Source organism: Massilia sp. UYP32 (assembly GCF_050434365.1).
GTDB lineage: Bacteria > Pseudomonadota > Gammaproteobacteria > Burkholderiales > Burkholderiaceae_D > Telluria > Telluria timonae.
This window is the reverse complement of sequence record NZ_JBNDIK010000040.1, coordinates 1-42,211: the sequence shown is the minus strand read 5'-3', so window position 1 is coordinate 42,211 and position 42,211 is coordinate 1. Positions and strand designations below refer to the sequence as shown.

Here is a 42,211-nt window from a genome sequence, read left to right as displayed (position 1 = left end):
GACAGCAAAACACCAATTCTGGCGCTCAAAGAATGGCAGAAAAAGCGCCCCGAATTATTTGTCAAACGGGTTTATGAACAGGCGGGACTTGACAAGTAAGTTACTGATGGAATGCCTGCCCCAATACCTCTCTATCAGTAAATTTGATTAGGGCTATTGGTCAATAATTTGACTCTGACCCTCATTAATTCGAAGGCTGAAAATGATGCGGGGATAAGGTTTTAATGAAAACTGGCAGAAAAATTGGCGAGGTGAAGCGATATTCCCGAAAAGCGGGCGACTCAAGAGATTCTGGAGAACAAATTAATGAGGGTCAGAGTCGAATTAAATGACAACATTCGAAAGTTGTCACTTAATTCGACTCTGACCCTCATTATTGGGTAATAACTTGGATGAAACAAGTTGAGGGTTAAGTCGGAGAATTGGGTGGTGTGACAATCTTTCCCAATAATTCGACTCTGACCCTCGGTGGGATTAGCGGTCGCGGCGGACGGCGGAGGCGGGGCGGGGGCCGCTGTGGCGCTTCGCGGCGGCGGCGGGGGCGCCGGTGCCGGAAGTGCGCGGTTTGCCGCCACCACTGCCGCCGCCACCACCACGGCCGCCGCCTGGACGGCCGCCGCGGTTCGCGTGGCCCGGGGCGCCGCTGCGCAGCTGGATCGGTTGCGGCTTGGCGTTCAGGTCGGGCTCGAAGCCAGGGATCACTGCGCGCGGCAGGGTCTGCTTGATCAGCTTCTCGATGTCCTTCAGCATCTGGTGCTCGTCCACGCAGACCAGCGACACCGCCTCGCCCGTCGCGCCCGCACGGCCGGTACGGCCGATACGGTGCACATAGTCTTCCGGCACGTTCGGCAGGTCATAGTTCACCACGTGCGGCAGCTGGTCGATGTCGATGCCGCGCGCCGCGATGTCGGTGGCCACCAGCACTTGCAGGCTGCCATCCTTGAATTCCGACAGCGCCTTGGTGCGCGCCGACTGGCTCTTGTTGCCGTGGATCGCCATCGCGCCGATGCCGTCCTTGCCCAACTGTTCCACCAGCTTGTTGGCGCCATGCTTGGTGCGCGTAAACACCAGCACCTGGTGCCAGTTGTTCGACTTGATCAGGTGCGCCAGCATCGGGTGCTTCTTGTCGCGGTCCACCGGGTGGATTTTCTGCGCGATCACTTCCACGGTCGAGTTGCGGCGTGCGACCTCGATCGATTGCGGATTGTTCAGCAGGCGGTCGGCCAGCGCCTTGATGTCGTCCGAGAAGGTGGCCGAGAACAGCAGGTTCTGGCGCTTCGGCGGCAGCAGGGCCAGCACCTTGCGAATGTCGTGGATGAAGCCCATGTCCAGCATGCGGTCGGCTTCGTCCAGAATCAGGATTTCGATCTTCGACAGGTCGACCGTGCCCTGGCCCGCGTGGTCCAGCAGGCGGCCCGGGGTGGCGACCAGGATGTCGACGCCGTGCTTGAGCAGCTTGATCTGCGGATTGATGCCGACGCCGCCGAAAATCACGGCCGAATTCAGGTTCGTGTACTTGCCGTACAGGCGCACGCTTTCCTCGACCTGGGCCGCGAGTTCGCGGGTCGGGGTCAGCACCAGGGCGCGGATGGCGCGCGGCGCGGTCTTGTTGCGCTGGGCGGCGCCCACCGCGTCGTTCGACAGGCGGTGCAGGATCGGCAGGGTGAAGCCGGCGGTCTTGCCGGTGCCGGTCTGTGCGCCGGCCAGCAGGTCGCCGCCGTTCAGGACGGCGGGAATGGCCTGGCTCTGGATCGGCGTCGGGGCGGTATAACCTTGTTCGGTCACCGCGCGCACGATCGCGTCAGAGAGACCAAGTGAAGAGAATGACATAGATTTTTTCAGTAAAAAACGGCCCGTCGCCACAGTGGCGGCAAGTCCTGGAAATCGGGTTGATGCGGGCGCGCAATCAAGCGCTCGCCCGGACGCTGCCGCGCAAGCGGTCAGCAAGGATTATAGTGAAATTAGTTTCACCATAGAAAGTTTTTACGCCATTACTATGTAATGTTTTGTAAGACGCCTGGAAAAGCAAACGGGCCACTGGCAAGCGCAGCCTGCCAGTGGCCCGACTAGTACGGCCGTTATTTTACGCGAAAGGCGAAAGCAGCGGGACCAGCGCGCCGAAAACCTTCGGGCCGGCGGCGATCACGTCGCCCTTGTTCAGGTATTCGGACTCGCCATTGAATTCGCCGACGATGCCGCCGGCCTCGGTCACCAGCAGGGCGCCGGCCGCGATATCCCAGACCTTGAGGCCTTTTTCGAAATAACCGTCGATGCGGCCGGCCGCGACGTTCGCCAGTTCCAGCGCCGCCGAACCGCCGCTGCGCACGCCGTGGCTGCGCGAGGCGACCACTTCGTACATGCGCAGGTATTCGGCCAGCGCGCGTGGGTCGGGACCGTGGCCGGCCGACAGCAGGGCGCGGCCGATGCGCTCGGTGCCGCGCACGCGGATGCGCTTGTCGTTGAGGTAGGCGCCGGCGCCCTTGGTCGCGGTGAACAGGTCGTTGCGGACCGGGTCGTAGACCAGGCCATTGGTGATCACGCCGCGCTGCTTGAGCGCGATCGAGATGCAGTAGTTGGGATAGCCGTGCAGGAAGTTGGTGGTGCCATCGATCGGGTCGATGATCCACACGAATTCACTCTCGTCGTTCAGGTTGCCGGATGCGCCGCTTTCTTCCGCCAGGATGGCGTGGGTCGGATAGGCCTTGAGCAGGGTCTCGACGATCGCTTGTTCCGCCGCCTGGTCGACGTCGGTGACGAAATCGTTGTGTTGCTTCTCGGAGACGACGATGCGATCGATATCGAAGGACGCGCGGTTGATGACGGTGGCGGCGCGGCGGGCGGCCTTGATGGCCGTGTTGAGCATTGGGTGCATGGAGGCTTTTCCGTGAAAAACGCGAACGCCCACTCACGCACCTTGGGGCGTCGTGAACGATCAGCTATTGAAGAGTGATTAAAGAGCAGGGCAGTGCCGAAACGGCTACAATCGCGGGCTTGTTCCCGTTATCACAAAAAACCGTCCGCACTGCGCGATGGTCGCTATTGTAAATGAACCCGACCCAAACCGACACTTCTCTTTTCAATCGCCTTCGCTTCGTCCTGGTCGAGACCAGCCGCGCCGGCAACGTCGGCTCGGTGGCGCGCGCCATGAAGACGATGGGGTTCAGCGACCTGGTGCTGGTCGCCCCCAGGTGCGAGAACCCGCTGACCGACCCGGAAGCGGTGGCCTTCGCCAGCGGCGCCATCGACGTCCTGGGCCAGGCCCGCATCGTCGCCGACGTCCAGCAGGCGCTGGACGGCTGCAACTTCGCCGCCGCCGTCTCGGCCCGCCTGCGTGAATTCTCGCCGCCGGTCTGGACCCCGCGCGCCTTCGCCGCGCACGCGGGCAGCCAGCCGGACCTGCGCCCGGCCATCGTGTTCGGCAACGAGCGGGTCGGCCTGCCGAACGGGATCGTCGAAGGCTGCAACGTCCTGATCAACATCCCGGCCAATCCCGATTACTCGTCGCTCAACCTGTCGCAGGCCGCCCAGGTGCTGGCCTATGAAGCGCGGCTGGCGGCGGTGGGCGACGGCGTCGAGGCGCGCGGCGTGGGCTTTCATGGCGAGAGCGCCAGCGTCACGCAGGTGGACGGCATGTACGCGCACCTGGAACAGGCCCTGGTGGCGATCGACTTCCTCCACGCCGACAACCCGAAGAAACTGATGCCGCGCCTGAAGCGCCTGTTCGCGCGCACCGGCCTCGAGACCGAAGAAGTCAACATCCTGCGCGGCATCGCCAGCGCGATCCTGAAGGCCAGGCCGCCTCGCTGAACCGTATCGTCCCGGTCCCTGCTTGGTGCATGTCGTACACTAGGGCCATGGCGAATCTTCCCCGCACCTCTCGCAGGACCTTCCTGGCCGTGGGTGGCCTGGCCGCGCTGGCGCTGGGCGCCGGCGGCGCCTGGTACCGCGCCACGCACACACCGGCAGCGCACCGCTTCGCCCTCGACGGCGAGGCGCGCGCCGCGCTGCACGCGATCGCGCCGGCCATCCTCGACGGCGCGCTGGCCCACGATCCTGGCCGCCGCGCGCAGCAGCTGAAGAGCGCCATCGACGCCGTCGAAGCCGCCATCCACGGCCTGCCGCAAGCCACGCAAGAAGAAGTGCAGGATTTGTTCGGCCTGCTGGCCCTGCGCCCGGCGCGGCGCCTGCTCACCGGCGTGCCGACCGGCTGGGAGAGCGCCGACATTGCCCATGTCAGCGCCTTCCTGCAAGACTGGCGCGTGCACCGCCTTGGCATGATGCGCAGCGCCTACGGCGCGCTGCACGACCTGGTGCTGGGCGCCTGGTACGCCCAGCCGGCCAGCTGGGACGCCATCGGCTATCCCGGTCCGCCAGGGGTGCCGGCATGACGGCCCGGATTCCCGATCCGATCGAGGCCGGCGTCAAGCGCGGCTGGCGCACGCTCGACGCCTCGACGCTCGAGCACGACCGCACGCTGGAAGCCGACGTGGTCATCGTCGGCAGCGGCGCCGGCGGCGCCATCAGCGCCGAGATCCTGGCCAGATCGGGCCTGTCGGTGATCGTGGTGGAAGAGGGCCCCCTCAAATCCTCGCGCGATTTCCGGATGCGCGAGGCCGACGCCTATCCCGACCTGTACCAGGAATCGGCCGCGCGCAAGACGGCCGACAAGGCCATCAACATCCTGCAGGGCCGCGCCGTCGGCGGCTCGACCACGGTCAACTGGACCTCGAGCTTTCGCACGCCCGAACCGACCCTGGCCTGGTGGCGCCGCCACTACGCCCTGGACCACGCCACGCCGGACGAGCTGGCGCCATGGTTCGCCATGGCCGAGCGCCGCACCGGCGTGGTCGACTGGCTGGTCGGTCCGAACGAGAACAACGACATCCTGCGCCGCGGCGCGGCAAAGCTCGGGATTGCGAGCGCCGCCATCCGTCGCAACGTGCAGGGCTGCTGGAACCTGGGCTACTGCGGCATGGGTTGTCCGACCAATGCCAAGCAGTCGATGCTGGTCACCAGCATCCCGGCGGCGCTCGACCACGGCGCCACCCTGGTCACGCGCGCCCGCGCCGAGCGCCTGCGGCTGCGCGGCGAGCGGGCCGAGGAACTGGTTTGCGCCGCCCTCGGCGCGGACGGCGTGCTGCCGAACGGGCGCCAGCTGCGCCTGCGCGCGCGCCACTTCGTGGTCGCGGGCGGCGCCATCAACACCCCGGCGCTGCTGCTGCGCTCGCAGGCGCCCGATCCCAGCGGCCAGCTGGGCAAGCGCACCTTCCTGCACCCGACCTTGATCTCGGCCGCTTTCCACGAGAAGCGGGTCGAGGGCTGGGCCGGGGCGCCGCAGAGCGTGTACTCCGACCACTTCCTGTCGCAGGGCCCGATCGACGGCCCGATCGGCTACAAGCTCGAGACGCCGCCGTTGCACCCGCTGCTGGTGGCCACCATGATGAGCGGTTTCGGCGAGCAGCACGCGGCGGCGATGCGCGACTTCGCCCACCTGGGAGGCATGCTGGCGCTGCTGCGCGACGGCTTCCATGACGAGTCGCCGGGCGGCGTGGTGCGCCTGCGCGCAGACGGCAGCGGCGAGCTCGATTACGGCCTGAACGACTACCTGTGGGATGGCGCGCGCCGCGCGCTGCTGTCGATGGCCGAGATCCAGTTCGCGGCCGGCGCCCGCGCCGTGCAGCCGGCGCACGAGAAGGCCCAGCGCTACCGTTCCTGGGCCGAGGCGCGGCGCGAGATCGCGGCCCTGCCGCAGCGCGCCCACGTCACGCGCGTGGTCTCGGCCCATGCGATGGGCGGCTGCGCCATGAGCGGCGACGAGCGCCGCGGCGCGGTCGATCCCGCCGGCCGTTACCGTGGATTGACGAACGTGTCGGTGCACGACGGCTCGCTGTTCCCGACCTCGCTCGGCGCCAATCCGCAACTGACCATCTACGCCATCACGGCGCGCCTGGCGAGCGGCCTGGCGGCCAGCCTGACGGGCCGCCCGGCGGCGGCGCTGGCATGAGCTCGCGCACCCTGCTGCGGCTGATCCTGCTGGCGCAGGCGCTGGCGGCGCTCGCCATCTGCGCGGCCGGCATGCGTTGGCTCGGGCTTGGCGGCTGGCAGGCCGCCGCGCTGGGGCTGGGCAGCGTGGCGCTGGTGCGCCTGCTGATCAATGCCAACAACTTCCTGCTGGCGGCGCGCGCCGCCAGCCCGACGCCGCCCGCGTTCAGGGTCGCGCCGGGCGCCGCCTTGCGCATGTTTTGGGAAGAGTTCAGCACCAGCATGCTGATGACCTCCTGGCACATGCCGCGCGCGCGGGCGTACACCCGCATCCATCCCGGCGGGGCGGCGCCGCCGGTGCTGCTGGTGCACGGCTACGGCTGCAACAGCGGCTACTGGGACCATCTGACGCCGCTGCTGGTTGCGGCGCGCATCAGCCACGCCACGCTCGACCTGGAGCCGCTGACCGGCGACATCGACGGCTATGCCGCGCGCATCGAGGAAGCGGCGCAGCAGCTGTGCGCGCAAGCCGGCGCGAGGCAACTGGTCGTGGTCGCGCACAGCATGGGCGGGCTGGCGGCGCGCGCCTGGATGCGCACCCATGGCGCGCAGCAGGTGGCGCGCCTGGTCACGCTCGGCACGCCGCACCACGGCACCTGCCTGGCCGCCTTTGGGCTGGGCATCAATGCGGGCCAGATGCGGCGCATGGGCGTGGCCGGGCCCGAATGCGCGTGGCTCGCCGCGCTTGCGGCTGGCGAAGCGCCCGAGGTGCGCGCGCGGATCGTCTCGATCTACAGCCACCACGACAACATCATCGCGCCGCAGACCTCGAGCGAACTGCCGGGCGCGCGCAACCTGGCGCTGGGTGGCGTGGGCCACGTGGCGCTCGGCCGCAACCCGCGCGTGCTGGCCATGGTCATGCGCGAAATCGAGGCCTTGCGTAGCGACCGTGTGGCGCCTGCCGCGACGCACCATCGGCATGGCATCCCTTAGCTGGCTCACGACTGGCTCACGGCGCCGCCGCCGCGTGGTAAAGTGGTCACAACATCGCATTCCCGGAGCGCCATCGTGGCCCGTATCCTCATCATCGAAGACAACCCAGCGAATATCGAGCTGATGTCGTTCCTGCTCGGCGCCTATGGACACACGCCGCTTTCCGCCGCCGACGGCCCGCGTGGCGTGGCCGCCGCGCGCAGCGAGCGCCCCGACCTGATCGCCTGCGATGTCAACCTGCCCGGCATGGATGGCTTCGCGGTGCTGGCCGCGCTCAAGACCGAGCCTTCGCTTGCCGGCGTGCCGATCCTGGCCGTGACCGCGCTGGCGATGGCGGGCGACCGCGAAAAGGTGCTGGCCGCCGGCTTCGACGGCTACGTCAGCAAGCCGATCGAACCGGAGAGCTTCGTCGCCGAGCTCGAAGCCTTCCTGGCTGCCGCGCCGGCCGCCGCGAGCGCGCCCGCATTGCAGCCCGCATCGCAGCCCACATCGCAGCCCACATCGCAGCCCGCGGCGGCGGCCCAGTCCGCGCCCGCGCCCAAGCCCGGCGCCGCGCCGGCGGAGCGCACGCTGCTGCTGGTCGACGACGACCGCTTCATGCTGGGCGTGCTGAACGACATGCTGGCCGGCCAGCCCTACCGCGTGCTGAGCGCCTGTTCGGGCGAAGAAGCGCTCGAGGTGCTCGACCACGAAGCGGTCGAGGTGATCCTGTGCGACCAGGCCATGCCCGGCATGCGCGGCACCGAAGTGCTGGCGCGCGCCGCCGCGCGTTATCCCAAGACCGTGCGCCTGATGCTGTCCGGCCAGCCCGACCTCACCGAGATCGAGGCGGCGATCGCGAGCGGCGTGGCCGACGACCACTACGTCAAGCCGCTGGGCGCGCGCACCCTGCGCGAACGGATCGACGAGGCCTTCCGCCTGCAGAGCCAGCGCGGCGCCGCCTGAACGGGGCGGGGCGATCGGGCCGATCGAAAGATTCATCGAACGACCGTTCGATGTTATCCTTGCGGGAATGCACTATTAACTCCGGCCTACATGCAACAAAAAGCCCCGCGCCGCACCCGTGAACGCATCCTCGAGCTCTCGCTCAAGCTGTTCAACGAGTTCGGCGAGCCCAATATCACGACGACCGTCATTGCCGAGGAGATGAATATCTCGCCCGGCAATCTGTATTACCATTTCCGCAACAAGGACGACATCGTCAATTCGATCTTCGTCCAGTTCGAAGCGGAGATCGAGCGCGTGCTCGCGGTGCCGGCCGGGCGTCGCTCGAACATGGAAGACGTGTGGCTGTACCTGCACCATATGTTCAAGCTGATCTGGCGCTACCGCTTCTTCTACCGCGACCTGAACGACCTGCTGTCGCGCAACCGCAAGCTCGAACTGCACTTCAAGGCCATCCACGCCCACAAGATCAAGGTCGCGCGCCAGCTGTGCGAAGACCTGCGCAGCGAAGGCTCGCTCGAGGCGTCCGACCAGCAGATCGGCGCGATGGCGACCAATATGGTGGTGGTGGCGACCTACTGGCTGTCGTTCGAGTACGTGCGCAATCCGCGCAAGTACAGCGAGCAGCAGGCCATCGCCGACGCGCTCGCGCGCGGCTGCTACCAGGTGCTGTCGATGGTCGGCCCCTACCTGCGCGGCGAGACCCGGGTGCTGTTCGAGAAGCTGTCCGACGATTATCTTCAAAAACTGTCGGCCGACGCCAAGCCGGGCGCCGACTTCTTCTGAGACTGACACGATGAAAACCCTGGCCGTGTATTGCGGCGCCGCGCATGGCGCCAACCCATTCTACGCCGACGCCGCGCGCGCCCTCGCGCGCGCCATGGTCGAGCACAATATCGCCCTGGTCTACGGTGGCGGCAAGGTCGGCCTGATGGGCATGATCGCCGACGAAGTGCTGCGCCTCGGCGGAGAAGCCACCGGCGTGATCCCGCGCGCGCTGGTCGAGCGCGAGGTCGGCCACGCCGGCCTGACCCGCCTGTTCGTGGTCAAGGACATGCACGAGCGCAAGGCGATGATGTCGGACCTGTCGGAAGGCTTCATCGCCATGCCGGGCGGGATGGGCACCCTGGAAGAGCTGTTCGAGATGGTGACCTGGGCCCAGCTGGGCATCCATGCCAAGCCGATCGGCCTGCTGAACGTGAACGGCTTCTACGACGGCCTGCGCGCCTTCGTGCGCCACCAGGTGCAGGAAGGCTTCGTGCGGCCCGAGCACGAAGGCCTGATGGTGGCCGAGAGCGATCCCGATGAGTTGATCCGGCGCCTGCGCGCGGCGGCGCCGGCGCCGGCCGTTCAGGCCGCGGTCGAGGCCGACGCCGAGGCCAGGGGATTGCGCGGGTAAGCGCCGTAGCCGGCCAGCTCGCTCAGGAAGCCGCGCTCGAGATAGCCGGGAATCTTGTCGTACTCGGCCAGCACGCGGGCGCGGAACTCGGCGTGTTCATGCCAGCGCTCTGCCTCGATGCCGAAATGATTGACCGGGCAGCCCGACAGCGCCAGGCCCGGCCAGTGGCGCTCGAGCGTCATCAGGTAGCGCCGCATGGCGCAAGCCTTGCCGATCGCCAGCACGCTGCGCACGCTCGCCAGGTCCAGCTGCGCAGCCAGCGCGGCGCGGCCGAGCACCACGTTCTCTCCCGTATTGGTGGCCGCCGTTTCCAGCACCAGGGCCGACCGTGGCATCCCCAGTTCGACCAGGCGCGCGACACCAGCAGCACGCGGAACATGCCGCGCTCCCACCGGTCGTGGGCGGCGAGGCAGAATTCTTCCACGCCGTGGCGAGTGCCGAACAGCAGGCCGACGTCGCAGGCGCGCAGCGGCAGCTCGGGCATGACGTAGGCGGCGATGGCGGACAGGTCGGGGTGCATGCCCCGATTCTACCCCGACTTCAGCCCGTCCTTTGCGCGCAATTCAGGCCACCTCGATCCGGTCGCGTCCCGCGGCCTTGGCCCGGTACAGCGCCTTGTCGGCGCGGCTGATCGCGTCGGTGAACGGCTCGCCGGCGCGCCGTTCGGCCAGGCCCGCCGAAAAACTGATGCGGCGCGCCGGATCGAGCCCATCGACCCGCAGCGCGTGCACGTGGTCGGCCATGCGCTCGAGCACCTGGCGCGCGTCGTGCGGCGCGGCGTCCGGCAACAGCAGCAGGAATTCCTCGCCGCCCCAGCGCGCCAGCGTGTCGTTCGCGCGCAAGGCGCCGCGCGCGGCGCCGGCGAACTCGCGCAGCACGGCGTCGCCCAGCGCGTGGCCGTGGCGGTCGTTGACCTGCTTGAAGAAATCGATGTCGAGCAGGGCCACGCAGCTGCGCGCGCCGGGCGGCTGGCGCCGTTCCTCGGCGCTCAGGAGTTCGTTCATGTGGCGGCGGTTGGCCAGGGCCGTCAGTTCGTCGATCGTGGCCAGGGTGCGGATGGTCTCCAGGGCTTTTTCGAGTTCCTGCTTCTTGCGCTTCATGCGCCGGCGCAGCTTGGTCATTTCGCTCGACAGCAGGGCGGTGGACAGCAGGGCCGCCGCCATGTAGCCGAAGTTCATGGCCTCGACCTCGGGCGGGTGGCGCAGCGGGTCGGCGGCCTGCAGCCACCACATGACGGCGCCCATGCCGGCCAGCGCGACGGCCGACAGGAACATGGTCTGGCGCGGGCGCAGGGCGATGGCGCAGAAGGCGACGATCACCACCGTCATGCACAGCAGGGCGGCGCGCATCGGCCCGGCGATCGCATACGAGGCCATGCCGCAGCCGATCGCGAACAGCGACTGCAGCATCGCCAGCACCCCGGGCGCCAGGCGCAGCGCCGCGCTGAAGCGGATCAGCGCATAGAAGACCAGCGTGCCGCCGGCGGCGGCGATGGCCAGCGCCAGGGCCGGCGCCTGCGGCGTGTGGCCGGCCGCCACCTGGCAGGCCAGCAGCAGGATCCCGGCCAGGTACAGCAGGCTGGTGGCGATCCAGTAATTGAGCATGCGCCGCAGCGTGGGCTCGGCGCCGAGCAGGACGCTGGTGGTGTCGCGCACCGGCTTCATGCCGCGCCCCCGTGGCTGTCGGCCAGCAGGCGCGCCAGCGCCTGGGCGGGCAGCGGGCGGCTGAACAGATAGCCCTGCATCTCGTCGCAGTCGTTGGCGCGCAGGAAGTCGCGCTGCTGCTCGGTCTCGACGCCCTCGGCGATCACGCGCAGGTTCAGTTTATGGCCGAGCGAGATCACGGCCAGCGCGATCGCCTGGTCGTCGGCGCGGTCGGCCAGGTCGGCCACGAACGACTTGTCGATCTTGAGGCGGCTGATCGGGAACGATTTCAGCGCCGACAGGCTCGAGTAGCCGGTGCCGAAATCGTCGATCGAGAGCGACACGCCCATGGCCTTCAGCTCGCGCATCTTGTCCACCGAGCGGCCCAGGTCGCGCATGATCAGGCTTTCGGTCACCTCGACCTCGAGGCCTTCGGGCGGCAGGCCGCTCGCGCGCAACGCGTCGGCGACGCGCTCGACCAGGCGCTTGTCCTCGAACTGACGCGCCGAGACGTTGACCGACATGCTGACCGGCGGCAGGCCGGCGGCTCGCCAGGCGACGCTCTGGGCGCAGGCGGTGCGCAGCACCCATTCGCCGATCGGGACGATCAGGCCGCTCTCTTCGGCCAGGCCGATGAAGCGCTCGGGCGAGACCTGGCCCTGTTCCGGATGGCGCCAGCGGATCAGCGCCTCGACGCCGAACAGGCGCCCCGTGCGCAGGTCGACCTTGGGCTGGTACAGCAGCTCGAACTGGCAGGGGCCGGCGTGATCGGCGGCGCAGGTGTCGAGCGCGTCGCGCAAGCCTTCCAGCAGCACCAGCTTCTCGTCGATGCTGGCGTTCATCTCGCTGGCGTAGAACTGGACGTTGTCGTTGCCCAGCTCCTTGGCGCGGTACATGGCGACGTCGGCGTGCATCATGAGGGCGTTGGCGTCGACGCCGTCGCGCGGATAGAAGGTCACGCCGATGCTGCAGCTGACCTGCACTTCCTGGCCCTCGACCAGCACCGGCTCGGTGACCGCCTGGCGCACCCGCTCCAGCAGCGGCGCGATGGACGCCGGCTCGCCCGCCAGGGCCGGCAGCAGGATCACGAACTCGTCGCCGCCGAAGCGCGCCAGCGTGTCGCCCGCGCCCAGGCAGCGCGCCATGCGCGCGCCGACCACCTTCAGCAGGGCGTCGCCGGCGTTGTGGCCGAGGGCGTCGTTGACCAGCTTGAAGCCGTCGAGGTCGATGAAGGCCAGGCCCACCGCGCCGCCGTCGCTGGCGGCGGCGCCGATCGCCTGTTCCAGGCGCTCGCGCAGCAGGCTGCGGTTGGGCAGGCCGGTCAGGTCGTCATGGTGGGCCAGGTGGCGGATGCGTCCTTCGGCCAGCTTGCGTTCGGTGATGTCGCGCACGATCACCACCACGCCGCCCTCGACCGCGACCGCCTGGCGGTACAGCCAGCGCTCGCCTTGCGGGAGCGCGCGCGCCAGCCATTCGGTTTCGTGCGTGACGCCGCTCAGCGCCACCGCGGCCAGGTCGGCGAAGATGCCGGCGCTGAAGGCCCCGGGCAGCATCACCGACATGCGCTGGCCGGCGAGCTGCTCCTTGCCGAGGCCGGTGAGCTGCTCGGCGCGGCTGTTGGTGGTGACGATGGTGAAGTCGGCCACGCGTCCGCGCGGATCCATGATGCTGCGCAGGACGAAGAAGGCGTCCGGGCTGGCCTCGGACGCGGCGGCATAGGTTTCATGGGCCTGGCGCTCGCGCCGGCGCGCCTTGGCCAGCTGCCAGGACCAGGCGCTGACCAGGATCACCACGGCCACCAGCAGGGCGCTGCCGGCGCCGGCGCCCAGCAGCCAGGCGCGCCGCTGCTGGCGAAAGCGCGCCATCTGTTCGCTTTCCGACAGGCCGGCCACCGCCAGCAGCGGGAAGCCGCCCAGCGGCCGGCTGCTGGTGTAGCGCGTCTCGCCATCGATGCGGCAGGCGCGCAGGCCGACCATGTCGGTGGGGCCGGGCGTGTAGGACTGGCCCCAGGAGACCTGTTCGCCGACGCGCAGCGCGCGCACCACGCCGTCGTTGCCGACCAGGCCGAGCAGGCCGCGTTCGCCCTGGCGCGAGCGTTCGTACGAGCTGGTGAAATAGGCCGGGTCGACCGCGACCACGGCCACGCCGGCGAAGCGGCCGGCGGCGTCGTCGATGCGGCGCGTGAAATGCAGATGCGGCTCGGCGGCGCCGGGATGGGTGATGGCCTGGCTCACATAGGCCTGGTCGTGCCGGCTGTGGCGGTGGAACTCGAAGTAGCTGGCGCCGGCCAGGTCGCGCGGGCCGACGTCCGGGTTGCTGGCCACCACGCGCCCGTGGCTGTCGGTGATCTCGACCTGGAACACCAGGCCGGGCGGCAGCAGGCCCTTGGCCGCCAGCGCCGGCAGCGCGCCGGCCGGGCCGTTCTGCTCGACCGCGTATTTCAGCACGCGCAGGGTCTGGTCGATATTGCTCAGGCTGCGCGCCATCTGCGCCTCGTAGGTGTCGAGCAGCTCGTGGGTGGCGTCGCGCGCGGCGGCGGCGGCGGCGCGGCGTTCGGCCTCGATCACGTGCAGGGTGCCGAACCACATGGCGCCGAGCAGGCACAGGGCGAACAGCGGCAGCGAGATGTGGGTCTCGAGCGCGAGGGCGAGCCAGCGCGCGGGCGCGCCGCGCCGCGCCTGCGCGCGGGGAGCGGCAGATGCGGCCGGCGCGGCCGGCGTGGTGGAGGCGAGCGTGTTCATCGCGACCTCACGGCAGCACCAGCACGGCGCGCACCGAGGCGTCGAGCGCATCGCGCCCGATATAGCCGATCATCGCCGGATTCTCGGCCACCAGGCGGCGCACGCCGGCGTCGCCGCTGGCTTCGCGCGGGGGCTGGCCGCGGCCGGTGAACACCATCTTCGACCAGTGCGCCTTGAGCAGGGCCGGCGTCTTGCCGGTGAGTTCGCGGTAGAAGCTGTCGCGCTGCGACGCGCCGAGCTGCTGGTCGACGGCGACCGCCTGGGTGCCGTCCGGGAAGCGGCTGGCATGGCCGAGGAAGATCGCGGCCACCTGGTCGGCATTGATGGCCGCCACCTGGCTGCGGCTGGAGACCACCACCACCAGTTCGGCCGACGCGTTGGCGCAGGCCAGGCCGAGGACGAGGACGAGGCCGAGGGTGGCGGGCAGGCGCCGCCAGGATGGCAGGGAGCGGGAAAGCGCGCGCATCAGAACACGAAGTCCATGGCCACGCTGCCGACGTGCAGCGCGCGGTCGGGACGCAGGTCGGGCTGGTTGTTGATCAGAGTGCCGCGCGAGCCTTCGCGCGGACGCACCCGGTCGAGCTGCAGCTTGAGCGCGATATTGGTCGCTGCATCCCAGCGCAGTCCCGCGCTCCAGGTGGACTGCACCGGGATCGCCGCCAGGAAGCCGTTCAGGCCGGCGTTGATCCGGCCAGCCGCCGCGGCCAGCGGCGGCGCCAAGCCTTCCAGCGGCAGTCCGGGATCGCGGGTCGGGACGTCGGCGCGCACCTGGGCGTAGCCGGCATACGGCGTCAGCGCGCCGCGGCGCAGGCCCGCGCCGACATACATCGAGGTGCCGCCGCCCAGCAGCGAATCGGTGCGGGTGCGCCCGCACTCGGCCGTCACGAACCACGCGCCCGGATCGACACTGACGCCGATGCTGACCATGGAGACGCGCTTGTTCCTGATCTCGTAGCGGTCGGCCAGCGCTTCGCCGGCCGGCCCGAAGCCCCGCAGCACCGCGAACAGGTCTTCTCCGATGGCGGTGTTCAGGCGCCCGCTGGCGGCCGACAGGCGCGCGCTGAGGGCGCCGCGTTCGATGCTGTGCGACAGGCCGACGATGTCCTCGGCCTTGATGCGCAGCCCGTTGCGCAGGTCCTGGTTGGTGCGGCCGGCGAATACCTGGGTGGCGTGCAGCACCGGGCCCGTGCTCCAGCGCCAGGTGGCGTCGAGGCCGTCGCTGCTGGAAATCGGCAGGGAACCGTAGACTTCGACCGGGGTGCGCACCCAGGGGATCGTGTAGCCGACCTTGCGCGATTCGGCGCCGAGGAAGACGGGCAGGGCGATGCGGCCGGCGCGCACTGCCAGGTCGGGCGTGAGCTGGTATTTCACATTCGCCCATTCGAGCTGGGGCGTATAGCTGCCGTCCAGCCGCTGCTCGCTGATCACCTGCAGCACGCCCGACCAGGCGCCAAGATTGACGTCGAGCTGGGCGCCGAGGCGGCTGTCGACGTCGGGACTCCAGGCCCGCGTATGGCCGGCGCCGTGGGCGCGCAGCACCGAGGCGGTGAAGTCGGCGCTGCGCGAGCTCGAATACACCGCGCCCAGCGTGCCGAAGCCGGACAGCCTCCATACGGGCGCGGCCGGCTCGCCCGGCGCGTCGGCGCCGCTGGCGTGGGAGGACAGGATGGCGAGCGCGCACGTTGCGAACGCGGCGGACAGGCGCTTGGTATGTTGCTGAACCATGTGATTGTGAGTGGCCGGAGGCGGAGGAAGGCCTCGGGATGCGGCAATTCCGAGTGTGAGGACTGTATCGGAGCCAGTTCGCGAAGTCGAGTGACCGGCGGTTTGAAATGTGTTTGGACGAAACGTTCGTTGTTGCAGGGCAACGATGACGGCTGGCCGCGGTCGCCATGGGCATCGGAGACACGCGCTGTGTCAAAACAGGCTAGGATGACAGGATGGCATGCCGCCACGTTTTCCTGGAAAGGTTGGAATGAAGCGTTTATCGATCATCATCCTTGCAACCCTGGCCGCCGCCACACCGGCGCTGGCCGCGGACGAAGCGTTCTGCACCTCGATGTGCGCCTCCGAGCAGCGCGAATGCCGCGCCAGCGCCCAGGCGCTGCCGCTGGAGCAGCGGCTGACCGGGTCGACCGCGGAATACCGCAACCCGTTGGCGCGCACCGCCCAGGGCGCGGTGCCGGGCCAGGCGACCCGCGCGCTCGATGCCGCCGGCGACAACGGGCGCCGGATGGCGCGCCTTGGCGCCTGCGACACGGCGCTCCAGCGCTGCACGCGCAGTTGCGCCGCGCAGCCGGATGGCGCGCAGAGCTCGCCGCTGCGGCAACCGCCGGTGTCGCCGGCGCAGTCGAGCTAGTCGCCGCTCCACAGGCGCTCGCCGGACAGGTCGAGCCAGGTCAGGTACAGGCGCACGTCGAACTCGAGCTGGTGGTAATCCGGCTCCATCCAGCAGCACAATTTGTAGAACGCCTTGTCGTGTTCTTTTTCTTTCAGGTGCGCCAGTTCGTGCACGGCGATCATGCGCAGGAAGGGCAGCGGCGCGTCGCGGAACAGGCTGGCGATGCGGATCTCGTGCTTGGCCTTCAGGCGCGAACCCTGGACCCGCGAAATGGCGGTGTGCAGGCCCAGCGCGTGCTGGATTACCTGGATCTTGCTGTCGAAAGCGACTTTCGAGACCGGCGCGGCCTGGCGCAGGTAATCGTCCTTGAGATCTTGCACATAGTCGTACAGGGCGCGGTCGGTGCGGATGCCGTGCGGCTCGGGATAGCGCCTGCGCAAGGTGTCGCCAAGGCGGTTCTGTTCGATCAGCCCGCTGACCTGGGCTTGCAGGGTGTCCGGGTAGGCGGTCAGGTATTTCAGGGTAGGCATAAGCCCGGCAATGTACCACAGGGGCAGGCCCGCCGCGCAGGCCGCGCCGGGACCGCCCCGTAGTCGGCTGCCAGCCGCGCTAGCTTTCTTCTCCCTGGCGATTGCCCTTTTGCGACGAGGCAGCCGCCGCGGCCGCGGCGGCTGCCGCGCGCTGGGCCGATTGCCGGCTTTCGCCGCCCTTGCGGCCGATGTCGGCCATATGGGCCCGGTTGCGGCTCACGGCCTCGCCGCCCTTCTGGCCGGCGCGGCGCGCTTCTTCGGAATCGAATTCGTGCGCCGTGCCTTTCTGGTGGGCCGCCTGGCCCCCTTTGCTGGCGATCTCGCGCTGCTGGTTCTGGTCCATCGCCGCGAAGCCGCGCTTGGCGGGCGGCCCGCTCTTCTGGGCACTGCCCTGACTGCTGCTGCTCTTTCCTCCGTTCTCCTTGCTGGTCGCCATGTCGATCTCCTTGTGCCCGTGGGGCTGTCAGTTGTAGAGGCCGTACGCTATGCATGAACGCACTTGGAGCCATCTCAGGCTGCGCTCGTGCGTTTAGAGAAACGTGGTGAGCGTTAGTTCCGCCCCGTCGCCATACGGCGTGCCGGCCCGCTCAGGCGGCGCGTTTCGCGGGCGCCGGGGCCAGCGCGGCCGCGTGGCCGAGGCCGGTCTGGGCCTCGGCCATCACGCCCATCAGGCCCTGCTGCCACGCGCGCACGTGTTCGCCCAGCGGCTGCCAGCCGCGCATCGCGGTGGGGGCCAGTTGCAGGGGATCGGTGCAGGCGGCGAGCTGGCGGCCGGTGTCGAGCGCGGTCTCGACGAAGTGGCGCGCCATCTGCAGGTTCAGGTCGGTCAGGCGCGCCAGCATTTCATGGCTGCGCTGCGACAGCGTGGCCAGCAGGCTTGCCTGCGCGCCCAGCTGCGCGGCCAGTTGCGTATTCAGCGGCGTGCCCGCCTGCGTGCCGAACTGGTCCTGCAGCGCCGGGTTGGCGAAGAAACTTTCGAAAGGTGACAGCATGGCGGCTCCATGGAGGAAGGGCGGGGCGCCCTGACCTGTACGACCGTGGAGCCGGCGACAAGTTCTAGGCGTCCGCCACTTTCAGCACCAGCTTGCCGAGGTTGCGGCCTTCGAACAGCATCAGGAGCGCTTGCGGGAACTGCTCGAAGCCATCGACCACGTGTTCATGGCTCTGGATCGCGCTCGTCTTGAGCCATTCGCCGAGCTGGGCCACGGCCTCGGGATAGCGCGCCGCGTAGTCGAACACGATCATGCCTTCCATGCGCGCGCGGTTGACCAGCAGCGCCAGGTAGTTGGCCGGACCCTTGACCGGCTCCGTCACGTTGTACTGCGAGATCGCGCCACAGATCACGATGCGCGCCTTCATGTTGATGCGGGTGAGGACGGTGTCGAGGATGTCGCCGCCGACGTTGTCGAAATAGACGTCGACGCCCTGCGGGCAATGCTGCTTGAGCGCGGCGCCGACCTGGCCGGCCTTGTAGTCGATGCAGGCGTCGAAGCCGAGGCGGTCGACGACGAAGGCGCATTTGTCGGCCCCACCGGCGATGCCGACCACGCGGCAGCCCATCTGCCTGGCGACCTGGCCCACGGTCATGCCGACCGCGCCGGCCGCGCCCGACACCACCACCGTCTCGCCGGCCTTGGCCTGGCCGACTTCGCGCAGGCCGAAGTACGCCGTCATGCCGGGCATGCCCAGCAGGTTCAGCCAGGCCGTCAGGGGTCCCACGTGCGGATCGATCCTGGCCAGGTTGGCGGTCTTGTCGTCGGCCGGGCCGGACCAGTAGCGCTGCACGCCGGTGCCGCCCATCACGTAATCGCCCACCTTGAAGCGGGCCGAGCGCGATGCCACCACCACGCCGACGCCGCCGGCGCGCATGACTTCGCCGATCGCCACCGGACGGATATACGATTTGCCTTCGTTCATCCAGCCGCGCATGGCGGGGTCGAGCGACAGGTACAGGACCTTGACCACGACCTCGCCCTCGCCCGGGTCAAGCACGGCCTGTTCGTGGAACTGCCAGTCTTCGCGCCTCGGCAGCCCGACCGGGCGCGCGGCGAGCAGGAACTGCTGGTTCGGAGGGAAAGCATTGGTCATCGCGGTCTCCATGTTCGGTAAGACGGTCAGTCTATACCGGCTGGGAACCCGGCGGTCGCCGCGCATGCGACAATAGCGGGTTTTCATCCTCCAGCACACACAAGCGCACGCAACAATGGCTCTCAAAGCGACCATCTACAAGGCCGACCTGTCGATCGCCGACATGGACCGGAACTACTATCAGGAACACAGCCTGACCATCGCCCGGCATCCGTCCGAAACCGATGAACGCGTGATGATCCGCCTGCTGGCCTTCGCCCTGCACGCCGATCTGGCGCTCGCCTATGGCAAGGATTTGTTCGACGTCGAGGAGCCGGCGCTGTGGCTGAAGGACCTGACCGGCGCCATCCAGACGTGGATCGAGGTCGGCCAGCCGGACGAGAAGCGCCTGCTGAAGGCGGCCGGCCGCGCCGAGAAGGTGGTGGTGTACAGCTATAGCGCGACCAGCAGCATCTGGTTCAAGGGCCTGGCCAACAAGATCGAGCGCGCCAGGAATGTCAGCGTGATCAACATCCCCTCTTCGACGAGCGCGCAACTGGAAAAGATGGCGCAGCGCTCGATGCAGCTGCAGTGCACGATCCAGGACGGCCAGGTGTGGCTGACCGACGGCACGGACACGGTGCAGGTCGAGCGCGAAGTGCTGCGCGGCGCCCTGTAAGCGCCGCTGCCGGATCAGTTCGGGGCGTCGCCCAGTCGGCGCGACTTGCCCGAGCCGGCGACCGAGCTGCGCAGCTGCGGGTCGCCATAGTACTTGACGTCCCCCGAGCCGGCGATCGACATGCTCAGTTCGCGCCGGGCCCAGACCGTCACGTCGCCCGAACCGGCGACGCTGATGCTGGCGCTGTCGGCGGCAACCTTGCCCAGGTCGACATTGCCGGAACCCCCGATCGACACCGACACGTCGCGCGCCTTGCCGCCATTGGCGCGGAAGTCGCCGCTGCCGCCGACGCTGACCGACACTTTTTCGGCGTCGATGCTCGCGACCCGGATCTTGCCCGAGCCGCCCAGGTTCACGCGCAGGGTCTGGGCGCGCAGCGCCTCGGCATCGATGGTGCCCGAGCCGCCCAGAGACAGGCGCTCGATCTGGCGCGCGTTGACGACGATCTTCATCGTGCGCGCGCGCAGGTTCATATTGCGCTTGGTCGGGCGGATGCGCAGCACGCCGTCGTCGACCTCGCTCTCGATCAGGCGCTGCAGGTTGTCGTCGGTCTCGATCGTGATGCCTTCGGTATTGCCCATGCGCAGTTCGAGCTGGGCCGGCAGTTCGAGCGCGATGCCGGTGAAGCGCTCGACCTGGCGCGCCTGGCGCGTCACGCTGCCGCTGCCTTCGACTTTTTCGCCGCCGAAGGGCCAGGCCATGACGGGCGTCGGCGCGGCGACGCAGGCGAGGGTGGCGGCCAGCAGCAGGGTGCGCGCGGCAAAGGATGGTGTGAAGGCTGGCATGGGTGGGCTCCGTGATTCGTTGGTATGGCAGCCATCCTAGCCAGCCGGGCGCATCCGGAAGAGCCGTTTGCGACGAATTGCAGCTTGCCGGGGATGAAATGCATGAACACGCGACGGGGCGTGCCGACGCGCCGGCCCGGAATGCACTAAAATCGTGCGTTTTTTTGCCAGGACGTACGGAGATGAACCTGATTTTATTGGCGGCGGCATTCTGCATCGGCGTCGCGATGTCGGCGCAGGCCGCGGTGAACAGCCAGTTGGCCCACTCGATCGGGACCAATTCGATCATGGCGGCGTTGATCTCATTCAGCTGCGGCACGGTGGCGCTGCTGGTGATGGCGCTGGCCAAGGGGGGCGTGGCAGGCCTGGGGACGACCTTGACCGCCTTGCCGTCCCAGCCGGCCTGGAAATTCCTGGGCGGCTTCATGGGCGCGGCCTTCGTGCTCGGCACCGTGTTCCTGGCGCCGCGCATCGGCCTCTTGACCCTGGTGGTGCTGGTGATCGCCGGTCAGCTGCTCAGTTCGATGGCGATCGACCATTTTGGCCTGATCAATATGGCCAGGCGCGAGGTGTCGCCGGTGCGCTTGACCGGGGCGCTGGTCGTGGCCCTGGGGGTGACGATCACGGTGTTTGGCGATCGCATTGTTGCGAGTTTGTCACGCTGACGATATTTTTACTCTGGTGCAACATTCCAGTTCTATAATGACTGGAAATCGTTTTTTCTCCAACACCAGATGGAATACCACCAGTCCTCGCAGATCCCGACCCTTTCGTACATCGAAAACGAAGACCACCCGGTGTTCGAGACCCTGGTGCAGCAGATCCTGCACCTGCTGAACTCGAAGCTGGTGTTTTCGGACATCATCATCCACCAAAACAGCCCGTTGATGCTGCGCCAGCCGAAAGGCCTGGTGGCGGTGACCGATTCGCCGATCACGAAGGAAGAGCTGGAAGAATTCTTCGACGTGATCGAGCCGAACTGGCCGCAGCGCATCGCCTCGCGCGCCTTCGACCGCTCGATCGACCTGCATACGGCGCGCATACGCGCCAACTGCTTTCGCTTCCAGGGCGGCAAGCGCATCGGCTGCGTGATCCGGCGCTTTCCGAAGGAGCCGATCGCATTGTCCGACCTGGGCCTGTGGGACGACGAGCGCGAGTTTGCGCGGCTGACCAGTGGGCTGGTGCTGATCATCGGCGACACCTGCCAGGGCAAGTCGACCACGATTGCATCGATCCTGGACGAGATCAATCGCCAGCGTTCCGGCCACATCATCACCATCGAAGATCCGGTCGAGACCCTGATCCCTCAGCGCAAGTGCATCATCACGCAGCGCGAGGTGGGGGAGGATGGCGACGTCGAGAGCTATTACCTGGGGGCGCTCGATGCGCTGCGCGAGCGGCCGGACGTCATCGTGATCGGAGAAATTCGCGATGCGCAGACGGCGCAGGAGGCGCTGGCGCTGGCCGAGTCGGGGCCGCTGGTGCTGGCAACCCTGCATGCGCGCTCGACCGAGCTCGGGCTGCAAAAGATGTTGCGCCTGCTGGGTAATTCGGAGGCGCAGGCGCAGGCATTGGCGCATGCCTTGCGCGGCATCCTGTGCCAGGCGCTGCTGCCGTCGGTCGAAGGGAATCGCTACTATCTTGCGACCGAGTGTCTGACGCCGAGTCCGGCGGTCGTGCGCATGCTCGAGGCGGGGGACCTGGGCGGCATTCGGGCGCAGATGAACAAGGGGATCGATGCCGGGTGCCACACGATGAATGCGTCGCTCGAGGGGCTGTTGGCGGCGCACAAGGTGCGGGTCGAGGATGCGCGCAATGCGACCACCGACCGCGTGGCGTTCGCCGACATGGTCTGATCGACGAGCGGAAATGTCATTGACGACCAGAAAAGCCCGGTGACGTACTCCCGCTTCGTGTCCAGTATCCTGGCCGGTCTGGCGCTGGCGGGGACCGTGCAAGCTTCGCCTTTGGTCAGCTTTTTTCCTCGTGAGAACCTGGGGCAGTTCCTGGCCGAGAAATTCGACCTGGCCACCATTCGGAGCTCATTCGGACCGCGCCGCACTCCCGGGTTACGTACGTTCGCCGACTTTGGCATGAGGCCGAGCAAGGCGACGGACGACACGCTTGTGTTCGATACTGCGGGGGATTGGTATTACGAACTGAAAATCCTGTCTCGACGGGATGTCAACAAGGACGGGATCGAGGATCTGGAAGTGTGTTTTATCGATCGCGCCATGAATGGCGGAACCTATCAGGCATCGTCAGCACTGTTGATCACGCGTTATTCGGCAGATGGCTATGCGGTGGCCTTGAGCTATCGTGTCGGCGACGATGCCTGCCTTGATCAAGCCAGATAAGGCCTTGAGTGGCGTGCGCCATCGGATGGCTGGCGCCCACCGCATATTGTCCGGCGAGAGCGGGATTTCTGGACCGATGCTTACTGCGGCGGCTGTCCGTTGGAAGCCATCAACCCAGCATCCACCGGCAGATTCACCCCGGTGATCAGGCGCGCATCCTCGCTCGCCAGGAACGCCATCGCCGCCGCCACGCCTTCCGGATCTTCCGGCGCGCCGAGCGGCATGCGTTCCCTGAACTTGGCGACCAGCTCGGGATCGGCCAGCATGTCCTCGGTCATCCTGCTCACCGTGAAGCTCGGATTGACCGCGTTCACCCGCACGCCATCCTTCGCCGCATCCATCGCCATCGCGCGCACCATATTGCTGACGGCGCCCTTCGACGTGTTGTAGGCAAACAGATTCCAGTCGCCGCCAAGGCCGGACACCGACGAGGTCATGACGATCGACCCGTGCACCTTTACCAGCTCGGGCATCGCCGCCTTGGCCATGTGATAGTAGCCGCCGACATTGACCGCCATGACGCGCTCGAAGTCTTCCTCGCTGGTCTGCGTGATGTCGCCTTCGGTCGCCATGCCGGCGTTGTTGATGAGGATATGCAGCCCGCCGAAGCGGTCGACGGCCGCCTTGACGGCGGCGCTCGCGGTGTCCTTGTCGGCGGTATCGCCGACCTGCACGAGCACGCGGTCCTGGGGCAGGCTGGAGGCGGCCTTCTTCAGCGTGTCGCCATCGATGTCGAGCATCACGACGCGGGCGCCTTCGTCGAGGAAGCGGCGGGCAGCCGCCAGGCCGATGCCGGAGGCCGCACCGGTGACCAGCACGGTTTTTTCGTTGAAACGGTTCATCCTTGTCCTTTCGGGCCGGCTCACGGGGGCGCGATTGCGCGCAGGCCGCCGAAGTGAGCCTGATCAGTTGACGGAAAATTGGTCACGACGATAGCACGCCCATACGTGCACAGCCGTTCGGTTCTGGCAGGCAACGGTGGAGGACGTCGCTACGCGCTTCAGTCGCCGGTGATCGCCCGATACCGGTTGACTTCGACCGCAGTCACGGGCGGCGCCGCATTGCCCCAGCTGGCCCGGATCCAACTGAGCACCGCCGCCACCTGGGCATCGTCCAGCTCGTGGCCGAACGGCGGCATGCCGTAGGGGCGCGGATTGCCCTCCGTCCCGGGCGGGAACCCGCCATTGACCGTCATGCGGATCGCGTTCACGGCCGGGCTCAAGGTCACGGCGCGGTTTCCCGCCAGCGGCGGATAAGCCGGCAGCTTGCCCCGTCCATCGTCGCCATGGCATTGCGCGCAACTGGCCTCGTAGATGCGGCGGCCCTCGAGCAGCACCTGCTCGTCCGCCGGGGGCGCGCGATCCGGCCGCTGCGCAGGCGTCGCCGGCAGTGATTGCAGATAGCTCGCCATCGCCCCCAGATCGTCCGGCGTCAGGTGCTGCAAGCTGCGCGCCACCACTTCGGCCATCGGCCCGGTGGCCGAGCCGCGCGGCGAGATGCCGGCGCCGAGCAGCGCCACGATGTGTTCCCTGTCCCAATCGCCCAGTCCAGCCTCGCTGCCGGACGTGAGCGACGGCGCATACCAGCCCAGCGTCGGAATCAGGCCGCCATCGAGCCCTTCCTTGTTGGCGCCAAACCGGTTGCGCGTGCTGTGGCAGGCGCTGCAATGTCCCAGGCCCTCGACCAGGTAGGCGCCACGATTCCACTCGACGCCGCGCGCCGGTCGCTCCTCATGCACGCCGGGCCGGAAGTACAGCAGGCGCCAGCCGGCCAGCAGCACCTGGCTGTCGTAGGGGAAGCCGAGTTCGTGCGGCCGGTTCGGCTGGCGCTGTGGCGCCAGGCTGCGGAAGTAGGCGAACAGGGCGTCCGAATCGGCGCGCGTGACCTTCGTGTAGTTCGTGTAGGGGAAGGCCGGGTAGAGCAGGCGGCCATCCCTGCCGATGCCGTTGTGCAGCGCGTTCCAGAAGTCGTCCGCGCTCCAGTCGCCGATGCCGGTTTCAGTGTCCGGCGTGAGGTTCGGTCCATAAAAACGGCCGAACGGCGTATCGAGCGCGCGGCCGCCGGCGTAGGCCACGCCGCCGCGCGCCGTGTGGCAGGCGATGCAGTCCCCGGCCCGCGCCAGGTAGGCGCCGCGTTCGATATTGGCTGGGTTCAAAGCATAGGCGGCCGGAGAACTCGATGGAATATGCTCGGCGCGCGGCCAGGCCAGCGCCACCGCGGCCACGACGAGAACGACGATAAGGAGGAGGGCAATCCGCAAGGTCTTCATCGCGCCTCCGGATCACTGCCGCAGGCCAGCGGCAAGGGACGCGCGATGGCGTCGGCCGGGCGCGGGTCAGGCGGCATCGGCTGCGCCGCCAGCCAGCCCGAAATGGCAGAGACATCCTCCAGCGACAGGCGGGCCGTGATGTCGGCCATGCAGTCCGGTGCGTGCGCGCGCCGCACCTTGTTGCGCCAGGCGCCGAACTGCGCGTTGACGTAGTCGCGCGGCAGGCCGAGCAGGCCCGGGATGTTCGGTTGCACGCCGGTCAGGCGCGCGCCGTGGCAGGCGACGCAGGCCGGGATCTTGCGCGCGGCGTCACCGTCGACCACGAGCCGGCGCCCGCGTTCGAGCGCAGCGGCCGACAAACCGGATGGTTGTGGGGGCAGCACGGTCGGCGGCAGGGCCGCGAAGTGCTGGGCGATCTCGCGCAGATAGGCGTCGGGCAGGTGGTCGACCAGGTAGGTCATCAAGGGATACTGGCGCCGGCCGTCGCGAAAGTTCAGCAGCTGGTGATACAGGTAGCCGGCCGGCTTGCCCTGCAGGCGCGGATAGAAGCTGTCGTTGACCGGGTTGCCGCGCCCATCGACCCGCGCATGACAGGTCGCGCAGGCCAGCAGGCGCTGGTCGAGGGTGTCGGGGACGGTGTGCGGCGCCGCCCTGGCCGTGCAGGCCAGCGCGCCGAGCAGGGATGCGAAGAAGAGGCGAAGGCTTCGTGATCTCATGGACTCCCACCGGCATCGAAGATGGTGAGAATGATATCGCGAATTGCCGAGCCTGACTCCCTCTTTTGGTGCGCGGGCTTCGATGCGCCTCAGGCCGGCGGATTCGCCTTCCATTGGCGGTAGATCTTCAGCGCCGCATGCGCATCGTCGGCCGCATACTGCAACTGCTTGTCCGACAGCCGGGGCAGGGCCCAGTTGGTGGTGGTGATGCGCTTGGACTTTTGCAGGCGCTGGCCGAAGAAGCGCTCGACGGCGCTCCGCGCGCCGAGCGGATTCCTTTCTCCGCGCCGGCGCAGCGCCGTCGACAGGTCGAGCACATTGCGCAGCCCGATGCCGAACTTGGACTTCAGGCGCTTGACGTCGTCGCCCAGGCCGAAACCCACCTTCAGCACGCGCTCGTCCTCGAGCACGGGCTTGAGCACGGTGACCGCCAGCGCCATGCCGGCCGGGGTCGCGGTCTGGAACAGCCAGGCCGTGTCCAGGGTCGCGAGCTGCACCAGGTGCGGCCCGGTCGAGACTTCTCCCTTGGCGAAGGTCGGCTTGGATTCGGTGTCGAAGCCGATCGCGTCGCTGGCCAGCAGGTCGGCCAGCGCCTCGCGCGCGTCCTGCTCGCTGCGCACCAGGCGCACCCGGGCCAGATCGATGCCGACGTAGGGCGGCAGATCGGGCGGCAGGTCGTCCTCGGGGATCCCGGGCTCCGCGCTCAATTCTTCGAGAATTTGGACGCCAGCGCCTGCAGTTTTTCCTGGCGCTTGCGGTTGTTTTCTTCTTCCTGTGCGGCTTCGCGTTCGGCCTTCTTGCGCTCGGCTTCCTTCTTGAAGCGCTGCTGCAGCTGTTCCTTGGCGTGCAGGCGGTGCGCTTCGGGCACTTCGGCGCCCGCGGTGCCGTCCAGGTCGTGGCGCACTTTCGCCTTTTCCATCGCGCGCAGGTAGCGCATCGAACCGGTATGGATGCCCAGGGCGGCGCGCATCACCTTCTTGTCCAGGCCGGGCATGCGGGCCAGCAGCTGCTTGTCGATGCCGATCGACAGCGGCAGGCAGTCGCGGAAGGCTGGATACTCCTGCTGGAGTTGCTTGAGCAGCGCGCGCGCCGACAGGCCCTGCGCCGGCGCGGCGGCCGGCGCTGCGGTAGCTGGCGCTTGCGGCTGCTGCGCCTCCGGAGTGGTGGCCGGATTGGCGTTCGTGTCGACGGACTCTGCAGGGGTATTGGTATTCATTGACTTCATGGTAAGAACAGGATTGCGAAGGATAGCACGGCGCTCGGGCGCGCATTGTACTAGTTCTCATTATAAATGTTGGGAAACTTATAGCAGGGGGAAGCGCCGGCGCATGAAATCGTGTATCATCCGCCTCTTGCCTTGAGTCCGGCTTGCGCCGGCGCAGACACGCCCAGCAGCTTGCACGGACGGCATGTCAGGGTGGCGCTATGTGAATTGTGTATATCCCTTATCGGATCTATCAATTATCACCAAAACTTGCATTGGGGCATAATAACCCCTTCCCCTATTCTTCTAGAAAAATAGATGCAAGCCCGTGTTAGCGGGCTTTTTTTCGTTCCGACATGCACAGCACGATTTTGAACATCGACCATCGCCTATCTGTCCGCAGCCCAGAATCGAGTTGGCGCGCGCAAAACCCGGTAAGTCGTGCTTGAAACCTGGCATGTCCGCCCCTAGGTAGGGCCACTTCCGTTCCCCCTTTCCCAGGATCCGTACGCGGGTCCCGCTGGATTATTGACTTCGCAGGCGCGCACCTCGCCTCGACTGGAGAGTTTTAAGTATGAAAAACACCGCCAAGACATTGACACTGACAGCGAAAAAAGCGCCGGCCAAGGCTTCGGCGCCGCTGGCAGTGCCGAAAACCGCGACCTCCTACTTCCTCGAAACGGAAGCGGCGGCCAAGGTGACGGTGGTCAAGACCCGTTCGCGCCTGGCCACGCTCAAGGCGCAGGCCGACGCCATCCTGGCCGCCGGCGGCCCGGTGGCGGCCGAGCCGGTCGCTGCGCCAGTCGTGGAAGAGACGCCTGCAGCTGCGCCTGCCGCGGCCCCGATCGCCGCCGCGGTCGAAGAGGTGGTGGCCGAAGCCGCCGCACCGGTGCTGGCCGAATCCGCTCCTGCCGCTGCCGAAGCCGACGTGGACGCCGGCATCGACCTGGCCGCCGAATACATGCAGGCGCAGGCCAAGCCGGCCGTGGCGCCGGTCATCGTGCGCAAGCGCGGCAAGCTGGCCGCCTTGAAGGCAGCCGAGCCGGAAGTCCCGGTCGCCGCTGCTGCGCCAACCGCGGCCCCGGTGGCCCAGGCCGCCGCCGAGGAAGCGCCGAAAGTCGTGCGCACCCGCGCCGTGCGCCGTGTCGAGACCAGCCCGGCAGCCCCGGTGAGCGCCGTCGGCGCCGTCAGCAAGACCACCGACGCCGCCGCGCTGGCCGCGATCGACACCTCGGGCTACCTGCTGCCGCAGGTAAAGGTCCCGGGCCGCCGCGGCCGCAAGCCGAGCGAATTCGTGCCGGAGAACGATGAAGTCGCGGCGCTGAACGCCGTCGAGCGCGCCGAACTGAAGGCGGCCTCGAAGGCGCGCGAGCGCAAGGCCAAGGGCCTCGGCATGCTGAACGAAGCCGGTTTCTCGGAAGCCGAACTCGAAAAGCGCCGCCAGCAGCTGAAGAACCTGATCAATATGGGCAAGGAGCGCGGCTACCTGACCCATGCCGAGATCAACGACCACCTGCCGGAAAACATCATCGATCCGGAAGCGATCGAAGGCATCATCGCGACCTTCAACGACATGGGCATCGCCGTCTACGAGCGCGCCCCTGAAGCCGAAATGATGCTGCTGTCGGACCAGGCCGTGACCCCGACCAGCGAAGACGAAGTCGAGGCCGCCGCCGCGACCGCGCTGTCGACCGTCGACTCCGACTTCGGCCGCACCACCGACCCGGTCCGCATGTACATGCGTGAAATGGGCGCGGTGTCGCTGCTGACGCGCGAAGGCGAGATCGAGATCGCCAAGCGCATCGAGCAGGGCTTGAAGGACATGGTGCAGGCCATCTCGGCGTGCCCGACCACGATCTCGGAAATCATCGCGCTGTCGCACAAGATCGCCAGCGACGAGCTGAAGATCGACGACGTGGTCGATGGCTTCGTCGACCTCGAAGACACCCCGGCGCCGGCCGCATCGGTGGCGCACGCCGCCGCTGCCGCGGAAGAAGACGAAGAGGAAGAAGAAGAGGTCGAGGACGAAGAAGAAGAGGGCGAAGGCGGCAGCGCCGGCGGCGCCGCGGCCGGCTACTCGGCCGAGCAACTGGCCCAGCTGCGCAAGGGCGCGCTGGAGAAGTTCGCGCTGATCGAGCAGCAGTTCGACCTGATGGGCCACGCCTTCAAGAACGAGGGTTATGGTTCGCCGGCCTACGAAGAAGCGCAGGCCGTGATCTCGTACGAGCTGCTGGGCATCCGCTTCACCGCCAAGGTGGTCGAGAAGCTGTGCGACACGCTGCGCGGCCAGATGGACGAAGTGCGTTCGATCGAGCGCGCCGTGCTGGACATCTGCGTGAACCGCTGCGGCATGCCGCGCGCCCACTTCATCAAGGTCTTCCCGGGCAACGAGACCGACCTGCAATGGGGCGACCGCGAAGTCGACTGCGCCTATCCGTACAGCGCGGTGCTGAGCCGGAATCTGCCGGCCATTAAAGAGCTGCAGCAGCGCATGATCGACCTGCAGGCGCGCGTGGCGCTGCCGCTGGCCGACCTGCGCAAGATCAACAAGCAGATGGCGGCCGGCGAGAAGCGCGCACGCCAGGCCAAGCGCGAAATGACGGTGGCCAACCTGCGCCTGGTGATCTCGATCGCGAAGAAATACATCAACCGCGGCCTGCAATTCCTGGACCTGATCCAGGAAGGCAATATCGGCCTGCTGAAGGCGGTCGACAAGTTCGAATACCGCCGCGGTTATAAATTCTCGACCTATGCGACCTGGTGGATCCGCCAGGCGATCACGCGCTCGATCGCCGACATGGCGCGCACGATCCGCGTGCCGGTGCACATGATCGAGACGATCAACAAGATGAACCGCATCTCGCGCCAGATCATGCAGGAAACCGGCAGCGAGCCGGACCTGCCGACGCTGGCCGCCAAGATGGAAATGCCGGAGAATAAGGTTCGCGAGATCATGAAGATCGCGAAGGAACCGATTTCGATGGAAACCCCGATGGGCGAGGACGGCGATTCGCAGCTGGGCGACTTCATCGAGGACAACGCGACCCTGGCCCCGCTGGACGCCGCGCTGCACGCCTCGATGCGCAACGTGATCAAGGAAGTGCTGGACTCGCTGACCCCGCGCGAAGCGAAGGTGCTGCGCATGCGCTACGGCGTCGAGATGTCGAACGACCACACGCTGGAAGAAGTGGGCAAGCAGTTCGACGTGACCCGCGAGCGTATCCGCCAGATCGAAGCCAAGGCGATGAGCAAGCTGCGCCAGCCGTCGCGTTCGGACAAGCTCAAGACCTTCCTGCACAACCAGTAATTCACCGGTGGTGTGGATGTAAAAAAGCCGCCCGGTTTGCGCCGGGCGGCTTTTGTTTTTCGAGCGTTACGCGCTCAACCGGTGTTGCGCAACCCCGCCGCCACCCCGTTGATCGACAAATGAATCCCGCGATGCACGCGCGGATCGGCATTGTCGGCCAGCTTGCGGCGGCGATGGATCAGCTCCACCTGCAAGTGGTTCAGCGGATCGAGATAGGCGAAGCGGTTCTGGATCGAGCGCGCCAGCAGCGGGTTGCCGGCCAGCCGTTCGCTGGCGCCGGTGATCGCTTCCAGGATGCGGATCGTCTCGCCATGCTCGGCCGCGATGCGGCGGAAGATGCGCTCGCGCAGGCCGGCGTCGCTCACCAGGCCGGCGTAGCGCGAGGCGATCGCCAGGTCGGTCTTGGCCAGCACCATGTCCATGTTCGACAGCAGGGTGGCGAAGAACGGCCAGTCGCGGTACATCGCGCGCAGCTCTTCCAGTTTCGCGTCGCGGTCGGCGCCGACGTTGGCGTCGTCGAGCCAGCTCGTCACGCTCGACGCGAACCCGAACCAGCCCGGCAGCAGCAGGCGGCACTGGCCCCACGAGAAGCCCCAGGGAATCGCGCGCAGGTCTTCGATGCGGCGGGTCGACTTGCGCGAAGCGGGACGCGAGCCGAGGTTGAGTTCGGCGATCTCGGCGATCGGCGTGCCTTCGAAGAAGTAGTCGGTGAAGCCCGGCGTTTCGTACACGAGGTTGCGGTAGGCCTTGTAGGCGCGGTTCGACAGCTCGGCCATGACCGACTCGAAACGCTGCAGGCGCCCGGCGTCGACGCCGCTGGCGCCGTCTTTCACACCGTGCGGCGTCAGGCTCGCTTCCAGCGTCGCCGCCACCAGCAGCTCCAGGTTGCGGCGGCCGATCTCGGGGTTCGAGAATTTCGAGGCGATGATTTCGCCCTGTTCGGTCAGGCGGATCTGGCCGTTGACGGTGCCGGGCGGCTGGGCGCGGATCGCGTCGTAGCTCGGGCCGCCGCCGCGGCCGACGGTGCCGCCGCGGCCGTGGAACAGGCGCAGCTTCACCTGGCGCTGCGCGAACACCTCGACCAGTTTCAACTCGGCCTGGTACAGCTCCCAGTTCGAGGTCAGGAAGCCGCCGTCCTTGTTCGAGTCGGAGTAGCCGAGCATGACTTCCTGCAGGCGGCCCTGTTTCTCGATGATGCCGGCCACCAGCGGAATCGCCATCCATTCGTCCATGATGCCGGCGGCGCGCTGCAGGTCGGGGATGGTTTCGAACAGCGGGATCACCATCACGTCACTGAGCCCCGCGCTCACCCGCATCAGCCCCGTCTCCTTCTGCAGCAGCAGCACTTCGAGCAGGTCGGACACGGTCTCGGTGTGCGAGATGATGTAGTTGCGGATCGCGCGCGGGCCGTAGCGCAGGCGGATCTCGCGCGCGCAACGCAAAATCGCCAGCTCGGAATTGGTCTCGTCGCCATAGCTTTCGTACGGCGAGAACAGGGGCCGCGGCTGCGCCAGCTCGCGCAGGATGAGCGCGCGCTTGTCCTCTTCTTCCATCCCCGCATAGTCGGCTTCGACGCCGGCGCGCGCGAACAGCTCGGCCAGCACGCGCTCGTGGATGTCCGAACTCTGGCGCATGTCGAGCGAGGCCAGATGGAAGCCGAAGATGCGCGCGGCGCGCAGCAGGCCGGCCAGGCGCGGCTGGATCAGCATGGCGCCGTGGTTCTGGCGCAGCGAGTCGGCCAGCACCTCGAGGTCGGCCGCGAACAGTTCCGGGTCGAGATAGGGCGCGGCATGGCCGACTTCCTTGCGCAGGATGTGGCCCACGCCCAGCTCGCGCGCGGTGGCGGCCAGGCGCGCATAGATGCCGATCAGGGCGCGGCGGTAGGGTTCGTCGCTGCGGTGCGGCGAGGCGTCGGGCGAGGCGTCGGCCAGCTGTTCCAGCGCCGGCGACACCTTGACCAGCAGGGTGGAGGCCGACAGCTCGGCGCCCAGCGCGTGCACCTCGTCGAGGTAGAAGTCGAGGATGGTGGTCGACTGGCGCGTCAGCGCGTGGCGCATGGTGTCGGCGTTGACGTTCGGGTTGCCGTCGCGGTCGCCGCCGATCCAGCTGCCCATCTGCAGGAACGAGGCGTGGGCGGCGGCGGCCGACCCATCGCCGCCATACTGTTCGGCGAGCTCGAGTTCAATGTCGTCGTACAGGGCCGGGACTTCGCGCAGGAAGGTGATGCGGTAGTAGGACAGGGCGTTCTCGATCTCGTCGGCCACGGTCAGCTTGGAGTAGCGCAGCATGCGCGTCTGCCACAGGGTGGCGATGCGGGCGTGCAGCAGCTGCTCGTTGCGGCGGCGTTCCTTCGGCGTCTGCGGCGCGTCGCGCTCGGCCAGCAGGCGCGCGATGTCGTGCTCGGCGTCGAGGATGCTCTTGCGCTGGACTTCGGTCGGGTGCGCGGTCAGCACCGGCGAGATCAGGGCGTCGCGGAAGAACGCGTCCACGGTATCGCGCCCGATGCCCGCCTCGGCCAGCTTGCCCAGCGCGTAGCCGATGCTGCCCGAGCGCGGCGCCGAACCTTGCAACAGGTGCGCGCGGCGGCGCCGGTTGTGGTGCTGGTCTTCGGCGATATTGGCCAGGTGCGAGAAGTACGAGAAGGCGCGCACCACCGAAATCGTCTGGTCGCGGGTGAGCTTGTGCAGCAGGGTGGCCAGCTCTTCGCCGGCGTCCGGATCGTCGTCGCGGCGGAAGCGCACCGCGGTTTGGCGGATGGTTTCCACGATGTCGAACACCGCGTCGCCTTCCTGGTCGCGCAGCACGTCGCCCAGCAGGCGTCCGAGCAGGCGGATGTCTTCTTTGAGCGGCGCGTCCTTGTCGGCGCCGGCTTGTACTACGGGTGCAGCAGGATTGTCCATGTCGACCACAAGTAATAGATTGTGCGATGGCGGTGGGCCATGATCTGCAAGATGCCCCCATGATAAAATTTATGATCTTATGCAGGGAGCGGCTACTGGCATCGTCCGGGTCGGCCCAATGACAGTGAAAGAACTCGAGTGTTAAACGCTATACAGCAGGAATCCAACGTGACGCCCCAGGCGCCAGCCAAATTGATTATCGCATCCCGCGAGAGCCGCCTCGCCATGTGGCAGGCGGAGCACGTGCGCGACCGGCTCGCCGCATTATATCCAGAATGTAGCGTCGAAATTCTCGGAATGACAACACGCGGCGACCAGATCCTCGACCGCACCCTGTCCAAGGTCGGCGGCAAGGGCCTGTTCGTCAAGGAACTCGAGGTCGCGATGGCCGAAGGCCGCGCCGACCTGGCCGTGCATTCGCTCAAGGACGTGCCGATGGAGCTGCCCGAAGGCTTCGAGCTGGCTGCCGTGCTCGAGCGCGAAGACCCGCGCGACGCCTTCGTCTCGAACGACTACGCCAGCCTGGATGAGCTGCCGCCCGGCGCCGTGGTCGGCACCAGCAGCCTGCGCCGCCAGTCGCTGATCGCGGCGCGCTACCCGCACCTGGTGATCCAGCCGCTGCGCGGCAACCTCGACACCCGGCTGGCGAAGCTCGATCGCGGCGATTATGCAGCGATCATCCTGGCCGCCGCGGGCCTCAAGCGCCTGGGGCTGCCGCAGCGCATCAAGGCCTTGCTCGAGCCCGAGCTGAGCCTGCCGGCGGCCGGCCAGGGCGCGATGGCGATCGAGATCCTGAGCGGCGCACGCAGCGACGGCGTCGACCTGCGCGCCGTGCTGGCCCCGCTCAACCACGTCGAAACCGCCCAGGCGGTGCTGGCCGAGCGCAAGGTGTCGCGCATCTTCGGCGGCAGCTGCCAGATCCCGCTGGCGGCCTACGCCACCGTGCAGGACGGCCAGATGCGCCTGCGCGCCATGGTCGCGACCCCGGACGGCAAGCGCAGCGCGCACGCCGAGGTGGCGGGCGCCGCCGGGCAGCCGGAATACCTGGGAGAGCAGGTGTCCGAGCTGCTGGCGCAGCAGGACGCCAGCGCGATCCTGGCCGCCTGCCGCTTGGACGCGGCCGAGGATGCCTGAACTGGAGCCAGGAGTGAGCGAGCGCGTGGTCGTGGTCACCCGGCCGCGCGCCCAGGCCGATGGCCTGGCAGAGGCGCTGCGGGCGCTCGGCCGCACGGCCGAGGTCTTGCCGCTGCTCGAGATCGCCCCGGTCGACGATCCGGCGCCGCTGCGTGCGGCGCTGGCCGCCCTGCATGAGTATGCGCTGGCGGTGTTCGTCTCGCCGAATGCGGTCGATGGGGCGTTTGCCCACCTGGAGGCATGGCCGCCGGCCGTGCCGCTGGCGGTCGTGGGCGAGGGCAGCCGCGCCGCGCTGGCGCGCCATGGCGTGGCGGCGCCCGCCCATACGATCCACAGTCCGCTCGACCCCGCCCACGCCGATTCGGAACACCTGCTCCAGAGCCTGGACCTGTCCCTGTTTGCCGGCCGGCGCGTGCTGATCGTGCGCGGCGACGGCGGACGCGAGCTGCTGGCCGACGCCCTGCGCGCGGCCGGCGCCACGGTCGAGGCGGTGGCGGCCTACCGCCGCGCCACCCCTGTATTGACGGACGAGCTGGGCGCACGATTGCGCGCCTTGCTGGCGCAGCCAAACGACTGGATAATCACGAGCTCGGAAGCCTTGCGCGGCCTGGCCGGCCTGGTGGCGGCGCTGGGGCCGCCGCAGTTCCAGGCACAGTACCAGGAACGGTTCGAGCGGCAGCGCCTGGTGGTGCCCCATGCGCGGATTGCCGAGACGGCGCATGCGCTGGGCCTGCGCCAGGTGACCCTGACGGGATCCGGAGATGCCCGCATACTAGCAGCGTTACAATCACAATAATGAACGAATTGCCGAACAATCCAGATCAGCCGCAGGCCAATGTGCCCGCACCGAGTCTCCACAAGCCCGAGGGCGTCCAGAGCGGCGTGCCGGAGGGCGCGGCCGGCGGCGCCGGCATGCCCCCTCCGGGCGGCACGCCACCGGCGGGTGGCGTGCCCCCGGCCGGAGGCGTGCCCGTCCTGCCGCGCATGGGCGAGCCGGGCGGCCCGGGCCTGTTCGACCGCCTGGCGCGCCCGCTGCCGCTGGCCGTGATCGCGCTGGCCGTGCTGCTGGCGCTGCAGACGTATTCGTCGCACAACCGCATCAACGCGCTGCGCCAGGACATGGCGCGCAGCCTCCAGAAGGGCAATGCGGTCAATGCCGAGACGGCGGCGCTGGCGCGCGACGTGGCGGACCAGTCGAAGGAGCTCCAGATCAAGGTCGGCGTGCTCGAAAGCCGCCAGAGCGAGGCCCAGAGCCAGCAGGTGGCGCTCGAGCAACTCTATAAAGACCTGTCGCAGAACCGCGACGAGTGGGCGCTGACCGAGATCGAGCAGGTGCTGTCGACCGCCAGCCAGCAGCTGCAACTGGCCGGCAACGTGCAGGGCGCCCTGATCGCGCTGCAGAACGCCGACCGCGCGGTGTCGCGCTCCGATACTCCGCAGTTCCTCACCATCCGGCGCGCCATCGCGGGCGACATCGAGAAGCTCAAGGCCTTGCCGGCGGTGGACCTGGCCGGCGTCGCCGTGCGCCTCGACCACGTGATCGGGCAGGTCGATTCGCTGCCGATGCTGTCGAGCGAAAAGCCGCTGCTGCCGGTGGCGCCGGTGCGCGCCGCGCGCAAGGGCGAGGCGGCTGTCTCCGCAGCCGGCGCCGGAGCGAATGCGGCGGGCGCCGATGCGGCGCAGCCGCTGGGCGTGGGCCAGCGCATGCTCCAGACCTGGACCTTGTGGAGCCAGGAGATGTGGGACGACGTGCGCCAGCTGATCCGGGTGCGCAGCGTCGAGTCGCCCGAGGCGCTGATGCTGTCGCCGAGCGAGTCGTTCTTCGTGCGCGAGAACCTCAAGCTGCGCCTGCTGAACGCGCGCCTGGCGCTGTTGTCGCGCAACGAAGCGACCTTCCGCGACGACCTGGCCACGGCCCAGGCCATGCTGCTCAAGTATTTCGACACGCGCGCGCGCGTGACGCAGTCAAGCCAGGCCGCGCTGCGCCAGGTCCAGGCCAACAACCTGACGATCGAGATGCCGACGCTGGCCGACAGCCTGAACGCCGTGCGCAACTACAAAGCGAAACAATAAGCTATGCGTTTACTTCTCTGGTTAGTCGCGCTGATGGCCGCCGCCATCGGCATCGCCGTGACGGCGCGCTTCAATCCGGGCAATGTGGTGCTGTTCTATCCGCCGCACCGGATCGACATGTCGCTCAACCTGTTCGTGGTGCTGCTGGTGGCGTCCTTCCTGGCGCTCTACGGCCTGGTGCGCGCCATCAACGCCACCCTCAGGATGCCGCAGCGCGTGGCCGCCTATCGTCAGCGCCGCGCCGAACGCGAAGGCAACAAGGGCATGCGCGACGCGCTCAAGGCCCTGTTCGAAGGCCGCTTCGGCCACGCCGAGAAAGCCGCGATGCGCGCCGCCGAGCTGCCCGAGAACGCCGGCCTGGCGGCCCTGATCGGCGCGCGCGCCGCGCACCGCATGCGCGAGCCGGCGCGGCGCGACGCCTGGCTGGCCGGGATCGCCCACGACAACACCCTCAAGACCGCGCGCCTGATGACGGTCACCGAACTGCTGGTCGACGACCACCAGCCCGAAGCCGCGCTCGAAGCGGTCGCCGAACTCAATGCCAGCGGCCAGCGCCACATCCACGCGCTGCAGTGGGCGATGAAGGCCAACCAGCAGGCGCGCAACTGGCCCGAGGTGCTGCGCCTGGTGCGCATCCTCGACAAACGCCGCGCGCTGCATCCGGCCCTGTCGAGCCGCCTGCGCGAGCTGTCGTACGAGGCGCTGCTGGGCGGCGACGGGCACGACGCCGAATCGCTGCGCCGCATCTGGGCCACGGTGCCGGCGCCAGACCGCACCGTGCCTTATATCGCGGCGCGCGCGGCCAGCGCCTTCAATGCGCGCGGCCTGCACGACGAGGCGCGCGCGATCGCCGAAGAGTCGCTCAAGGCCGGCTGGGACGAGCGCGTGGTGCGCGCCTACCGCGACGCCGCCAGCCCGTTCGGATCGCCTTCACTGCTGGCCCAGATCGAGGCCTGCGAATCCTGGCGCCGCGAGCGCCCGACGGACGCCGAGCTGGCCCTGACCCTCGGCTCGCTGTGCCTGAAGCAGAAATTGTGGGGCAAGGCCCAGCGCTACCTGGAGCAGGCGCTGTCGGACGCCCTTGATGCGTCGATGGTGCGCGAGGCGCACCTCAAGCTGGCGCAAATGCACGAGGCGCTGGGGCAGGAGCAGGAGGCGGCGAGCCATTACCGGCAGTGCGCCCTGGCCAGCGTCCTGTAGCGACCGGCCGGCAGCTGGCCGTTGCAGCGGGCCCGCCGCCGCTCTGGCGGGCCACGCTGGATCACAACAGGTCGATGCTCGTGTTGATGGCCCCGACGATGGCGATGCTCTCTTCCGTTTCCGCCACGTTCAGCAGCACCTGGCCGCGATCGTAGACGCCGTTTTGCAGTTGTTCCAGCAACAGCGTCTTCTCTTCGGACGACGGCGCGCGGTTGAGCGCCGTCGCATACAGCTGGTCGACGAAGGCGGCGTCGCTGCCGTGTCCGGCCAGTCCCTGGGCTTCGGCCGACACGACGAAAGCGTCGGCGATGGCGCCCAGCGACGCGCCGTCCTCATGGCGTTCGAGCCAGAAGTTCAGGCCGCCCTCATCCGGCGCGCGGCCGAACATGGCATGGTACATCCGCGCCAGCACCGCGACGTCGCTGTGGTTGAAGTCGACGTCGAGCGAGGAAGCCAGCTTCTCGGCCGAGTTCACGAAGCCCAGCGCGACCGTGGCGCGGTCGACGCCGTCCGCCAGCAGGTCGGTCCAGAAAGCGCTTTCCGACGCCGCCGCCGTGCGGCCCAGCACGGACTGGTACAGGCCGGCGACGAAGGCGTCGTCATCGGCCCGGCCCATTGCCTGGGCGGCTTCGGGCGAATCGATGATGGCGGCGGCGATCTGCTGCAGCGAGGCTCCGCGCACTTGCACGTCCTGCCACCACGCGATTTCGGCCGCCGAGGCCTGGCGGCCCAGCACGCCCTCATACAGGCGCGCGAGCACGGCGTCGGTTGCCATGCTCTGGCCGCCAGTGAAGCGCAGGACTTCCACTGCCGCCACCGTGTCGATGCCATCGTTGCCCACGCGGTCCGTCATCACCAGGAGGCCATCCTTGAGGCGCAGCGAGTAGCTGTCGACGGCGCTGGAGAAGCGCGCGGTGTCGTGCCCGGCGCCACCGTCCAGGTAGTCGTTGCCTTCGCCGCCGAAGACGAGATCGTCGCCTTCGTCGCCATAGATCATGTCGTCGCCCCCACCGCTGCCGATGATGTCGTCTCCCGCGCCGCCATGCAACACGTCGTCGCCTTCACCGAGGATGATGGTCTGGCTGGCGCCGTCGCCCCAGACGTACTGCTTGCCGGCGCCGCCGGTCACGGTCGCCGCGCCGATGATCGCGGCGAAACTCGCGTGCTGCAGTTCGATGGTCGCGCCGGACGACAGTGAACGCGTGTCGATCACCAGCGCCGATTGCACGGAGCCAGCTTGCTGCGGCTGGCCGATGATGCCCAGCGGGACGTCGGCGGTGCCGCCATTGCCGCTCAGGACGAGGGTCTGCACCAGCAGCGGCGTATCGGCGTCGAGGATGTCGAGGAAGCCGCCGCCACCGCCGGTCAGCTGGTTCTGGTCATGCGAGCCGCTGGCGGTATGCGCCTGGATTTCGCGGATCAGGTCGGTGAGCGAATCGCCGGCCCGCTTGGGGGCGCCGTTGCCGATCGACTGCAGGCCGGCGCCGGTCGGCACTTGCACGGCCAGCAGGCTGCTGCCGTCCGCCGCTTTCACGAGCGGGATGTCGGCCACGTCGTTGTTGCCCACCTGTTCCTCGCGCGACGGGGTCACGATCGGCACCGTGATGACCTGGGCCACGGTGCCGTCGCTGCGCACGACGGTGCCGGTCTGCAGGGGCACGCCATCGACCGTGTTGCCGGTCGTTGGTGGATTGGTCGGCGGATTGGTTGGTGGATTGGTCGGCGGCGCCGGCGTGTTGTTGACGACCGGCGTGACCTCGATGCTGGCGGCATCGTTGCCGACCGCATCCTGGATGGCATTGGCGTCGTTCGGGGTCAGGTCGTCGTAGGCCACCGTGACCGCCTGCCCATTCTTCACGGCGCTCGACAGGGTCAGGGTGACGGTCTTGGCGCTTGCGTCGACGGTAACGCCAGTCACGGTGACGGTCTCACCCGCCACCGTTACCGTGAAGTCCCCCAGGGCGGGAGGATGCGCCGCGTCCAGTGCGCCGGCGTCGGCGAAACCCAGCACCATGCTGTTGCCGTTGACCGTGGCGGTGGTCAGGCTTGGGCCCGCGGTATCGACACGCACGGCGCCCAGCGGGGGCAGGTGGCCAGCCAGTGCCAGGTCGGCATTGTTGCCGGCGGCATCGCGAATGGCGCCACCGTTCAGCGCCAGGCCGGTGATCTCGATGCCGTCGGCGTCGTTGTCGCCGGCCTGCACGGTGTAGATGTAGGTGATGCTGTTGGCGCTCTTCGAGTCGTAGACCGCGCTGCGCGCTGCGCCGCCGATGTCGAGGCCGAGCGTGCTGGTGGTGCCGGTGACGGTCACGTTCTCGCTGAACGCGACCGTGAACGTCAGCGTTTCGCCGACCGTGTACGTCTTGTTGTCGGGCGCTGCGATCGTGCCGCTCACGACAGGCGCGGTGCCGTCCACCAGGATGTCACTGGTGGATGGCAGGTGACCGGCAAGCTCGATGACCGCGTCGTTGCCGGCGGCATCGCGGATCGTGCTGCTGCCCAGGTCGATGGCGCCGACGTCGATGCCGTTGGCGTCCAGGTCGCCCGCCTGCACGATGTAGCGGTAGGTCACCGTGTCGCCGTCGGCGGACAGGAAGGTGGCTTTGCGGGCGGTGGTGCCGATGGTCAGGCCGAGCGTGCTGCTGTCGCCGTCGACGGTGACGTTCTCGTCGAAGCTGACCACGAAGACGAGACTCTGGCCGGCCACATAGGTGCCGGGAAGAGGCGCCGTCACCGTGCCCGCGACGGCCGGCGCGGTGGTGTCGATCAGCACGTCGGCGGTGGATGGCAGGTGGTCGTCCAGCGACAGGTTGGCGTCATTGCCGGCGGCGTCGCGGATCGTCGTTCCGTTCAGGACGATGTCGCCGACTTCGATGCCATTCGCATCGGTGTCGCCCGCCCGGACGGTATAGGAATAAGTGACCGAATCGCCGACGCTCCTGACGAATTCGGCATGGCGCACGGCTTCGCCGATGTGCAGGGCGAGTTCGCTCCCTTGGCCATCGACGGTCACGTTCTCGCTGAATTTCACCGTGAAGTTCAGGACCTGGCCCGCGCGGTAGCTGCCGGCGTCGGGCACCTCGATATTGCCGGATACGGCCGGCGGGCCGCCGTCGACCAGCACGTCCGTCAGCGGCGGCACGTGTCCGGTCAGCGTCAGGTCGGCATCGTTGCCGGCGGCATCGTGAATGGTGCTGCCGTTCAGGGTCAGGCCGGTGACATTGATGCCATCGGCATCATTGTCGCTGGCCTGCACCGTGTAGCGATAGGTGACGCTGTGTCCGATCGACGAGGAATAGGTCGCGCTGCGGGAGGTGCCGCCGATGTCGAGTTCGAGCTTGCTGGCGCTGCCGGAGACGGTGACGTTCTCGTCGAAGTTGACCGTGAACTCGAGCACCTGGCCGAGCGTGTACCAGCGGTCGTCCGGCACGTCGATGCCGGTGACCGAGGGGACGGTGCCGTCCACCAGCACCTGGCTCGTAGACGGAATGTGGTCGCTCAGCGACAGGTCGGCGGCATTGCCGGCCGCATCGATGAAGGTGTCGAGGCCCGGATCGATGGCGCCGACGACGATGCCGTCTGCGTCCACGTCGCCCGCCTGTACCGTATAGCGGTAGGTCACGGTGCTGCCGTCGACGGAGTGGAAGCTGGCGTTGCGCGCGGTGCTGCCGATCGTCAGGCCGAGCGTGCTGGCGTTGCCGCTGACGGTGATGTCTTCATTGAAGGTGATCTTGAACTCGAGGATTTGGCCAGCCACGTAAGTGGCGTCGGCCGGCACCGACATATTGCCCGAGACCGACGGTGCCGTGGTGTCGACGATGACGCCGGTGGTCGGCGGGAGGCTGCCGATCAGCGACAGAGAGGCATTGTTGCCGGCCGCGTCGCGGATCGTCGTCAAGCCTGGCGTGATGCCGTCGATTGCGATGCCGTTGGCGTCGTTGTCGCCGGCTTGCACCGTGTAGGTATAGGTGATCGAGTTGGCGGTGCTCGACTCGAAGATGGCGTTGCGCGCGGTCGTGCCGATGGTCAGGCTCAGCATGCTGTCGTCGCCGTCGACGATCACGTCCTCGTCGAACGTCACGGTGAAGCTCAGGACGTCGCCTGCGCGGTAGTAGCCGTCTTCCGGCACGTCGACGGCGCTGATGGAGGGAGCGCCGCCATCGACCAGCACGCCGGTCAGCACCGGCAGGTGGCCGGTCAGCGTCAGATTGGCGTCGTTGCCGGCGTGATCGCGGATGAAGGTGTCGTTCAGCGCCAGGCCGGTGATGTCGATGCCGTCGGCATCGTTGTCACCGCTCTGCACGATGTAGCGGTAGGTGATGCTGGCGCCGTTCGAATCGTCGTAGACCGCCTGGCGGGCAACGCCGCCGACGTCCAGAGTGAGCGTGCTGACGGTGCCCGACATCACGATGTCTTCGTCGAAGGTCACCGTGAACAGCAGTTCGTCGCCCACGCTGTACCAGCGGTCGGCGGGCGCGGAGATCGTGCCGGTGATCGCGGGAGCCACGCCGTCGACGCGTACTCCGGCGGTGGCGCCCACATTGTTGAGCGTGAGGTCGGCGGGATTGTTGGCCGCATCGCGGATGGTGCTGGTGCCGAGGGACAGTCCGTTGATCGTGATGCCGTTGGCGTCGAGGTCGCCGCTTCGCACCGTGTAGCTGTAAACGATGGTTCGGTCGGTAGGCGTTGATTGGAAGGTGGCGTTGTGGGCGACGTCGCCGATGTCCAGTTCCAGGCTACTATCAGTGCCGGCGACGATGATGTCTTTGTCGAAGGTGACCGTGAACAGGAGCGTTTCGCCGATGGCATAGGTGTCGTTTTGGGGGGCCGTGACCGAACTGATGCGGGGCTCGAGCCTGTCAGAATTTCTGTGTGGAACCGGGGTCATGAAATAATCCCGAAAGGACTGTTCCATGACCGAAGTGATGACCACTAAGAAGCTCAAG

Annotated in this window: 36 protein-coding genes; 17 read left to right on the top strand and 19 right to left on the bottom strand. The window is 67.8% G+C overall.

Translation table 11 applies throughout. The features are described 5' to 3' along the window. Positions 1–474: 474 nt before the first annotated feature. Entirely contained in the window at positions 475–1,830 is a 1,356-nt protein-coding gene (locus ABIB42_RS24735) for a DEAD/DEAH box helicase (RefSeq protein ID WP_005669478.1), read from the bottom strand. A gap of 253 nt (positions 1,831–2,083) precedes the next feature. Then, on the bottom strand, positions 2,084–2,863 hold the full coding sequence (locus ABIB42_RS24730; protein ID WP_040777633.1) for an inositol monophosphatase family protein: 780 nt from the start codon (positions 2,861–2,863) through the stop codon (positions 2,084–2,086). A 182-nt stretch (positions 2,864–3,045) separates the two neighbouring features. On the opposite strand from ABIB42_RS24730, the gene ABIB42_RS24725 reads away from it, so the two are divergent. From ABIB42_RS24725 to ABIB42_RS24695, 7 genes are all read left to right on the top strand, one after another. After that, positions 3,046–3,807, top strand: a complete 762-nt coding sequence (locus ABIB42_RS24725; protein ID WP_429249162.1) for an RNA methyltransferase — start codon at positions 3,046–3,048, stop codon at positions 3,805–3,807. 47 nt (positions 3,808–3,854) lie between these two features. Then, positions 3,855–4,388: a hypothetical protein gene (locus ABIB42_RS24720; protein ID WP_429249161.1), complete on the top strand. Its 534-nt coding sequence runs from the start codon at positions 3,855–3,857 to the stop codon at positions 4,386–4,388. Further along, the gene (locus ABIB42_RS24715; RefSeq protein ID WP_273028380.1) at positions 4,385–6,004 is read left to right on the top strand and encodes a GMC family oxidoreductase; all 1,620 of its coding nucleotides are present in this window, start codon (positions 4,385–4,387) and stop codon (positions 6,002–6,004) included. Before ABIB42_RS24720 ends, ABIB42_RS24715 begins: the two co-directional genes overlap by 4 nt. Next, on the top strand, positions 6,001–6,975 hold the full coding sequence (locus tag ABIB42_RS24710; RefSeq protein ID WP_005669486.1) for an esterase/lipase family protein: 975 nt from the start codon (positions 6,001–6,003) through the stop codon (positions 6,973–6,975). The genes ABIB42_RS24715 and ABIB42_RS24710 overlap by 4 nt, the downstream gene beginning before the upstream one ends. A gap of 75 nt (positions 6,976–7,050) precedes the next feature. Beyond that, positions 7,051–7,920, top strand: coding sequence for a response regulator (locus ABIB42_RS24705; protein WP_429249160.1), 870 nt, complete (start codon positions 7,051–7,053; stop codon positions 7,918–7,920). A gap of 90 nt (positions 7,921–8,010) precedes the next feature. Further along, entirely contained in the window at positions 8,011–8,706 is a 696-nt protein-coding gene (locus tag ABIB42_RS24700; RefSeq protein ID WP_005669491.1) for a TetR/AcrR family transcriptional regulator, read from the top strand. Positions 8,707–8,716: 10 nt separating this feature from the next. After that, a complete protein-coding gene (locus ABIB42_RS24695; protein ID WP_429249159.1) occupies positions 8,717–9,319 on the top strand; it encodes a TIGR00730 family Rossman fold protein in 603 nt (200 codons plus the stop codon). On the opposite strand, the gene ABIB42_RS24690 is transcribed toward ABIB42_RS24695, so the two are convergent. The 5 genes from ABIB42_RS24690 to ABIB42_RS24670 form a co-directional block, all read right to left on the bottom strand. Further along, on the bottom strand, positions 9,271–9,654 hold the full coding sequence (locus tag ABIB42_RS24690) for a hypothetical protein (RefSeq protein WP_005669493.1): 384 nt from the start codon (positions 9,652–9,654) through the stop codon (positions 9,271–9,273). The genes ABIB42_RS24695 and ABIB42_RS24690 overlap by 49 nt on opposite strands. 228 nt (positions 9,655–9,882) lie before the next feature. Beyond that, a complete protein-coding gene (locus tag ABIB42_RS24685; protein ID WP_429249158.1) occupies positions 9,883–10,983 on the bottom strand; it encodes a diguanylate cyclase in 1,101 nt (366 codons plus the stop codon). Further along, entirely contained in the window at positions 10,980–13,703 is a 2,724-nt protein-coding gene (locus tag ABIB42_RS24680; protein ID WP_429249157.1) for a bifunctional diguanylate cyclase/phosphodiesterase, read from the bottom strand. Before ABIB42_RS24680 ends, ABIB42_RS24685 begins: the two co-directional genes overlap by 4 nt. 7 nt (positions 13,704–13,710) lie before the next feature. After that, positions 13,711–14,169, bottom strand: coding sequence for a phosphate ABC transporter substrate-binding protein (locus ABIB42_RS24675; RefSeq protein WP_429249156.1), 459 nt, complete (start codon positions 14,167–14,169; stop codon positions 13,711–13,713). Next, positions 14,169–15,428: a hypothetical protein gene (locus tag ABIB42_RS24670; protein ID WP_429249155.1), complete on the bottom strand. Its 1,260-nt coding sequence runs from the start codon at positions 15,426–15,428 to the stop codon at positions 14,169–14,171. The genes ABIB42_RS24675 and ABIB42_RS24670 overlap by 1 nt, the downstream gene beginning before the upstream one ends. 250 nt (positions 15,429–15,678) lie before the next feature. Between ABIB42_RS24670 and ABIB42_RS24665 the strand changes: the two genes are divergently transcribed. Then, the gene (locus ABIB42_RS24665) at positions 15,679–16,062 is read left to right on the top strand and encodes a hypothetical protein (RefSeq protein ID WP_005669501.1); all 384 of its coding nucleotides are present in this window, start codon (positions 15,679–15,681) and stop codon (positions 16,060–16,062) included. Here ABIB42_RS24665 and ABIB42_RS24660 read toward each other — a convergent pair. The 4 genes from ABIB42_RS24660 to ABIB42_RS24645 form a co-directional block, all read right to left on the bottom strand. Next, positions 16,059–16,574, bottom strand: a complete 516-nt coding sequence (locus ABIB42_RS24660) for a M48 family metallopeptidase (protein ID WP_005669502.1) — start codon at positions 16,572–16,574, stop codon at positions 16,059–16,061. The two genes, ABIB42_RS24665 and ABIB42_RS24660, sit on opposite strands and share 4 nt — an antisense overlap. A gap of 79 nt (positions 16,575–16,653) precedes the next feature. Further along, positions 16,654–17,010 carry a KGG domain-containing protein gene (locus tag ABIB42_RS24655; RefSeq protein WP_005669504.1) on the bottom strand — a complete coding sequence of 119 codons (357 nt, stop codon included), beginning with the start codon at positions 17,008–17,010 and terminating at the stop codon, positions 16,654–16,656. Positions 17,011–17,161: 151 nt separating this feature from the next. Next, positions 17,162–17,566: a phasin family protein gene (locus ABIB42_RS24650; protein ID WP_005669506.1), complete on the bottom strand. Its 405-nt coding sequence runs from the start codon at positions 17,564–17,566 to the stop codon at positions 17,162–17,164. A gap of 64 nt (positions 17,567–17,630) precedes the next feature. Beyond that, entirely contained in the window at positions 17,631–18,662 is a 1,032-nt protein-coding gene (locus tag ABIB42_RS24645) for an NADP-dependent oxidoreductase (RefSeq protein ID WP_005669508.1), read from the bottom strand. A 115-nt stretch (positions 18,663–18,777) separates the two neighbouring features. On the opposite strand from ABIB42_RS24645, the gene ABIB42_RS24640 reads away from it, so the two are divergent. Beyond that, on the top strand, positions 18,778–19,320 hold the full coding sequence (locus ABIB42_RS24640; protein ID WP_005669510.1) for a YaeQ family protein: 543 nt from the start codon (positions 18,778–18,780) through the stop codon (positions 19,318–19,320). Positions 19,321–19,334: 14 nt separating this feature from the next. Here the strand turns inward: ABIB42_RS24640 and ABIB42_RS24635 are convergent, their stop codons facing one another. Continuing rightward, positions 19,335–20,105: a head GIN domain-containing protein gene (locus ABIB42_RS24635; protein ID WP_429249154.1), complete on the bottom strand. Its 771-nt coding sequence runs from the start codon at positions 20,103–20,105 to the stop codon at positions 19,335–19,337. 182 nt (positions 20,106–20,287) lie between these two features. Here ABIB42_RS24635 and ABIB42_RS24630 point away from each other — a divergent pair, with 182 nt between their 5' ends. The 3 genes from ABIB42_RS24630 to ABIB42_RS24620 all read left to right on the top strand — a co-directional run bounded on the left by ABIB42_RS24630 (position 20,288) and on the right by ABIB42_RS24620 (position 22,462). Beyond that, positions 20,288–20,770, top strand: coding sequence for a DMT family transporter (locus ABIB42_RS24630; protein ID WP_005669514.1), 483 nt, complete (start codon positions 20,288–20,290; stop codon positions 20,768–20,770). A 69-nt stretch (positions 20,771–20,839) separates the two neighbouring features. Next, entirely contained in the window at positions 20,840–21,961 is a 1,122-nt protein-coding gene (locus ABIB42_RS24625) for a type IV pilus twitching motility protein PilT (protein WP_005669515.1), read from the top strand. 39 nt (positions 21,962–22,000) lie between these two features. After that, positions 22,001–22,462, top strand: a complete 462-nt coding sequence (locus ABIB42_RS24620) for a hypothetical protein (protein ID WP_219863470.1) — start codon at positions 22,001–22,003, stop codon at positions 22,460–22,462. 80 nt (positions 22,463–22,542) lie between these two features. On the opposite strand, the gene ABIB42_RS24615 is transcribed toward ABIB42_RS24620, so the two are convergent. The 5 genes from ABIB42_RS24615 to ABIB42_RS24595 all read right to left on the bottom strand — a co-directional run bounded on the left by ABIB42_RS24615 (position 22,543) and on the right by ABIB42_RS24595 (position 26,663). Then, complete coding sequence (locus ABIB42_RS24615; RefSeq protein ID WP_005669517.1) at positions 22,543–23,304, bottom strand: SDR family NAD(P)-dependent oxidoreductase; 762 nt, start codon at positions 23,302–23,304, stop codon at positions 22,543–22,545. 158 nt (positions 23,305–23,462) lie between these two features. Beyond that, the gene (locus ABIB42_RS24610) at positions 23,463–24,731 is read right to left on the bottom strand and encodes a c-type cytochrome (RefSeq protein WP_429249153.1); all 1,269 of its coding nucleotides are present in this window, start codon (positions 24,729–24,731) and stop codon (positions 23,463–23,465) included. After that, positions 24,728–25,447: a c-type cytochrome gene (locus ABIB42_RS24605; RefSeq protein ID WP_005669519.1), complete on the bottom strand. Its 720-nt coding sequence runs from the start codon at positions 25,445–25,447 to the stop codon at positions 24,728–24,730. The genes ABIB42_RS24610 and ABIB42_RS24605 overlap by 4 nt, the downstream gene beginning before the upstream one ends. An 89-nt stretch (positions 25,448–25,536) precedes the next feature. Beyond that, the gene (locus ABIB42_RS24600; protein ID WP_005669520.1) at positions 25,537–26,154 is read right to left on the bottom strand and encodes a 3'-5' exonuclease; all 618 of its coding nucleotides are present in this window, start codon (positions 26,152–26,154) and stop codon (positions 25,537–25,539) included. Next, positions 26,151–26,663 (bottom strand): ProQ/FINO family protein, encoded by a 513-nt coding sequence (locus ABIB42_RS24595; protein WP_005669521.1) that lies wholly within the window; start codon positions 26,661–26,663, stop codon positions 26,151–26,153. The genes ABIB42_RS24600 and ABIB42_RS24595 overlap by 4 nt, the downstream gene beginning before the upstream one ends. Positions 26,664–27,225: 562 nt before the next feature. On the opposite strand from ABIB42_RS24595, the gene rpoD reads away from it, so the two are divergent. Beyond that, the gene (rpoD, locus tag ABIB42_RS24590) at positions 27,226–29,958 is read left to right on the top strand and encodes an RNA polymerase sigma factor RpoD (protein ID WP_312488348.1); all 2,733 of its coding nucleotides are present in this window, start codon (positions 27,226–27,228) and stop codon (positions 29,956–29,958) included. A 74-nt stretch (positions 29,959–30,032) separates the two neighbouring features. Here the strand turns inward: rpoD and ppc are convergent, their stop codons facing one another. Further along, positions 30,033–32,858 carry a phosphoenolpyruvate carboxylase gene (gene ppc / locus ABIB42_RS24585; RefSeq protein ID WP_429249152.1) on the bottom strand — a complete coding sequence of 942 codons (2,826 nt, stop codon included), beginning with the start codon at positions 32,856–32,858 and terminating at the stop codon, positions 30,033–30,035. 168 nt (positions 32,859–33,026) lie between these two features. Between ppc and hemC the strand changes: the two genes are divergently transcribed. The 4 genes from hemC to ABIB42_RS24565 are packed head-to-tail and all read left to right on the top strand — an operon-like array spanning position 33,027 to position 37,265. Then, a complete protein-coding gene (gene hemC, locus ABIB42_RS24580; RefSeq protein ID WP_005669524.1) occupies positions 33,027–33,992 on the top strand; it encodes a hydroxymethylbilane synthase in 966 nt (321 codons plus the stop codon). After that, positions 33,985–34,788 (top strand): uroporphyrinogen-III synthase, encoded by an 804-nt coding sequence (locus tag ABIB42_RS24575; protein WP_429249151.1) that lies wholly within the window; start codon positions 33,985–33,987, stop codon positions 34,786–34,788. The genes hemC and ABIB42_RS24575 overlap by 8 nt, the downstream gene beginning before the upstream one ends. Next, complete coding sequence (locus tag ABIB42_RS24570; RefSeq protein WP_312489125.1) at positions 34,788–36,065, top strand: uroporphyrinogen-III C-methyltransferase; 1,278 nt, start codon at positions 34,788–34,790, stop codon at positions 36,063–36,065. The genes ABIB42_RS24575 and ABIB42_RS24570 overlap by 1 nt, the downstream gene beginning before the upstream one ends. 3 nt (positions 36,066–36,068) lie before the next feature. Then, positions 36,069–37,265 carry a heme biosynthesis protein HemY gene (locus ABIB42_RS24565; protein WP_429249150.1) on the top strand — a complete coding sequence of 399 codons (1,197 nt, stop codon included), beginning with the start codon at positions 36,069–36,071 and terminating at the stop codon, positions 37,263–37,265. A 61-nt stretch (positions 37,266–37,326) separates the two neighbouring features. On the opposite strand, the gene ABIB42_RS24560 is transcribed toward ABIB42_RS24565, so the two are convergent. Continuing rightward, positions 37,327–42,153: a DUF4214 domain-containing protein gene (locus ABIB42_RS24560; RefSeq protein ID WP_005669528.1), complete on the bottom strand. Its 4,827-nt coding sequence runs from the start codon at positions 42,151–42,153 to the stop codon at positions 37,327–37,329. Between the last annotated feature and the right edge of the window lie 58 nt (positions 42,154–42,211).

Excerpts from the sequence above, each read along its gene's own strand:
- ABIB42_RS24605 (WP_005669519.1), bottom strand. The coding sequence starts at position 25,447 with ATGAGATCACGAAGCCTTCGCCTCTTCTTCGCATCCCTGCTCGGCGCG.
- ABIB42_RS24730 (WP_040777633.1), bottom strand. The coding sequence starts at position 2,863 with ATGCTCAACACGGCCATCAAGGCCGCCCGCCGCGCCGCCACCGTCATC.
- ABIB42_RS24655 (WP_005669504.1), bottom strand. The coding sequence starts at position 17,010 with ATGGCGACCAGCAAGGAGAACGGAGGAAAGAGCAGCAGCAGTCAGGGC.
- ABIB42_RS24630 (WP_005669514.1), top strand. The coding sequence starts at position 20,288 with ATGAACCTGATTTTATTGGCGGCGGCATTCTGCATCGGCGTCGCGATG.
- ABIB42_RS24685 (WP_429249158.1), bottom strand. The coding sequence starts at position 10,983 with ATGAAGCCGGTGCGCGACACCACCAGCGTCCTGCTCGGCGCCGAGCCC.
- ABIB42_RS24670 (WP_429249155.1), bottom strand. The coding sequence starts at position 15,428 with ATGGTTCAGCAACATACCAAGCGCCTGTCCGCCGCGTTCGCAACGTGC.
- ABIB42_RS24720 (WP_429249161.1), top strand. The coding sequence starts at position 3,855 with ATGGCGAATCTTCCCCGCACCTCTCGCAGGACCTTCCTGGCCGTGGGT.
- ABIB42_RS24650 (WP_005669506.1), bottom strand. The coding sequence starts at position 17,566 with ATGCTGTCACCTTTCGAAAGTTTCTTCGCCAACCCGGCGCTGCAGGAC.
- ABIB42_RS24645 (WP_005669508.1), bottom strand. The coding sequence starts at position 18,662 with ATGACCAATGCTTTCCCTCCGAACCAGCAGTTCCTGCTCGCCGCGCGC.
- ABIB42_RS24700 (WP_005669491.1), top strand. The coding sequence starts at position 8,011 with ATGCAACAAAAAGCCCCGCGCCGCACCCGTGAACGCATCCTCGAGCTC.
- ABIB42_RS24640 (WP_005669510.1), top strand. The coding sequence starts at position 18,778 with ATGGCTCTCAAAGCGACCATCTACAAGGCCGACCTGTCGATCGCCGAC.
- ABIB42_RS24615 (WP_005669517.1), bottom strand. The coding sequence starts at position 23,304 with ATGAACCGTTTCAACGAAAAAACCGTGCTGGTCACCGGTGCGGCCTCC.
- ABIB42_RS24735 (WP_005669478.1), bottom strand. The coding sequence starts at position 1,830 with ATGTCATTCTCTTCACTTGGTCTCTCTGACGCGATCGTGCGCGCGGTG.
- ABIB42_RS24635 (WP_429249154.1), bottom strand. The coding sequence starts at position 20,105 with ATGCCAGCCTTCACACCATCCTTTGCCGCGCGCACCCTGCTGCTGGCC.
- rpoD (WP_312488348.1), top strand. The coding sequence starts at position 27,226 with ATGAAAAACACCGCCAAGACATTGACACTGACAGCGAAAAAAGCGCCG.
- ABIB42_RS24695 (WP_429249159.1), top strand. The coding sequence starts at position 8,717 with ATGAAAACCCTGGCCGTGTATTGCGGCGCCGCGCATGGCGCCAACCCA.
- ABIB42_RS24610 (WP_429249153.1), bottom strand. The coding sequence starts at position 24,731 with ATGAAGACCTTGCGGATTGCCCTCCTCCTTATCGTCGTTCTCGTCGTG.
- ppc (WP_429249152.1), bottom strand. The coding sequence starts at position 32,858 with ATGGACAATCCTGCTGCACCCGTAGTACAAGCCGGCGCCGACAAGGAC.
- ABIB42_RS24715 (WP_273028380.1), top strand. The coding sequence starts at position 4,385 with ATGACGGCCCGGATTCCCGATCCGATCGAGGCCGGCGTCAAGCGCGGC.
- ABIB42_RS24690 (WP_005669493.1), bottom strand. The coding sequence starts at position 9,654 with ATGCCACGGTCGGCCCTGGTGCTGGAAACGGCGGCCACCAATACGGGA.
- ABIB42_RS24560 (WP_005669528.1), bottom strand. The coding sequence starts at position 42,153 with ATGACCCCGGTTCCACACAGAAATTCTGACAGGCTCGAGCCCCGCATC.
- ABIB42_RS24660 (WP_005669502.1), bottom strand. The coding sequence starts at position 16,574 with ATGCCTACCCTGAAATACCTGACCGCCTACCCGGACACCCTGCAAGCC.
- ABIB42_RS24570 (WP_312489125.1), top strand. The coding sequence starts at position 34,788 with ATGAACGAATTGCCGAACAATCCAGATCAGCCGCAGGCCAATGTGCCC.
- ABIB42_RS24710 (WP_005669486.1), top strand. The coding sequence starts at position 6,001 with ATGAGCTCGCGCACCCTGCTGCGGCTGATCCTGCTGGCGCAGGCGCTG.
- ABIB42_RS24565 (WP_429249150.1), top strand. The coding sequence starts at position 36,069 with ATGCGTTTACTTCTCTGGTTAGTCGCGCTGATGGCCGCCGCCATCGGC.
- ABIB42_RS24665 (WP_005669501.1), top strand. The coding sequence starts at position 15,679 with ATGAAGCGTTTATCGATCATCATCCTTGCAACCCTGGCCGCCGCCACA.
- ABIB42_RS24680 (WP_429249157.1), bottom strand. The coding sequence starts at position 13,703 with ATGAACACGCTCGCCTCCACCACGCCGGCCGCGCCGGCCGCATCTGCC.
- ABIB42_RS24725 (WP_429249162.1), top strand. The coding sequence starts at position 3,046 with ATGAACCCGACCCAAACCGACACTTCTCTTTTCAATCGCCTTCGCTTC.
- ABIB42_RS24575 (WP_429249151.1), top strand. The coding sequence starts at position 33,985 with ATGCCTGAACTGGAGCCAGGAGTGAGCGAGCGCGTGGTCGTGGTCACC.
- ABIB42_RS24595 (WP_005669521.1), bottom strand. The coding sequence starts at position 26,663 with ATGAATACCAATACCCCTGCAGAGTCCGTCGACACGAACGCCAATCCG.
- ABIB42_RS24675 (WP_429249156.1), bottom strand. The coding sequence starts at position 14,169 with ATGCGCGCGCTTTCCCGCTCCCTGCCATCCTGGCGGCGCCTGCCCGCC.
- ABIB42_RS24625 (WP_005669515.1), top strand. The coding sequence starts at position 20,840 with ATGGAATACCACCAGTCCTCGCAGATCCCGACCCTTTCGTACATCGAA.